The sequence below is a fragment of the Brasilonema angustatum genome, from assembly GCF_059505445.1.
The window spans coordinates 57,672-115,342 of record NZ_JCACKO010000102.1 but is presented as its reverse complement, the minus strand read 5'-3'; the positions used below and the strand labels follow the sequence as shown (position 1 = coordinate 115,342).

General features: G+C 42.9%; 43 protein-coding genes, 2 tRNA genes and 1 pseudogene (2 of these 46 cut by a window edge). 20 read left to right on the top strand and 26 right to left on the bottom strand.

Annotated features, from left to right (window positions below; translation table 11 throughout):
• The 3 genes from AC5JM2_RS17330 to AC5JM2_RS17320 form a co-directional block, all read right to left on the bottom strand.
• A protein-coding gene (locus tag AC5JM2_RS17330) for an nSTAND1 domain-containing NTPase (RefSeq protein WP_495836092.1) crosses the window boundary here: on the bottom strand, positions 1-1,836 show its 5' portion. It extends 819 nt beyond the left edge of the window; the window shows 1,836 of its 2,655 coding nt (coding positions 1-1,836); its start codon is at positions 1,834-1,836; its stop codon lies beyond the left edge, outside the window.
• A 177-nt stretch (positions 1,837-2,013) separates the two neighbouring features.
• The gene (locus tag AC5JM2_RS17325) at positions 2,014-2,910 is read right to left on the bottom strand and encodes a CPBP family intramembrane glutamic endopeptidase (protein ID WP_495836091.1); all 897 of its coding nucleotides are present in this window, start codon (positions 2,908-2,910) and stop codon (positions 2,014-2,016) included.
• Positions 2,911-3,182: 272 nt separating this feature from the next.
• The gene (locus tag AC5JM2_RS17320) at positions 3,183-3,647 is read right to left on the bottom strand and encodes an AbrB family transcriptional regulator (RefSeq protein ID WP_495836090.1); all 465 of its coding nucleotides are present in this window, start codon (positions 3,645-3,647) and stop codon (positions 3,183-3,185) included.
• A gap of 1,370 nt (positions 3,648-5,017) precedes the next feature.
• On the opposite strand from AC5JM2_RS17320, the gene AC5JM2_RS17315 reads away from it, so the two are divergent.
• Positions 5,018-6,028 (top strand): succinate dehydrogenase/fumarate reductase iron-sulfur subunit, encoded by a 1,011-nt coding sequence (locus AC5JM2_RS17315; RefSeq protein ID WP_495836089.1) that lies wholly within the window; start codon positions 5,018-5,020, stop codon positions 6,026-6,028.
• 124 nt (positions 6,029-6,152) lie between these two features.
• On the opposite strand, the gene AC5JM2_RS17310 is transcribed toward AC5JM2_RS17315, so the two are convergent.
• From AC5JM2_RS17310 to psbX, 4 genes are all read right to left on the bottom strand, one after another.
• Complete coding sequence (locus tag AC5JM2_RS17310; RefSeq protein WP_495836088.1) at positions 6,153-6,677, bottom strand: TolB family protein; 525 nt, start codon at positions 6,675-6,677, stop codon at positions 6,153-6,155.
• A gap of 47 nt (positions 6,678-6,724) precedes the next feature.
• Positions 6,725-7,285 (bottom strand): TolB family protein, encoded by a 561-nt coding sequence (locus AC5JM2_RS17305; protein ID WP_495836087.1) that lies wholly within the window; start codon positions 7,283-7,285, stop codon positions 6,725-6,727.
• Between the two features lie 53 nt (positions 7,286-7,338).
• Entirely contained in the window at positions 7,339-8,262 is a 924-nt protein-coding gene (locus tag AC5JM2_RS17300) for a Ycf66 family protein (RefSeq protein WP_495836086.1), read from the bottom strand.
• A gap of 295 nt (positions 8,263-8,557) precedes the next feature.
• On the bottom strand, positions 8,558-8,677 hold the full coding sequence (psbX, locus tag AC5JM2_RS17295; protein ID WP_210611748.1) for a photosystem II reaction center X protein: 120 nt from the start codon (positions 8,675-8,677) through the stop codon (positions 8,558-8,560).
• A 194-nt stretch (positions 8,678-8,871) separates the two neighbouring features.
• Between psbX and AC5JM2_RS17290 the strand changes: the two genes are divergently transcribed.
• Positions 8,872-9,162, top strand: a complete 291-nt coding sequence (locus tag AC5JM2_RS17290; protein WP_210611749.1) for a YggT family protein — start codon at positions 8,872-8,874, stop codon at positions 9,160-9,162.
• 168 nt (positions 9,163-9,330) lie between these two features.
• Here the strand turns inward: AC5JM2_RS17290 and accC are convergent, their stop codons facing one another.
• Together accC and AC5JM2_RS17280 are read right to left on the bottom strand one after the other, a co-directional pair.
• On the bottom strand, positions 9,331-10,683 hold the full coding sequence (gene accC / locus AC5JM2_RS17285; protein WP_495836085.1) for an acetyl-CoA carboxylase biotin carboxylase subunit: 1,353 nt from the start codon (positions 10,681-10,683) through the stop codon (positions 9,331-9,333).
• Between the two features lie 230 nt (positions 10,684-10,913).
• A complete protein-coding gene (locus AC5JM2_RS17280) occupies positions 10,914-11,144 on the bottom strand; it encodes a hypothetical protein (protein WP_495836084.1) in 231 nt (76 codons plus the stop codon).
• A 42-nt stretch (positions 11,145-11,186) separates the two neighbouring features.
• Here AC5JM2_RS17280 and AC5JM2_RS17275 point away from each other — a divergent pair.
• From AC5JM2_RS17275 to AC5JM2_RS17265, 3 genes are all read left to right on the top strand, one after another.
• Positions 11,187-11,267, top strand: a tRNA-Leu gene (locus AC5JM2_RS17275).
• A gap of 148 nt (positions 11,268-11,415) precedes the next feature.
• On the top strand, positions 11,416-12,045 hold the full coding sequence (locus AC5JM2_RS17270) for a chorismate lyase (protein WP_495836083.1): 630 nt from the start codon (positions 11,416-11,418) through the stop codon (positions 12,043-12,045).
• Positions 12,046-12,261: 216 nt separating this feature from the next.
• Positions 12,262-13,278: a Vgb family protein gene (locus AC5JM2_RS17265; RefSeq protein ID WP_495836082.1), complete on the top strand. Its 1,017-nt coding sequence runs from the start codon at positions 12,262-12,264 to the stop codon at positions 13,276-13,278.
• Between the two features lie 293 nt (positions 13,279-13,571).
• On the opposite strand, the gene argC is transcribed toward AC5JM2_RS17265, so the two are convergent.
• From argC to AC5JM2_RS17245, 4 genes are all read right to left on the bottom strand, one after another.
• The gene (gene argC / locus AC5JM2_RS17260; RefSeq protein WP_495836237.1) at positions 13,572-14,537 is read right to left on the bottom strand and encodes an N-acetyl-gamma-glutamyl-phosphate reductase; all 966 of its coding nucleotides are present in this window, start codon (positions 14,535-14,537) and stop codon (positions 13,572-13,574) included.
• A gap of 229 nt (positions 14,538-14,766) precedes the next feature.
• On the bottom strand, positions 14,767-16,176 hold the full coding sequence (locus AC5JM2_RS17255; protein ID WP_495836081.1) for a family 2B encapsulin nanocompartment shell protein: 1,410 nt from the start codon (positions 16,174-16,176) through the stop codon (positions 14,767-14,769).
• A 554-nt stretch (positions 16,177-16,730) separates the two neighbouring features.
• A complete protein-coding gene (locus AC5JM2_RS17250; protein WP_495836080.1) occupies positions 16,731-18,140 on the bottom strand; it encodes a family 2B encapsulin nanocompartment shell protein in 1,410 nt (469 codons plus the stop codon).
• 73 nt (positions 18,141-18,213) lie between these two features.
• Positions 18,214-20,571, bottom strand: coding sequence for a family 2 encapsulin nanocompartment cargo protein terpene cyclase (locus AC5JM2_RS17245; protein ID WP_495836079.1), 2,358 nt, complete (start codon positions 20,569-20,571; stop codon positions 18,214-18,216).
• A gap of 1,185 nt (positions 20,572-21,756) precedes the next feature.
• On the opposite strand from AC5JM2_RS17245, the gene AC5JM2_RS17240 reads away from it, so the two are divergent.
• From AC5JM2_RS17240 to AC5JM2_RS17225, 4 genes are all read left to right on the top strand, one after another.
• Positions 21,757-23,457: a DUF3352 domain-containing protein gene (locus tag AC5JM2_RS17240; RefSeq protein WP_495836078.1), complete on the top strand. Its 1,701-nt coding sequence runs from the start codon at positions 21,757-21,759 to the stop codon at positions 23,455-23,457.
• A gap of 120 nt (positions 23,458-23,577) precedes the next feature.
• On the top strand, positions 23,578-24,624 hold the full coding sequence (ccsB, locus tag AC5JM2_RS17235) for a c-type cytochrome biogenesis protein CcsB (RefSeq protein ID WP_495836077.1): 1,047 nt from the start codon (positions 23,578-23,580) through the stop codon (positions 24,622-24,624).
• Between the two features lie 185 nt (positions 24,625-24,809).
• Entirely contained in the window at positions 24,810-25,850 is a 1,041-nt protein-coding gene (locus AC5JM2_RS17230; protein ID WP_495836076.1) for a DNA-methyltransferase, read from the top strand.
• Positions 25,847-26,575: a PaeR7I family type II restriction endonuclease gene (locus tag AC5JM2_RS17225; protein WP_495836075.1), complete on the top strand. Its 729-nt coding sequence runs from the start codon at positions 25,847-25,849 to the stop codon at positions 26,573-26,575. Before AC5JM2_RS17230 ends, AC5JM2_RS17225 begins: the two co-directional genes overlap by 4 nt.
• Before the next feature lie 96 nt (positions 26,576-26,671).
• Here the strand turns inward: AC5JM2_RS17225 and AC5JM2_RS17220 are convergent, their stop codons facing one another.
• The 5 genes from AC5JM2_RS17220 to AC5JM2_RS17200 form a co-directional block, all read right to left on the bottom strand.
• Entirely contained in the window at positions 26,672-28,744 is a 2,073-nt protein-coding gene (locus AC5JM2_RS17220) for a prolyl oligopeptidase family serine peptidase (protein WP_495836236.1), read from the bottom strand.
• Positions 28,745-28,923: 179 nt separating this feature from the next.
• On the bottom strand, positions 28,924-33,504 hold the full coding sequence (locus tag AC5JM2_RS17215; RefSeq protein ID WP_495836074.1) for a hybrid sensor histidine kinase/response regulator: 4,581 nt from the start codon (positions 33,502-33,504) through the stop codon (positions 28,924-28,926).
• A gap of 103 nt (positions 33,505-33,607) precedes the next feature.
• Positions 33,608-36,073, bottom strand: coding sequence for a methyl-accepting chemotaxis protein (locus tag AC5JM2_RS17210; RefSeq protein ID WP_495836073.1), 2,466 nt, complete (start codon positions 36,071-36,073; stop codon positions 33,608-33,610).
• Positions 36,074-36,335: 262 nt separating this feature from the next.
• A complete protein-coding gene (locus tag AC5JM2_RS17205) occupies positions 36,336-36,866 on the bottom strand; it encodes a chemotaxis protein CheW (protein WP_495836072.1) in 531 nt (176 codons plus the stop codon).
• A gap of 13 nt (positions 36,867-36,879) precedes the next feature.
• Positions 36,880-37,245, bottom strand: a complete 366-nt coding sequence (locus AC5JM2_RS17200) for a response regulator transcription factor (protein WP_495836071.1) — start codon at positions 37,243-37,245, stop codon at positions 36,880-36,882.
• A gap of 816 nt (positions 37,246-38,061) precedes the next feature.
• Here AC5JM2_RS17200 and hmpF point away from each other — a divergent pair.
• A pseudogene (hmpF, locus tag AC5JM2_RS17195) lies at positions 38,062-38,802 on the top strand (pilus motility taxis protein HmpF); the annotation flags it as partial.
• Positions 38,803-38,826: 24 nt separating this feature from the next.
• Here the strand turns inward: hmpF and tilS are convergent.
• Positions 38,827-39,870: a tRNA lysidine(34) synthetase TilS gene (tilS, locus tag AC5JM2_RS17190; RefSeq protein ID WP_495836070.1), complete on the bottom strand. Its 1,044-nt coding sequence runs from the start codon at positions 39,868-39,870 to the stop codon at positions 38,827-38,829.
• A 343-nt stretch (positions 39,871-40,213) separates the two neighbouring features.
• Here tilS and AC5JM2_RS17185 point away from each other — a divergent pair, with 343 nt between their 5' ends.
• The gene (locus tag AC5JM2_RS17185; protein WP_495836069.1) at positions 40,214-43,030 is read left to right on the top strand and encodes a M16 family metallopeptidase; all 2,817 of its coding nucleotides are present in this window, start codon (positions 40,214-40,216) and stop codon (positions 43,028-43,030) included.
• 129 nt (positions 43,031-43,159) lie between these two features.
• Here AC5JM2_RS17185 and AC5JM2_RS17180 read toward each other — a convergent pair.
• Positions 43,160-43,232, bottom strand: a tRNA-Arg gene (locus tag AC5JM2_RS17180).
• 298 nt (positions 43,233-43,530) lie between these two features.
• Between AC5JM2_RS17180 and AC5JM2_RS17175 the strand changes: the two genes are divergently transcribed.
• Positions 43,531-43,794, top strand: a complete 264-nt coding sequence (locus AC5JM2_RS17175; RefSeq protein WP_495836068.1) for a hypothetical protein — start codon at positions 43,531-43,533, stop codon at positions 43,792-43,794.
• 31 nt (positions 43,795-43,825) lie between these two features.
• Here the strand turns inward: AC5JM2_RS17175 and AC5JM2_RS17170 are convergent, their stop codons facing one another.
• Positions 43,826-44,071: a hypothetical protein gene (locus AC5JM2_RS17170; protein ID WP_495836067.1), complete on the bottom strand. Its 246-nt coding sequence runs from the start codon at positions 44,069-44,071 to the stop codon at positions 43,826-43,828.
• Positions 44,072-44,130: 59 nt separating this feature from the next.
• On the opposite strand from AC5JM2_RS17170, the gene AC5JM2_RS17165 reads away from it, so the two are divergent.
• The 6 genes from AC5JM2_RS17165 (at position 44,131) to AC5JM2_RS17140 (ending at position 52,108) form a co-directional block, all read left to right on the top strand.
• A complete protein-coding gene (locus AC5JM2_RS17165) occupies positions 44,131-45,258 on the top strand; it encodes a transposase (protein ID WP_495836066.1) in 1,128 nt (375 codons plus the stop codon).
• A gap of 400 nt (positions 45,259-45,658) precedes the next feature.
• Positions 45,659-46,126 carry a MarR family transcriptional regulator gene (locus AC5JM2_RS17160; protein ID WP_210618095.1) on the top strand — a complete coding sequence of 156 codons (468 nt, stop codon included), beginning with the start codon at positions 45,659-45,661 and terminating at the stop codon, positions 46,124-46,126.
• Positions 46,127-46,279: 153 nt separating this feature from the next.
• Positions 46,280-47,803: an HlyD family secretion protein gene (locus AC5JM2_RS17155; protein WP_495836065.1), complete on the top strand. Its 1,524-nt coding sequence runs from the start codon at positions 46,280-46,282 to the stop codon at positions 47,801-47,803.
• Positions 47,804-47,951: 148 nt separating this feature from the next.
• The gene (locus AC5JM2_RS17150) at positions 47,952-49,229 is read left to right on the top strand and encodes an MFS transporter (protein ID WP_495836064.1); all 1,278 of its coding nucleotides are present in this window, start codon (positions 47,952-47,954) and stop codon (positions 49,227-49,229) included.
• Between the two features lie 291 nt (positions 49,230-49,520).
• Positions 49,521-51,125, top strand: a complete 1,605-nt coding sequence (locus tag AC5JM2_RS17145; RefSeq protein ID WP_495836063.1) for a DHA2 family efflux MFS transporter permease subunit — start codon at positions 49,521-49,523, stop codon at positions 51,123-51,125.
• 614 nt (positions 51,126-51,739) lie between these two features.
• Entirely contained in the window at positions 51,740-52,108 is a 369-nt protein-coding gene (locus AC5JM2_RS17140; RefSeq protein ID WP_495836062.1) for a translation initiation factor, read from the top strand.
• A 238-nt stretch (positions 52,109-52,346) separates the two neighbouring features.
• On the opposite strand, the gene mdh is transcribed toward AC5JM2_RS17140, so the two are convergent.
• The 5 genes from mdh to AC5JM2_RS17115 all read right to left on the bottom strand — a co-directional run bounded on the left by mdh (position 52,347) and on the right by AC5JM2_RS17115 (position 56,249).
• Complete coding sequence (gene mdh, locus AC5JM2_RS17135) at positions 52,347-53,327, bottom strand: malate dehydrogenase (RefSeq protein WP_495836061.1); 981 nt, start codon at positions 53,325-53,327, stop codon at positions 52,347-52,349.
• 19 nt (positions 53,328-53,346) lie between these two features.
• On the bottom strand, positions 53,347-53,562 hold the full coding sequence (locus tag AC5JM2_RS17130; protein ID WP_169156760.1) for an NAD(P)H-quinone oxidoreductase subunit O: 216 nt from the start codon (positions 53,560-53,562) through the stop codon (positions 53,347-53,349).
• A gap of 397 nt (positions 53,563-53,959) precedes the next feature.
• Positions 53,960-54,811, bottom strand: a complete 852-nt coding sequence (locus AC5JM2_RS17125; RefSeq protein ID WP_495836060.1) for a DNA-formamidopyrimidine glycosylase — start codon at positions 54,809-54,811, stop codon at positions 53,960-53,962.
• A 241-nt stretch (positions 54,812-55,052) separates the two neighbouring features.
• Positions 55,053-55,265, bottom strand: coding sequence for a photosystem I reaction center subunit IV (locus AC5JM2_RS17120; RefSeq protein ID WP_495836059.1), 213 nt, complete (start codon positions 55,263-55,265; stop codon positions 55,053-55,055).
• 399 nt (positions 55,266-55,664) lie between these two features.
• On the bottom strand, positions 55,665-56,249 hold the full coding sequence (locus AC5JM2_RS17115; protein ID WP_495836058.1) for a PAP/fibrillin family protein: 585 nt from the start codon (positions 56,247-56,249) through the stop codon (positions 55,665-55,667).
• Positions 56,250-56,475: 226 nt separating this feature from the next.
• On the opposite strand from AC5JM2_RS17115, the gene AC5JM2_RS17110 reads away from it, so the two are divergent.
• Positions 56,476-56,715, top strand: a complete 240-nt coding sequence (locus AC5JM2_RS17110; RefSeq protein WP_210617324.1) for a DUF3134 domain-containing protein — start codon at positions 56,476-56,478, stop codon at positions 56,713-56,715.
• Between the two features lie 82 nt (positions 56,716-56,797).
• Positions 56,798-57,671, top strand: partial view of a phospho-N-acetylmuramoyl-pentapeptide-transferase gene (mraY, locus tag AC5JM2_RS17105; protein ID WP_495836057.1) — the 5' portion only. Its footprint extends 227 nt past the window's final position; only the first 874 of its 1,101 coding nucleotides appear in the window; its start codon is at positions 56,798-56,800; its stop codon lies beyond the right edge, outside the window.

Genomic DNA, 57,671 nt, shown 5'->3' with positions numbered 1-57,671 from the left:
TGAATTTAACTGTTTGCCCCCAAGCAGATAATCCTTTGACTTGTTCTTATCTCGCCACTCTATTGCTCCTGTTTCGATTTTACGCTGTTGTATTAATTTCTCTCGATTCTCATTAACCCATTGACGTAAGCGTTCCCATTCACGAATCAGTGCTTCATGAACAACTTCTACTGTTTCTTGTTCTGACTTATCATTACGTCCTGTAACTACTAAACGCGATTCTCTCCCAGCTAAATACGCGATTAATTCCCAATTCTCTTTACCTACTTCTTCCAAAGTTGCGACTCGTCTCGTATCTTCCGTGCCTTCTCCTAACCTCACTAATTGCAGAAAAATACGCTGCGCTTGCTTTTGTTGTGTATCACTAAGTTTGTGGTAAATTGACTCAGCGTGTTTTATTAAAGCTTGTTTAATGCCTCCAATTTCATCATAGGCCTTATGAGTCAGTTGATTATCGTTCTGCTTTAACCATAATTGAGTTAAGGCAAATTCTAACAACGGCAAGTTCCCTGGCTCTTGTCCCACATCATCCAAAATTCTTTGAGCTAAATGCGTTTGGAGTTGTACATTTAATTTTTGAGCGGGTTGTTCAATGGCTCTTTGTAATTCTTCTCGACTCATTAAACCCAGTGGTTTAAATTGAATTTGCTGTAATGCATCGCTAAAGGGACGATACGAAAGAACATAACCGTAAAAATCGGCTCGTAATGTGAAAACCAATGTTATGCTTTTTTGATTAACAGCTAAGAGTAACGTATCAATGAAGCGCTGTTGTTCTTCCTTATCTTGGTATTGGGTATAAAGTTCCTCAAACTGGTCTACAATTAACAAAAAGCGTTTGTTAGGTTTTTTCTCTAGAACTTGGGATACAACTTGATGTAATTTCACTTCACCTTTTTTTAGACTTTCTGCTAACCTACCTACTTGAATGGCTTTTTCAACTTTATTAATATCTGGTTCCAATTGACGCACTAAAGCCAAAGCAAGTTCATCAAAAGGTTGGCTCTTAGGACGAAACGATTCAATCAACCAAGTTCCTTCTTCTCGCAATCTTGGAATTAATCCAGCAAATACAACAGATGATTTTCCACTTCCACTTGCACCTATAACTGCAACCAAGGGTTGCTGATGAGTCATTTGAAATAACTCCTGGGTAAATGTTTCTCGTCCAAAAAAGAAGGCTGCATCTTTCTCATCAAAAGCAGATAATCCAAGGTATGGGTTGGGGGGAATATCACCTGCAACAAATTCAATATCAGCCGGATGGATTGATGAAACTTTTAGGACTGGAGTTTGGTCTTCTTTTAACCCAACTAACTGAGCACAACCTAATTCATGAGCAAATGGGACTTCATTGCCAGCAGCAAGTGCATCATAGAAGGCAACAGCAAAATTAACTGCTGCTTTATCCCCAATCGTTTTATTCATGCCAATGACATATTTGATGTACTGGCTGATGGCTTGGGCTTGTTTTTCTGAGTAGCAAGCGTTCAAAACAACACACTCAACGCCTGTAACCGCAAATAACTTAAACAACTTAGCCAGCGCTTCTTGTTCAATCAACACTGGTTGTCCTGTTTCATCTTCTAGAACAATTCCATCCTCTCCTGTTCCGTGACCGCAGAAGTGAATAATTTGGGGCTGGTACTCTAGAATAGCTCGGTAAAAGTCACGCTGCCGCACAGCCCATTTTTGCACCAATCTAAACAGCTCGCGGTTCTTTGCCAGTTGCAAACCAAGGTCTATCTCCCGTACTTCCTCATCGAGTCGTAATCGAGCAGTACTTGTAGGATTTGCTGCTAGTATCAAAATGGTTTTAGACGTGTTACGACTCATAACTTTCATGAGGGGGCAGGTGTTGGCTTACACTTTCACTAATCAGTAGCGTATGATTACAGAAAAAACTAGGGTATTGGCTTAACTTTTGTTTTTTATAAGTTTAATCAAAGTAGACTTATGCAGTATCACGTTGTTTACCTTACCCTGTCACTACTGATTTTTTACGCCTCAGCGTCAATGCACAAAATCAAAATAGCGAGAGAATAACCAGAGAACTCCCCCAGTCAGCAGTAAACAAACAATTCCCGCTACACCAGCAAGGGGTTTTTTATTCTTACCTGTCACCCACTCCGAGACGTTACCTGTGTAATCAATGAGTGCGGCTGTGTCTACTGTGGCGATCGCCCATATCCATCCAGTATGCAATCCCCAAGCTAAGCCTATACTCCCCCCATCCACAAACCGTGCTAGTACCAACACCATCCCCATAAACCAGAGTCCAGGTAACTGTGGGATGGTTTCTTTTTGCTCCCAAACCAAGTGTAGCAAAGCAAAAATCGAGCTAGAAATGAGCGCTGCTACCCAAACAGAACCACCTTTCTCTAGTTCAGTAAACACAAACCCACGAAAAATTAGCTCCTCAATACCACCTACAAATAACGCCACTAACAAAATAGGTAGTAAGATAGGTCGCACAAGCTTAATATTTGACCATTGAAAAGAGCACCATCCTAGCCACAATTGCCATAAAAAAACTAATGTTATACTAAATATTCCTAAAGCTAAACCTACCACCAATGAATATAGAGTTGAAACATTTCCAATCAAGCCGTAATCTGAGAAAGGTGTATCGGTGAACCAACTAGTTCCCCACAAAATCAGGGGAGCTAGTAAGTAGAGAGATACTAGTAAAGGTAACTTTTTTTCTGGCTGCAAAAGTTGAGAAGGTTGCCATTTGAGGACAAACGCTGTTAAAGCTGCTATGGGTAACCAGCAGGACACCCAAATAATAAAGAAAGCCATCACAACAAACAATACTGGTGCATCTTTTAAGGATGACAGTAAAAAGTTGACTGATGGCTCATGTAACGATATGAAAGTAAATAAAAAAACACAATTGACTTCTTGCATAGTAGAAACATTTTATTTTGGTCAGAGAAAAGTTTTCTTAATTTGGAGCAGCTTTCAAGTAGGGATAGCTAGGTTGCGCTTCTTTTCCCACTACCTCAAGTATTGCTCATCTAATCGCTCTTCTTTTTGTTGACCAAACTTTTACTAAAATGAATCATGCATCCAAGAAGTCTAATTGTTTTTTTATTCAAAAATTTTTTAAAATTTGACTCTCGCCGTAAAGACAAGTTGTCCAGCGTTTGCCTTAAACTTGCCTCTACGATCACAAAAGTTTATTCCTCCTCTTCGTCATCGTCTTCAAAATCTTCCTCGTCTTCAAGCTCTTCATCATAGATTTCTGCGTCTTCATCATGCTGGAGTAGCTTTTTATCACTATCAACTTGAATTAAGTGAATATGCTTGTAACCCAGCTTAATTTCAAACTCATCACCTGGCTTTAAACCCATTGCTTTGGTATAAGTTGCACCAATCACAATCTGACCGTTTTGATGGACACTAACCCTGTAGGTAGGTTCACGCCCACGACCATCTTTTGGTGCTTCTGGACTTAAGGGAATTCCCCTAGCCGAGAGCAAAGCATCATAAAAGTCGGTTAGATTGACACGAACTTGGTTATTTTTTGTAACGGTGTAATAACCACACTGCTTTGCTCTTTCTCGCCTTGGCAAGTTAGAAAGTTCTTTTACTTTAGCTAGCAGTGTTTTCCCAGTTAATGCAGCAGTTGCGGTTTCAGTCATTATGCTTCAAATATCCTCACTCTCTCCAAACAAATAAACAAATCATCTTCTGCCAGTACTTGGCTTTTTGACATCTGCACAACGTTGCTTCAGACCCAATACCAGAGGGGTTATTCCTCCATATAGGGTGAGCCACAAGAGTTTCTGTTACGATTGACCACAACAGAAGATGGTTGTAGTTGTCACAGGCATTAATTTTCGTAATTTTACGCCATTTCTAACCATCATTTGCCATCTGAAACGAAATAATTCTCTTTTTTGGCACTACTAAAGTGGAGCAACTTTGAACAACTACAAATTGGGGAGACAAAAAGCGATGACACTGCGCCCTTAGGGGTTCCCAAGGGGGATGCAAAGTGTCCGGGTGAGGATTTTCATCCCGATTTCTCGCCGTTTCGCCGTTGTGTTCTACCACGACCAAACAAGTCGTAGACCCAATAAATTGCAGGCTTTTTACTTTCCTAACTCTGTCTTAATTGACCTTGAGTCGTAGGGTTTTACCCATTTCTCCTCAAGAAACATGATTGACAGCATAGTATTTTCCTAAGGTTGTGCTGACATACAACCTTTTATCCTGCTAGTAGAGACCATAAATTTCTTGCCCCCACTTTATTACAAAGAAACAAAGCAGTAACAGTCGCACTTACACGGCGATTGCTACTGGTTTTGTTGCCTCATAATTTTATATTAAATAGTAGCATGGTTTAATAATAGCAAAATAGGTGTTTAACTTTGAATTCAACTTGCTGATACACTTTTTTATAAATTTTTATGGTTGGGATGAGTATTGCTGGTCGGGTTTTCTAAAAATTGATTTAATTTAGACAAGCAGTTTTAACGAGATGAGTGAGAAGCTAGAGTTTCTTGATCAAGAGATCAAGATGTTCATTAAGAGCTTTAACAATTCTATATAACCAAAAAAATGCAGCTTCACGACCAATTGAGGGATTTTTTGACTCAGGGCTTGTTTAACTCGTCTTGACATCAAGATATAGTTATAATCCAAGGAGCATTGAATTTGGAAATTTTCGCACCTTAGAATGAACTTAAGTCTGACTTCCAGTGTCGCTGTATTTTACTCTTGTTCCTCATAAGCCCAAATATAGAAATTAATTGTCAAGCCGTGAGCATTTTTTTCTGGTAATCTGGCTATTGACACATCTGGTGTTAAACCCATTGGGTAGTAATACAACTGAGATTTTGATGATTATCCTTAAACTATAATGAGTAGCTCTTTAATCATCAGCCTATTAACAGCTAGCTTTTAATTAAGGGCAACAAGAGTATAGCTCACTTATTGGTGAGCTACTCCATAGTGGAAATTATTGCCAAAGATGGGTATAGCAATTTAAAAACTTTGGTTGGTAGTCATGGAAGTTATTTTTAAGATCATACGGCAACAACAAAATTCCTCTCCGATAGTGCAGAATTACCATTTGGATGTTGAAGGGGGGAATACAATCCTAGATTGTCTCAATCTTATTAAGTGGGAGCAAGATGGGACATTGGCATTTCGCAAAAATTGTCGCAACACGATTTGTGGTAGCTGCGCAATGCGAATCAATGGGCGTTCTGCTTTGGCTTGTAAGGAAAATGTTGGCAGTGAAATTGCTAAATTGGAACAAACGGTTACAACAGGAAGTCATAGAAATGGCATTCCAGAAATCATCATCGCACCACTAGGCAATATGCCTGTTATCAAAGATTTAGTGGTAGATATGAGCAGTTTTTGGAACAACCTTGAGGCGGTTACTCCTTATGTGAGTACAGCAGGGCGTAACATCCCAGAAAGAGAATTTTTACAAACACCCCAAGAGCGATCGCGTCTTGATGAAACTGGTAATTGTATCATGTGTGGAGCTTGCTACTCTGAGTGCAATGCTCGTGAAGTTGACCCAAATTTTGTTGGCCCCCACGCACTGGCTAAAGCTTACCGCATGGTAGCTGACTCTCGTGATCAGAAAACCGAAAGTCGTTTAGAAGAATATAACGAAGGAACTAAGGGAGTTTGGGGTTGCACCCGTTGTTTTTACTGTAATTCCGTATGTCCAATGGATGTCGCCCCATTAGACCAAATCACAAAAATCAAGCAGGAAATTCTTGAACGCAAACAAGCAAGCGACAGCCGTTCAATTCGCCATCGCAAAGTATTGATAGACTTAGTTAAAGAAGGCGGTTGGATTGATGAGCGTCAATTTGGTATACAAGTAGTTGGGAACTATTTTAAAGACCTCAAAGGGTTGCTCAGTCTTGCTCCCCTTGGGTTAAGAATGATAACCCGAGGTAAGTTTCCTCTTTCGTTTGAACCTTCCGAAGGAACTCAACAAGTGCGATCGCTGATTCAAGCCGTCAAGCAAGAAGAAAATAGAGATAAGAAATAAGGCAGATACGGGGAGAGTCATCGAAGAGGAAAGGGAGTAGGGGAGAAATCCCTTGGAAAAAGAACCCTTTCCTGTGCTTATGATCAATCATAAAAGCTCTCCTTGCTCATCTGCCTCATATCCCTTAACGTGGATCTTGAGGTATATTCAGCGGTTGTCCGGAACGGTTATAAACTAAAATATCCCATTGCCCATTCACACTAGACTCAAAAGCAATCCTATTACCATCAGCACTCATTGTTGGATGACGAACTTCTGCTTGCAGGTTGGCAGTCAAATTTCTTAATTGACGTGTATCTCTATCATAAAGAAAGATAGCCGAGCGACCCTGTCTACTACCTGCAAAGACGATATAACGACCACTTTCAGAAACAGCAGGATGAGAAGCGACAGTATCAAAGGAATTTAGACCGGGCAAATCTACCAAACTGCCAGTGACTTTGTCAAACATATAAATATCTTGCCTACCCCCTCGGTCACTCGCAAAAACGATATATCTTCTTGAGATTTGGGGATCTAATTCCGAAGCAGAACTATTAAGACTTAGTCCGCCTGGATCGTAAGGATAGTTCACTATGCGTGGGTAACCAACACAGCCACTTAACAAACTAGCTGTAACAAATATAGGTAAAAAAATAGAATGTTTCATAGTCATGAGTCATGAGTCGAAGACTTAAGACTTTTACACCATCCCCCTTATGGAGGTGCACCCACCGATGCGCCATTGTCTATATCTAACTCAACATCCGGTCCGCGATCTAAAACTTCAATATCCCACTGACCACGGCTAGCAGTTTCAAAGACAACATAACGCCCATTTGGGCTGATACTTGGATTTCTGATCCAGCCACGATAGGTTGGGGTAAGAATTTGCGACTGTTGCGTAGCGCGATCATAAAGCGCCACCACTGGTCTACCTTGGTCACTAGTCATATAAGCAATGTAACGTCCGGTGTAGCTGAGGCTAGGACTTTCGACAATTGTTTCCGGTTGGTTTAAGCGCGGTGTTTGAATAAACTGTTGCTGATCCAAGTCATACACCAGCAGTTGGTGACTACCATTGCGATTAGAGACAAATCCTAAAAAACGACCATTTCCACTCAACGCTGGTTGCTGTTCCGTGTAACGGCTGTTGAGAGAAGTCGGTCCAAGAGGGATATCGCTATAACTACAAGATACAAGCAAACTTGCCAATGCAAAAGTTAGACCCCAAGGAATTTGCCTTTGGAGCCAAAAACTAGGTGTAATTTTCCTCACCTCAACTTTTTTCGTTACGCTTTCGCGTCTTCCACCTAATCTTATTTATAGATTTATAGATCATCATCAAATTTCGATGAGCTATCTCGATCTTGATCGGAACGCTCAGGACGGTCTAATGGTTTGTATTCAACATACTCACTAGAAATGACATCATCATCCTCACGTCCCCTTTGAGGAGTGGATTCACTGGGCGATCGCCGTTTTCTCGGTCTTGCAGGAACATCCTGATCACGAGTTTCTGGACGTACTGTTCCATTACTACCACGACGCGAAGGTCGTCTTTCTTCAGTAGTCGAGCTGCCCCACTCATCAACTACTCTATCGGAACCACCCCAATCTTCATCTTCAATCCTTTCTGAAGGGCGTACAGAACGTCCAGAACTCCGACGACGGGTTTTGTCAGTTTTGTCACTTGATATCGGTCTTTCGCTACCATTGCGACGTTCTGAGCGACGAGGAGTTTCATCTTCGTAGTAATCATCCTGAGATGAACGGTTCTCCCTGCTACCCGAAATACGACCACGCACGGGGCGCTCATCGTAGTCATCATCATAAGGCAGTGGTTCTAACTCAGCGTCTACCTGTGCCTTATACTTCTTGTTGTACCTATAGTTGTCGCTAACTTCTCGTTCGTCATCAACAATGGGAGTGTTACGCTTGGCTTGCTGAGTCGCTATACCCCGCAGGCGAATACTTTCCACCGCAAAAAATATAGTTGAGCCTGCCAAAAGCAACTGACCAAATTGTAAAATCGGATCCAGACGCCAACCTTGGAATATGAGAATGAAGCCGCAGAGTAAACCCACAGCAGCAAAAAAGATATCCTGGTCGCGTGAGAGTTCTGGACGCACAGTGCGGAGAAAATACAGTGCTGCCCCAGCCACAGCCAAGAAAATTCCTAGGATACTGGCTGAGTTTGCCCCAAAATTGACTTGAGCCAGAACACTGGCTGAGTTCAGCCCAAACATTAGCATCGTTGTTTACCTAATATCAAAATCTATGTTAGCGAGTCAGAATTGAAATCTCTACTGTAATTAGACACAATATACTTTAAGGATGTGAATTTGCCACTCGGGCTAAGCGAAGCAACACTTAACTTTGTCCCTACATTATGACCCAAAGCTAACAAGTCTGTGTCTGCCGGCTCAGTAAGCTTAGTATAAGTATTTTTTTATAATGAATTGCTAAGAGTTAGCAATTGAGCAGTGAACTGGCGGAAAATCAGTTTTAATACTAGAGGCGTGGTATGCCACGCCCCTATGAGATCTCTTATGAACGCTGGATTTTATCCTTCTGGCTCACAAAAACCAATCCTACTGTGGCGGGGACAACAACAATTAATGCACCCCAAAACAGACTCCAAAGGAAGTTTGCTAAAGATGGCGTCATAGATTTCAACCTTTTTTTACATACTTTATAACAATTCTAATGGTCTAGTAGACCGTTGAGAAGCCAGTTATCCCAAAGATAAATGATTCAAGTTGTGTAACAGCCTTTGGTTAAAATTAGAGAAAGGCTTTACAAACCTTAAAATCTGCTGATCCAGTTCTTTCCCTTTATTCAAAAAAAGTCAAGCTTAAATCATGACTGGTGCTGACCTTGCCATTTGGATTCTCGGTCCAATATTAGGACTGATGACATTTTTGTTTATTTTCCGGATTATTCTGACTTGGTATCCCCAAGCTGATTTGAATCGTTTGCCTTTTAATCTGGTCGCTTGGCCTACTGAACCCTTTCTAGTACCGTTACGAAAGATTGTGGCACCTGTGGGTGGGGTGGACATTACCCCAATCATTTGGGTTGGTATCTTCAGTCTTTTACGGGAAATTCTTCTCGGTCAGCAAGGACTGCTGACCATGCTGTCTCGTGCTTAGTAACAAGGGGTATAGGGGTATAGGGGTGTAGGGGTGTAGTGGTCTGGGGGTGTTAGGCGTATAGAGGAAATGCATTTACGCTTGAGATAGAGAAAATGCATTTTTTCTCTTATTCTCTTATTCCCCTACACCCTTACCCCCCTACACCCTTAGCTTTGATCACAAATACTACTGCACTAAGGTTTTCATTTCCTGTATGAAACTCGTGTAGACTTGCCCCTGCAAAAACTGTGGGTTTTCCATGATTTTTTGATGAAACCCAATCGTTGTGGGTAATCCCGTGATGGCACATTCTCGCAGTGCTCGTTTCATACGGTTAATCGCAGTGGGACGGTCTGCTCCCCAAACTATTAACTTGCCAATGAGGGAGTCGTAGTAAGGAGGAATTTGGTAATCAGTGTAAACATGGGAATCAATTCTAACTCCTGGACCTCCTGGGGGGAGATAACCACTGATACGTCCGGGAGAGGGACGAAAGTCATGCTCAGGATCTTCGGCATTAATACGACATTCGATCGCATGACCCCGTAAGACAACTTGGTCTTGTGTTAACTTAAGTCTCTCCCCTTGAGCAACACGGATTTGTTCAACAACTAAATCTATACCAGTAATCATCTCCGTGACTGGATGCTCAACTTGAATCCGGGTATTCATTTCCATAAAATAGAAGTCACCGGATTTATCCAAGAGAAACTCAATCGTACCTGCCCCACTGTAGTTGATAAACTGGGCAGCTTTGACTGCAGCTTGTCCCATTTTCTCTCGCAAATCTGGATCGAGAGCTGGACTGGGAGCTTCTTCTAAAAGCTTTTGGTTACGGCGTTGAATTGAGCAATCCCGTTCACCTAAGTGGATGACATTTCCATAGTTATCAGCCAAGATTTGAAATTCAATATGACGGGGACGCTCAATAAATTTTTCTAGATAAACTCCGGAATTACCAAATGCAGCTCCGGCTTCGCCTTGGGCTGCTTGGTAGGATTTGACAAATTCACTTTCAGAATGTACCAGGCGCATACCCCGTCCGCCACCGCCTGCTGTAGCTTTAATCATCACTGGGTAGCCAATTTTTCTGGCGATCGCCAAACCCTCTTGCTCCGACTCTATCAACCCATCGCTACCTGGTACTGTGGGTACTCCGGCTTTTTGCATGGTTTCTTTGGCTGTGGATTTATCCCCCATCAGCCGGATAGCTTCGGGAGATGGACCAATAAAAGCAATATGATGGTCTGCACAGATTTCTGCAAACCGAGCATTTTCAGCTAAAAACCCATAACCAGGGTGAATAGCGCTGGCATTGCGGATCAATGCCGCTGCAATAATGTTAGGAATATTCAAATAACTTTTACTGCTAGCAGCTTCGCCAATGCAAACCGCTTCATCAGCAAGTTGGACGTGCAGAGCATTACGGTCAACGGTGGAGTGTACCGCAACCGTCGCAATCCCCATTTCTTCACAGGCGCGGAGAATGCGAAGCGCTATTTCTCCCCGATTAGCAATTAATATTTTGTCAAACTTCATCTTTTAGCTTTTGATATCAGTCCTGTAGATTGACATTGTTCTGCCGTCAAAATTGAAATTACGCAGACCCTCATTTCAAATTCTGACTGGAGATTCCCAAAATTCTTTCCAAATATAAGGAAAGATCTCGCTGCTTGCCTCTACGGGTATTAACTAGACTAGCAGCAGCGATGTTGCCGAGTATGAGTTCATTTTCCCGACTTTGGCATAATAAGAGCGTACCGTGCGCTTCATGGTGAGACCAGCACGAGTGACAAGTTTCCCGACAGCCAGGCGACTGGCGCTCTTCCGTTAGGCGAAGGCAGGCACACCCCGAGGGTAGAACCAATTTCCGACCGCAGTTGCGATCGCGATACCTTTAATATCACTTGGAAAGCCATGACATTTCTGTCCGTCGAGTATATCCATCTGTTGTGAATTCTTGCACTGAAATTTTCTATAAGTTGGGTATTACTGATCATAAATATTTCTGTTATGCTATACTCTAAACCTAGGGAAACCTTGCGGATGTGGCGGAATTGGTATACGCGCACGTTTGAGGGGCGTGTGGCTTTGCCTTGCGAGTTCGAGTCTCGCCATCCGCATATCTTAGTATGTAGTGCCAAGTTATGAGTGCCGAAATGTCAACTTTTTGTAAATCAAAGAATGACTCAGCACTCATGACTCATGGTTCATTCGCTATTAAGCTTCACTTGTGCTTTTATAGAAATAAGTGAAGTTTTGTAAAGAACCTTGACTGCGACTTTTAGACCGACAAACAACTTAACATTACCTATGGGATGGCATCGCCTCAGTGCAACTTGGCAAGGTGGCGAGGAAGTCATTCAACAAAGTTTGCCCCACACTCAGCTAGCACCAGCTTGGCAATTACTCCTTCTAGGTGATGGGTCTCCAACGAGACACCTACAATTGCTAACGGGCGAACCGACAGAGGTAGACGTCATCGATATGTCATTAATTGGCATGGACTTGGATGGTGCACCAGAACTTATCAAAGCTGTCCCAGGACCAAGGCTACGGCGACAGGTGTGGCTGCGTACCGCCTCTGGTCAACGATTGGCATATGCTACTTCATGGTGGGAAGCATCTCATGTAGATGAGTATTTGCAAAACCGTTCATTACCGATTTGGGCGAGTTTAGCTCGTCTGCGTACGGAATTGTATCGGGATGTGCAAGGGATTTACTACGGTAACTCAGATGCTTTGGAGTCAGGTTTTGATGAACCCGGATCTTTTTGGGGTCGCCACTACTTGTTTTGGCATCACGGACAGCCTTTAACCTTAATTTACGAAGTTTTCTCGCCTTACTTGACGAAATATTTAGGACCTACGCAGCTAAGTTCTATTAATGGTAAGGTTTAGTCCCAAATTTAGTTGTGTAGCAAAAACTTCTTGTTTTTTGCTACACAATGAGGATTTTCCACTTATCTGTGCTGGCTTCCTTATGCTGACGTGAGTTCGACGAACTAAAAAGAAGGATAAGTTTGTCATTGCTGCAAATAATTTTTGTAGTCACAAATGCTATGAATTTGTGATTAACTGTACTAAGTAATTATGGTTGTACAGGCTAATAAAATTATGAGATTTTTCAATTTTTATCAGATTGGCCTTCCACTAATCAGCCTTGCCCTGTTAGGGTGGGTAGCGCCAAGATCTGATGCAGCACTTTTAGTGGGAAGTTATTATAATAACTCCGTTCTGCGCTACAACGAAAAAACGGGAGAATTCATTGATGACTTTGTTGCTTCAGGTAGTGGCGGACTACAGGGATCAACAGGTTTAACTATTGGATCCGATAAAAATCTGTATGTTAGTAGTATTTTGAGCGGTAGCGTCCAACGTTACGACGGAAACACAGGAAATTTTATTAGTACCTTCGTTCCTTCAGGTAGTGGTGGATTAGACACACCTGAGGACTTGGTTTTTGGACCAGACAGTAACCTCTACGTTACCAGTATTACTACCCGCACAAATAATAGTGTTTTACGCTACAACGGACAAACAGGAGCTTTTATTAATACTTTTGTTCCCTCAGGCAGCGGCGGAGTTAGTGCGCCATTTGGTTTGAGCTTTGGTTCCGACGGTAACCTCTACGTCAGTAGTAGTCTTACTGATAGTATTTTACGCTACAACGGAGAAACAGGGGCTTTTATTGACACTTTTGCAACAGACGAAAAAGGGTCAGAACCTAGTGGCTTAACCTTTGGACCTGACGGCAATCTCTACGTCGCCAACTTTAAGACTAACAGTATCTCACGCTTTAACGGTAAGACAGGAGCCTTTATCGACACTTTTGTCCCTGCTGGCAGTGGCGGACTCAACGGTCCTGTCAAGCCAATCTTCGGTCCCGACGACAACCTCTACGTCAGTGGCTTAAATAGTAACAACGTGTTGCGTTACGACGGCAAGACGGGAGCTTTTATTGATACCTTTGTCCCTACAGGTAGCGGTGGCTTAAATGGGGCTGGCTTTTTAGCTTTTACGGAAGACAGCACTGTTATTCCTGAACCTAAAATGGGGTTAGCTGTATTGGCGGTTGGTGCTGCGCTAGGAACAGGCAAGATACTTAGGCGTAAGCAGAAAGCCACATTATAAAAACCCAGCAATCAGTAGCTCACAAACTTTCAGAAACTGACGTCATAATGAGACGTAAGTTCAACGGGTTGAAAAAGGCATAAAAAAGCGTGAGACTGTCATAAAACCAAAAATAAACAAGGTGTGTGGTGCAATGTCCACGCTTTGTATCTGGGCTCGACGTAACCCAGATTTTCTGTAATGTAGACGATTTCTGGTCATCATGGAAGCAGTGGTGGCAACAACTAGCGCAGCTACTACCTCCTGCTGTTTTTTAACTCCGTCGAATTCACGTCATGCTGCTTTGTTTAACATCAAAGTCCCAGATCCTCTGGAAAACCCAGCATGATATTTAAGTTTTGTACAGCTGCTCCGGATGCGCCTTTACCTAAATTATCGAGGCGAGCAACTAGCAGCGCCTCGTGGGTTGTATCATTGGCGAAGACGGAAATTTGAACAATATTAGTGTTATTCATTGCCATCACGTCTAAGAATTTTCCGTCTCGCAAAAGAGTGGAGTCTTGGAATGGAGCGATCTGTACAAATTTTTCGCCTTGGTAGTAGTCAGCGATCGCCTGATAAATAACTTCACCTGATGGTGGATTCTCCAAAGTCCACAGTGGTAAGGGTACCTGTACTAGCATCCCCTGCTCAAAATCCCCCACTGCTGGTACAAACAGCGGCGGCGATGCTAATCCTGAATACTTATGCATTTCCTTAACGTGCTTGTGCCCAAACTCTGTACTGTAAATGCCATAGGGATAGAGCGATGTTGCTCCGGCTTGCTGCTCGTGGAAAGCGTGGTATTCTTTGATCAGATTCTTTCCGCCACCAGAGTATCCTGATACCGCATTAATGGTAATCGGAAAGTGAGTGGGAAGCAGTCCGTTAGCAATCAATGGACGGATACAAGCTAAAAATCCTGTGGGATAACAGCCCGGAACACTAACAAACTCGGCGCTGGCAATTTTCTCTCTCTGTCCCGAACTCAGTTCAGGAAAGCCATAAACCCAACCCTCAGCCGTTCGATGAGCAGTACTAGCATCGAGGATTTTAACAGAACTGCTGACAAAGCTAACAGCTTCGCGGGCTGCATCATCAGGTAGACAAAGAATGGCAACATCGACAGCATTGATCAGTTTCGCTCGCTCAGCTGAATCCCTGCGTCGAGAAGCTTCAATGTTAACTACCTCAATGTCATCTCGTTGGTTGAGGCGCGAATAAATCTGTAAGCCTGTAGTTCCCGATTCCCCATCAATGAAAATCTTAGGTTTAGTCATCATGTGCTCAGCATCCTGATCCGTGACAGGTATTTTGTCCCACCAATACTTAACTTAGTCTGTTGTGGATCAACTCATCAATAAAGCAAAGAAAACCTTTTGGTTAATATTACCAACAAGCAATTATCATGTCACAATAATGAGTTGCGCTTACAACTCTGAGCCAGTCATGATGCGCCGACTGGCTCAGAGTCATCTACCTCGGTGTCTAAGTGCCCGACTCGTTCCCTCAGCGCCCGATTTCGACACCTTCAAGGATGCCGAGTGCGTCGGGGATGAGTATGGCAGCAGAGTAGTAAGCACTCACTAAGTAGGAAATGATCGCCTTTTCGTTGATACCCAAAAACCGCACAGACAAACTGGGTTGGTATTCATCAGGGATACCGGTTTTGTGTAAACCTATCACCCCTTGGTTTTCTTCTCCGACACGGAGTACCAAAATAGAGCTAGTACCCTCTTTGGTGATAGGAATTTTGTTACAAGGAAAAATCGGATAGTTGCGCCAAGCAGGTACAATCTTTCCATTAACCTCGATACTAGGGGAATAGACTCCACGACGGTTACACTCTCGACCAAAAGCAGCGATCGCGCGAGGGTGAGCTAGGAAGAATTTCGACTTCCTCCGCCGAGAGAGCAATTCATCAAAATCATCTGGGGTGGGTGGGCCGGTGCGGGTAAAAATGCGTTGCTTAAGATCCGCATTGTGCAACAACCCGAAATCAAGATTATTCAACATTTCGTATTCTTGCCGTTCCCGCAACGCTTCGATAGTCAGGCGTAATTGTTGCTCCGTCTGGTTCATCGGTTCGTTGTAGAGGTCAGCAACTCGCGTATTCACCTGTAAAATGGTTTGAGCGACGCTTAACTCATACTCTCGTGGATGCAAGTCGTAATCAACAAATGTCCTGGGTAACTCAGTTTCCGGACTATGACCGGCGGACAGAACGATCTCAGCTTGATTATGCTTATCCTGAGGTTTGCTCAACATAGCTCTAAAGCGATCAACCTGAGTCTGCAACGCTTGCGACTGGTTCATCAGCTCCCGAAACGCCTGTACTGGCAAAGACAAAACTATGCAGCGCGTAATAGCTCTGAGGCTAACTTCCCAAGTATCTTGAGATAGAACTATAGCTTCGCCACCAAAACAATCGCCCTCAGCTAAGATATCTCGTAAAGCTTCCGCCTCATACTTTCCTGCTTTAAGCTTATTAACTTTACCGTGGGCAATTAATAACACCTGGTCAGCTGGTTGACCTTCCTGTACAATTACCTCACCAGGGGCAAATTCTTGTTGTACAAAGCGATCCGCCAAGGCGTTGAGTAACGAAATATCCTCAAACCCACGCAGTAATGGTAGTTCACAAAGTGCTTGGGGAATAACTCGCACTTCGGCTCCTGTATTGGTAAAGCTAACCCGTCCACTGCCAACGTCATAAGTCAAGCGACGGTTAACCCGATAGGCCCCACCCTTGATTTGTACCCAAGGCAACATCTGTAACAACCACCTTGGGGTAATCCCCTGCATCTGGGGTGGAGTTTTCGTGGTTTTGGCTAGATTCCGCGCCCCTTTCGTGCTTAAGCTCATCTGGGGTTGCCCGTTTTCTTGGTCTAAATCTGGCCTAATCGAAGCATCTGTCATAACATTAACGTTTCATGCCACTAAATTTACATTCCTAAGAGAGACTATCGGGAATAGGGGCGAACGGCCGTTCATTGGTGTCAACTTAACGTTCAAATCCTTATACCACGTCGTTGATTTGACCTCACCCCCCGTAAAGCTACGCTTAACGTCCCCTCTCCTTAGTAAGGCTATGCATTGTCCAGATCTTTCTTAACAATCCTGAAAGCCTTGCTATACAAAGTTTATAAAGATTGAGTTTTTGGCAAGGCTTGACAATTGACCACTCATTCTTCTCAGGAAAAGAGCCTTTTTATTGAGAATATGTTACGGAGTATCAGGGTTTGGTGAGTCGTGAGCGAGCGCTCTCGCAAATATTAAGAAAGATCCGGGTAATGGATAGCCTTAGTAAGGAGAGGGGCGGTTTTGGCGCAAGACAAAACCGGGGTGAGGTAAGCGCGACAATTGTGGACGAGTAGAATAAGGCATGATGTAACGTTCTTGACTTGGGTTTGGGCTTAAGTTGACACGTCTGACAGCCGTTCGCCCCTATTTTAAGGAGGGTGTCCGACTACTTAAAGACCAATTTCTACATCTTCAAGGATGCCTAGTGCGTCAGGAACGAGAATGGCTGTAGAGTAGTAGGCACTAACCAGGTAAGAAATAACAGCCTTTTCGTTGATATTCATGAAGCGAACAGACAAACTAGGTTGATATTCATCAGGAATGCCAGTTTTATGAAGACCAATAACTCCCTGGTTGGCTGCTCCCACACGCATTAACATGATGGAGCTAGTACGCTCTTTTGTCACGGGAATCTTATTGCAAGGATAGATGGGAATACCACGCCAAGACGGAATTGCACTGTTGCCTGCAGGGATAGGATCAGGATAGAGTCCAAGGCGGTTGCATTCCCGACCAAAAGCAGCAATAGTGCGGGGATGGGCTAAGAAAAAGCTTGGTTCTTTCCAAACAATAGAGATCAACTCATCAAGATCATCGGGAGTTGGGGGGCCACTGCGGGTAAAGATGCGTTGTTTGAGATCAGCATTGTGCAACAGTCCGAAGTCACGATTGTTAACCATTTCGTGTTCTTGGCGTTCCCGTAAAGCTTCGATGGTGAGGCGTAATTGCTCCTCAGTTTGGTTCATGGGTTCGTTGTAGAGGTCAGCAACCCGTGTACTGATTTGCAAAATGGTTTGAGCAACGCTTAACTCATATTCCCGTGGATTGATTTCATAATCTGCAAAAGTCCCAGGTAATACTGCTTCCGCGAGGTGGCCTGAGGAAATATCGATTGAAGCTTCCCCTTCTTCGTTTTTGGGTTGGCGCAATTTTGCCCTGAATTGATCCACTTGAGTTTGTAACGCCTCAGACTGGTTAACCAGGTTTTGAAAGGCTGCTTGAGGCAGAAACAAGATGGTGCAACGGGTAAGAGCAGTGAGGGTGACATCCCAAGTATCCTCGGATTCCACTAAAGCGTAGTCGCCAAAATGGTCGCCATCGGATAGCACATCTAAAACAACTTGCTCATCATACTTGCCTGCGCCAATTTTATTGACTTTACCATGAGCAATCAGCAATACTTGATCGGCTTGTTGGCCTGCTCGGATGATGACATCTCCTGCAGCAAATTCTTGTTGTACAAATTGACCAGCCAAGGTGTTTAAGATCTCAGTATCTTCAAATCCTCGTAATAAAGGTAACTCAGTGAGTTCTTGAGGGATGACCTGTATCTGCGCTCCTGTATTGGTAAAGCTGACTCGTCCATCTCCAACCACATAGGTTAAGCGACGGTTAACCCGATAGGTACCACCAACTGTTTCTACCCAAGGCAGCAGTTTTAACAGCCACCGTGAGGTAATTCCCTGCATCTGGGGTTGGGTTTTGGTGGTTGTTGCCAAATTACGCGCTGCTTGGGTCTGCAAACTCATTGGCAATTGCTCAATTTGATTTTGTATGGGAGTGTTTGCTGCATCAGTCATGATTAATCTCCATTAGTAATGTTTGTTGACAAGTTATTTGATTGACCGGAATAGCGACTCAGATTGAGTTGAGCTAACCTTTCCTTCCTAAGAGCGATCCGATTTTGGTCGCTGAAGTCCCTAACCCTGTTGGACCACTTAGTAAGTTCTGCACTACTGGCTCAACATTGGTTTGAGTTTTTTCCTGACTGACACTTGGTCTAATTTGGGTCGCGGCAGTGCCTAACCCTGTGGGACCACTGAGTAAGCGCTTTTCTGTCGAGTTGTTCCGCAATTCAAATTCCTTATAGCGGTCTACCGCCCTATGCCACTTGAGTACGCCGCACATCCACTGTTCCAGTTTCTTGACGTATCCGTACAGTTTCTCACGCGTACTTGTATCCAGGTCGAAATCGTCACACAAGATAGGGAGTTCAGTCGCAACGATATGTTCAAACTGAAGGGCACGAGAGGTCATCAGGTCGTTAACAATTGCAACGGCCTGGGGGATATCGCAGTTAAGGAAATTCTGAACCGCCAGCACACCGTTATTAATCTCGCCCTCAAATTCGATTTCTTTCTGGTAAGAAAAAACATCGTTCGTCAAACAGGCGAAGTCGGCGGCTGAATTCTCAATTCCCTGCATAGTTCGGGTGCGGAAGATTTCTGCTGGGATTTCATCCCCTTGGGACAGTCGAGATAGGCTCATGGTTAGGTCAGAACCAAAAGTCTTACGGCGCATTTCCACATAGTCTATTGGGTCTGGAATGCGATTTTGGATTTGGTTAGCCAGTTCCCATAACCAACTTTCCGTCATATCCTCGATCGCCTGACGAAACTGGCGACGAGCATTAGCTGTCATCGGTCCAGCCGTCCGTGCCCAAATATCAGCTAAACCCCGTTCGACTGGGTTGGTTGCTTCGGGAATGGGATCTCCATCAAGGGGCATAAACGCCGATAGCCGAGCGTTGAAAATTTTTGCCCCTGGCATATTTCGGCTATAGCCATACAATGCCGGAAAGTAGTCATCGGCATAGGTTCCCCAAACGAGCCAACAAGCTGTGATATTCAACTCAGGACCAGATCCATTGGGATGAATATACGCACCGCATAAAGCTACGTCGGCCACATCGAATTTGTGGTCATCCCAGATGTAAACACCTGGCATCCCAGGCAGTACGTCCAGCATCCCCATTTGACGCGCCCATTCTTTAGAATGTCGCCGAGCCTCCTCTAGATGGGGATTCAAGCTGGTGGAGAAGGGCATATAAAACTGTGGCAGGGTTACTGGTCCTACAGGCTGATAGGGGACATGGGTGAAGCTTTTGAACCGTTTTAGTCCCAAACTATCGTATAAAGCTCCCAGACGAGCCGCCGATGTGCCTAATCCAGTGGGGCCGCCTAAAAGCCAGCTGAGTGACGAAGATTTGTCTGATGTTTGGTTCATGTAGCGGCTCGATCTCATGTGCCACTCATGACCCCCCGACTGCCAGTCCTGAAGTCCTTTGGCATATAGGACGACTTTCAGACGCTCATCGGGACTGAGACTATATTCCTCGAACAAAGAAGGAAGCTCAGTGACAAAGGTGTTCTCGAACTGTTGCACCCGAGATGTTAGTAAGTCGTTAGTTTGATTGGCCGCTTCCTGGGTACTCACATCGAGGAATCGTTCTAAAACCAGGATACAGTTAGCATTTTCTCCTTCTTCTTCCACTTCTCTTTGGTAAGAGAAGATGTCATTTCGTAGATGTACCCCGTCAGAAAAGGTATCTTTGAGGACACGCATTGGTCGAGTGGGCGCGATCGCACCGGGAATTTCTGCCCCAACCGCGTGTTCCACTAGGTTAGCTGACCAAGGCGCTCCCCCCACCTTACGGCGCATCTCAATGTACTCAATGGGGTTAGCGACTCGATTTTGGCTGATATTAGCCAGTTCCCACTGAGATTCTTTGAGAAGATTGATCGTACTTTCAGAAAATCGGATTACCCAGTCTTGGGAGGCATTGGGGATGGTGCGAGCCCAGAGATCTACTAAACCCCGTTCTACGGCATTGGTAGGTTCTGGCTGTGTTTCTTGGGGCTGCACAGGCATAAACGCTGGCAGTCCATTGAGGTACTTCTTAGCCCCAGCCATATCTTGGCTACGCTTGTAAAGTTCAAGGAAGTGATCGTCAAAGAAAAATACCCAAACATACCAGTCAGTTACCAGATTGAGCATGGGTTCATCGGCATCTGGATGAGTATAGGAACACAACAACGCGTAGTCATGGGCATCAAACTTGCGCTCATCCCAAATCCCATAATCTTCTGATTCCTCTGCCCCACCCAAAATCCCCATTTCATAAGCCCAGGCTTTAGAATGTACCCGTGCCGCTTCCAGGTTTGGGTTCAGTCGTGCCGGCCAAGGCACATAAAAACTCGGCAACTCAAAAGGTTGCTTGCTTGAAGTCATTGTCCATTTAAACCTATCAGTGAAAAATGACAAATTGGACGAATAAATTTCAGTGCGATTCGCTTTTAGACAGGTTGTTTTAAGAACACCACAATTTGGGCGTCTGCCTGAAAAAGCATCGCTACGATCATTGTCCTATTGGACTTTTGAGTCTCGTTATTTTTGATATTCGACCCTTGCAAATCAGTGCTTACTAGGGTTTGCCTCTAAATTCACCAGAGTTTATCTCTGAGTAAGATGCATTCGAGTAAAACAATCTCATAGTGAAACAAAAAAAGCAATAGGTAGAGTAAAACAGTTAAGCAGATAGTTCAATCAAAATTGAAGATATTAAGACAGTTAACTAAATATCTTGTAAGTTACGTAAAAACACAGGCAAATTTAAAGTATTGACTATAAAAATACCTTCTTTCCCTGACTAATTCTTCTTAAATCAGACATACTGATTTTAATACTGAGTTACAAAATATATCATTTTTTTTCTGGTGCAAGATCTGAGTTAAGCAGACAGTTAAGACAGTTAAGACAGTTAAGACAACTAAGATAGTTATAAAACTTTACAGAATTGGTTACACTTAAAACTTAAGAATTGACAAAGTATACAAAAAATGCATAGTAAAAATGAAAGTGGTAGGCGATTGCGCAGAGCGCAGACGCGCCTGGGCGTATCGCTAATCACTAGAAGCGTTGGAAGACGGATAACACGTATGTTGGCTTCTCTGGGGTAGGAAGCTGTAGGAACACTATGAGAGCTACTACTATAGGACTTACGCATGAGTTACTAATGAACTTGACTGTGAGATTGCGCGCCAGACGTCGCAACGGGTGCAACTACGTCATTGTTGCGTAAGTCCTGTACCAAACCATTAAAAAAAGGAGTCAGAATTCAGAACTTAGGAGTCAGAATCAATTGGATGGGGGATTTAAACCCCAACCAATTGTAGACAACGCCAGATACTATGTTCATTCGGACTTCTGGCTCCTGACTCCTGAGTTCTTCTGTTAACCGATTCGTGTGACTTGAACACTTACCTCTATTCCTACTGGCAGAATCATGCGGATGCTGGATGTGTACTTTTGCCGGAGATTATGTCAGGGGTTTGTCGCATGATGGTGTCAATAGATTTTTGCGACACTTGCAGTATAAACCCAAGAATTTATTTGATGAAATCAAACTGCATATCAATGAAGAAAAAAAAGAAACCGTCTTTGGTACTAACGCTCTCGTTTGCGGGATTATTAATCTGTGGAGGGAGTGGAGGGTACTGGCTGTTAAGTCAGGGAAACTCATCATCTAAAGATTTACTACCAGGTGCGAATATCATTCCCCAAGATGCCCTATTTGCAGTTTCTCTAAGCACAGATCCAGGACAATGGCAGAAATTACGAGAGTTTGGCACAAAAGAAAGTCAAAGCTTACTGGATAAAAATTTAGTACAGTTGCGCGATCGCTTTTTAACTAGTAATGGTTACGACTTCCAAAAAGATATCAGTCCTTGGGTTGGCGATCAAGTCACAATGGCAGTTCTCGCCCCAAGCGCCAGTAAACCAGTGTCAAAGCCGATTGCGACTGATGGAGAAATAACGAGCAATGAGCAGTCGATGGTAATGATTCTGCCAGTCAAAAATCCCGAAAAAGCGAGCAGCATTCTAGCACAACCTAAAGCCGCCAAAGGTGGTAAGTGGATTGACCGCACTTACGAGAATATTGTTATTAAAGAAACTGAAGGGCAAGTTGGAGAAAAATTGTCAGCAGCCCTATTAGACAAACGTTTTCTTGTGATTAGCGATAATTCCAAAACCACAGAACGGGCAATTGACGCATACAAAGGTCAACAATCCCTAGCTACAAGTCCGGGTTTTGCAGAGAATTTGCCAAAAATCTATAATTACCAACCCTTTGCTGAGTTGTATGTGAATGTGCCTTACTCTGCTAGAATAGCCGCTAAATCTCCAAATCGTCCTTTGTCTGCTGAAGTTTTGACTCAACTTCAAAATAACCAAGGTATAGCAGGGACGATGACTTTGGAGTCACAAGGAATTCGCTTAAAGAGTGTTTCTTGGCTAAATCCGACTAGCCCGCGCGTGCTAACAGTGGAAAATAAAGCAGGAAACATGCAAGATCGCTTGCCCACAGAAACCTTAATGATGCTGTCTGGCGGAAACTTACAGCAGTTTTGGGGTGATTATGCCTCAACTTCCCAAGCAAATCCCTCTGCACCAGTTATGCCAGAACAACTGCGAAATGGTGTAAAATCCCTCACAGGTCTTGATTTAGAGCGAGATTTGCTCTCGTGGATGAGAGGAGAGTTTTCTGTCTCAGTGATTCCAAATACTCCTAAACAAGGTATGGCAGACGATTTTCGTGCTGCTTTGGTTTTCATGGTACAGGCAAGCGATCGCAGCCGTGGTGAAACCGCCCTCAAGCAGCTTGATGAAGTTATGAAAAATCAATACCAGTTCCAGATAAAATACACAACAGTTGATGGTAAACCTGTTGTCAACTGGCTTGGACCTTTTGGAACTTTGACCGCGACTCATGGTTGGTTAGATGATGATGTCGCTTTCTTGGCGGTTGGTGGACCTGTCACTGATAAAATAGTTCCTAGACCAAATAACACCTTAGACAGTAGTGGCTTATTCCAGGACACAGTTCCACGAGAACCCAATCCTACAAATAGTCAGTTTTTCTTGGATGTAGAACATACGGCGAAAAATTTTCCTCTACCAGTTTTCTTGCCTGAACAACAAACTTTGTTACAAGCAACACGCTCAATCGGAGTGACAAGTGCTGTGAGTGATAGCCGCAGTACTCGCTACGACATTTTTCTATCACTTCAAAAAACTGGAAAACCAGATCCTTTACCAAGTCCCACAAATCAATGATGAATCATGAAATTTTTAGGATTATTCATGATTTATGATTTAGAATTCCTACCTGCCTTAAAACAGATAGGATCATAACAATCGAAATCCATACCATATTGACTGGAGATAAAGTTAATTATGAATTTGGTTGGACTCCAGAACTGGCTAGACAATGCCTCATTTGCAATTCTATTTGTGACGATGCTAGTTTATTGGGGTGGGGCGGCTTTTCCAAATGTGCCTGCAACTGTTGTCGGTACGGCTGGAATGGCGATCGCTAATTTGTGCATAGCAACCTTACTAGGTGCAAGATGGCTGGAGGCTGGGTATTTTCCTCTCAGTAATTTGTATGAATCTTTATTCTTCTTAGCTTGGGGAATAACGGCTGTCCATCTGATTGCGGAAAATACAAGTCGCAGCCGCTTAGTAGGAGTTGTAACTGCACCTGTGGCTATGTGTATCACCGCTTTTGCCACCCTCACCCTACCATCGCAAATGCAAGTCGCAGAACCTTTAGTACCTGCGCTGAAATCTAATTGGCTGATGATGCACGTCAGCGTGATGATGTTGAGTTACGCAGCTTTGATGGTGGGTTCACTTGTGGCGATCGCCTTCTTGATTGTCACCAGCGGTAAAGAAATTCAATTACAAGGAAGTTCTGTCGGTACTGGTGGATATCGTAGCAACGGCTATCGCTTGCATAAAGTCACTGAGTTAAATGCTCAACCATCGACAGTTGCTGCTGAGAATAACGGAGTCGCGCGTATAGAAAGCAATAACAACGGCAAAACTGCTGTTTTAGATTTAGTCACCGTTACTCAGTCTCAAGCGATCGCAAAAGCAGAACCCCTTTCACCTCAGCGTCTAAGCCTTGCGGAAACTCTAGACAACATCAGCTATCGTATTATTGGATTGGGATTTCCCCTACTGACTATTGGCATCATTGCTGGTGCTGTTTGGGCGAACGAAGCTTGGGGTTCTTACTGGAGTTGGGATCCTAAGGAAACCTGGGCACTGATTACCTGGTTAGTTTTTGCTGCTTATCTTCACGCTCGCATCACCCGTGGTTGGCAAGGGCGTCGTCCTGCAATCTTAGCTGCGGGTGGCTTTGTTGTTGTTTGGATTTGCTACCTAGGGGTTAATTTGTTGGGTAAGGGTTTACACTCTTACGGTTGGTTTTTGTAATTATCTTGACTTTCTATCCCCTCTTCACTTGCAAAGAGGGGGTAGTTTAGCAAATTTAAAATCTGCCAGGAAATACTTTTGAGAAAAATTCTTAAATGTACATTGACTAGTGAAAATACTCGTTTATTGTAAATACTTCAATTTCAGAAATCCTCTAAGATAAATACGATCATTGTACGTAATCTATGAAGTATGCCAGTCTGAGTAAAATTTATGTTTTAACGCGGTTTAGTTCTGAGGAAGAATCCGATCCATTAACAGATGCGCTACAGGATAAAAATCTCATACCAGAAGAAGCTACGACATTGCTGGCGGCAGATGAGCAGCGAGCCATTCCTTCTATTAGTAAAAATACTACCCTGATGGAAGAAATTCAGCAACGGGTTCAAGACTTACCGTCATCACATCAGTTGTTATTGGGGGATAGTAGAAGCTTAGTTGATATCGCTAATGAGAGTGTGCATCTGATAGTAACTTCGCCACCATATTGGAATTTGAAGGAGTATATTAAAAATCCAAATCAGCTTGCAGAAATTGAGGACTACGAGCAGTTTTTACAAGAACTTGATCGGGTATGGCATAATATGTGGCGCGTTTTAGTCCCAGGTGGACGTTTGGTGATCGTAGTGGGGGATGTCTGTCTTGCCCGTAGGCGCTATGGCAGACACGTAGTATTTCCGTTACACGCCAGTATTCAAGAACATTGCCGCAGTCTGGGATTTGATAACCTAGCGCCGATTATTTGGTATAAAATCGCTAATGCCTCTCTAGAGGCAACAGGAAATGGTAGTAGCTTTCTGGGCAAACCATATGAACCAGGTGGTGTGATTAAAAACGATATTGAGTTTATTCTTATGCAACGTAAACCTGGTGGGTACCGCAGCCCTTCTCTTACTGCCAGAGCATTGTCTGTCATTCCTGAAACACTACACAGGCAGTGGTTTCAGCAAATTTGGCACGATATAAAAGGTGCTTCAACGCGGCAACACCCTGCCCCGTTTCCTTTGGAATTATCCGAGCGATTAATAAGGATGTTTTCGTTTGTAGGAGATACAGTACTTGATCCATTTATGGGCACAGGAACAACTTCCGTAGCGGCGGCAAACTGGGGACGTAACAGCATTGGTGTGGAAGTTGAGCCAACCTATTACCATCTGGCACTAGAACGAATGGATAAAATCTATGGCTTGCGACTCGTACGTGATCAAGTGTTGGGAGCAGTATGACAAGCAACTGTCGCATACCCCAAGATATCTTCTGGGATGCAGTATGTGGTTTTTGGAATACACGGGTAGCACAAGCACAAGCACAGGAAGTAGCTGGCAAGATTGACCGGGGTAACCGTAGTGCTGTGACGGGTGGTAAGCAGATGGACGGATTTATTTTGACCATCACCAATTTGTTACTGGAAGCCGAAGTTCCAAAACACCATATCCACGTTAAGAAAAGCTTGACGGTAATACCAGGCTTTTTTCGCCCTACGAAAACTTATGACTTTTTAGTAGTAGACGCAGAGAATCAGCATCTCAAGGTCGTTATTGAGTTAAAGAGCCAAGTTGGGAGTTTTGGCAACAATTTTAACAACCGGACAGAAGAGGCAATGGGTGCTGCCTTGGACATTTGGACGGCTTACCGGGAAGGCGTATTTGGCGATGCACCCCCGCCGCCTTGGCTTGGGTATTTCTTTGTACTCGAGGATTGTGCTGCTTCACACGCATCTGTACAGGTCGCTGAACCGCATTTTTCTGTGTTACCAGAATTCAGGGGAGCAAGCTACGCCAAGCGTTATGAACTCTTTTGTCAGAAGATGATGCGGGAACGACATTACAATGCTGCTTGCTTCATAATGGCAGACCGAAACCAGGTAACACAAAGACCAAACTATACTGAGCCATGCCCTGACTTGTCAGTTGCTAACTTTTTAAAACAACTTATCCAGCACGCGGTCTAAGGTTAATGTTATGGCAACTAAAGTAAACTAAAAATATTCGGTGCTAAATCTTTCATAGTCATAGACATAGGTGGGCATTGCCCACCTTACCAGATGCTAATTGTTGAGTGCAACATTTAACGTACGCACCAAAAAGGCCCACTTATCTGCAATTTCCTCAATGATCTTTGCTGTAGGCTTACCAGCACCATGTCCCGCTTTTGTCTCAATTCTAATCAGTGCTGGCGCATCACCATTATGAGCAGCTTGCAAAGCAGCAGCAAATTTGAAACTATGGGCGGGAACAACGCGATCGTCATGATCGGCTGTGGTAATCATTGTTGCTGGGTATGCTGTACCTGATTTAAGTTTGTGCAGTGGCGAATAAGCATAAAGTGTTTTGAAATCTTCTTGATTGTCTGGCGAGCCATATTCAGAAGTCCATGCCCAACCAATAGTAAATTTATGGAAGCGCAACATATCCATAACACCCACAGCAGGTAAAGCAGCACCGAATAAATCGGGACGTTGAGTTATGCAAGCACCAACAAGTAATCCGCCGTTACTTCCACCGCCAATAGCTAACTTAGCAGGCTTTGTATAATTATTGGCAATCAGCCACTCAGCAGCGGCGATAAAGTCATCAAACACATTTTGCTTTTTCGACTTCATACCTGCCTGATGCCATTCTTCCCCATACTCACCGCCACCGCGTAAGTTAGCCACAGCGTAAACACCACCCATTTCCATCCATACTAAATTACTGACAGAAAAGTTGGGGCTTAGAGAGATATTGAAACCACCATAACCGTAGAGATATGTAGGATTATTGCCATCTAATTTAATCCCTTTTTTATAGGTAAGAAACATTGGCACTTTTGTACCATCATTGCTTTTATAAAAAACTTGCTTTGTCTCGTAATCTTCAGGATTAAAAGCCACCTTGGGTTGACGGAAAACTGTGCTCTTTCCGCTTACCATGTCGTAGCGATAGACGGTTCCTGGTGTGGTAAAGCTGGTGAAACTATAGAAAGTTTCGGTATCATGTCGCTTGCCATGAAAGCCACCGGCTGAACCGAGTCCTGGTAATTTAACCTCACGTATCAATTTGCCTTTTAGGTCAAAAATTTTAATTTGGGTATGAGCATCTTGAAGATAATCAGCAACAAATTGGTTATTAAGTATACTAACGCTTTCTAAAGTTTCTGTCGCTTGAGGGATAATTTCTTTCCAGTTTTCTCGCGACGAATTATTGGTATCAATAGCAATGACTCGTCCTCTTGGTGCGTTGAAATCAGTGCGGAAATAGAAGATGTGATCGTCATTGTCGATAAAACCGAAACTAGACTCAAATTCCTGAATGAGTTCTACAACTTTCGCTTTTGGATTAGTCAAATCTTTGTAGAAAACTAAATTTCTGGGGTCAGTTCCTTGCCATACAGAAATAATTAGGTAGCGTCCATCTTCTGTGACATCACCGTTAAATCCCCATTCTTTCTGGTCTAGACGATTGTAAATTAGTAAGTCTTCTGATTGAGGTGTTCCCAGTTTATGGTAGTAAAGCTTTTGGTAATAGTTGACATCTTCTAATTTTGTTTTTTCCTTTGGCTCATCATAGCGACTGTAGAAAAATCCTTTACTATCATTTGTCCAAGATGCGCCAGAGAATTTAATCCACTTCAACTGGTCTTTGAGGTCAATACCTGTTTCAATATCCCTAACTTTCCATTCTTGCCAGTCAGAACCAGCAGTGGAGAGACCGTATGCTAAAAAATTACCATCTTCACTGATAGTTGTTCCTGAAAGAGCAACAGTACCATCTTCTGAAAGTGTATTGGGGTCAAGTAAAACTTTTGGTTCACCGTCAAGGGAAGTTAAGGTGTATAAAACAGACTGGTTTTGCAGTCCGTTATTTTTAAAGTAAAAGTAACGCTTACCCTCTTTGAAAGGAAGACTATATTTTTCATAATCCCATAATTTGGTGAGACGCTGCTTAATTTTTTCTCTTGCAGGAATTTCCTGAAGATAGCTAAAAGTTACTTTATTTTGTGCTTCTACCCAAGCCTTTGTTTCTACTGAGTCAGGATTTTCTAAAGGACGATAAGGGTCTGCTACTGAAGTACCGTGGTAGTCATCAACTTGATTGTTTTTGGGGCTAACTGGATAGCTCAAGTGTTTTTTTTCAGACATATTTTGGGGTGAAGAGGGTACTTTTACATAGTGTAGGGGTTGCTCCTTAGTTATGCCATTTTGCATTGGTGAATGCCAGTGAGTATAAGTTTTGGCAATTGCAATATCAGGAGCTAACAACCACCTACATATAATAATAGTTGTGAGTAAGATGAACAAAAATCGCTGTAGAGTTTTCATCAGTCAACAAGTTTTTCGCCTTTGAGCATCCGGGATGCGCCTTCTAGTAAGACTTCTTCAAGATATGGTTTGGTGAAATAACCGCTTGCACCCATTTGAATTGCCATTTGTCTGTGCTTTTGTGCACCCCGTGAGGTAAGCATAGCAATCGGCAAATGCTTGAGGTTAGGGTTTTTCCGGATGCGAGAGAGCAACTCTAAGCCGTCGCAGCGAGGCATTTCAATGTCACAAAATACAATATCACAAGGTAGATCACAACGCAGTTTATCCCAGGCTTCTTGACCATCACGCGCCTGTTCTACACGATAACCTGCTTTACTAAATGTGAGTGACAGCAATTCCCGTACTGTAATTGAGTCATCCACAATCAGCACTATGGGGTTCATCTTCTCTGTAGTGGTTTCTTGTACAGTAGGAGTCTGCTGCTGTTGGCAAAGACTGGTACTACGGTGTTTGGAGGTTCGTCCTTGGAAGATGTCAATGATTTCCATAACATCCGCAATCGGCATAATACGACCATCACCCAGGATAGTCGCACCAGCAACACCAATAGGTTTGGGGAATAGTCCTTCAAATTGCTTAATCACGATTTCTTGCTCGTTAAGCACTTGATCTACCTGTAGCGCAAGAAAGACATTTGCCGATCGCACGACAACAACACTAATCATGTCGTCGTCCCGATGGCCACCATAAATACTACCTCGACTCAGTTGACGATTAACAGTTAAAATTTCTTTGAGTTGTTGCAATGGCAGGAGTGTGTTACGCCAAGGAATGTATTTCTGCTCATCAGAATTTTGTTGGATATTTTTTACAGGAACATCTAAGGTATCTTCCACAGCATCCATTGGGAAAGCAATGCCCGCTTTATCAGATATACAGCAAAGGGCTTTGCAAATACTCAGAGTCAGGGGTAGACAAATAGTGAAAGTTGTTCCCCCGCCGAGAGTGGAATGAATATTAATTTTCCCTCGCATTTCGCTCATTCTAGCCAGAACAACATCCAAACCGATACCACGACCTGCTAATTCATCTTCTTTTTCTTTGGTACTAAAACCTGGTTGGAACAGTAAATCGTAAACATGATGGTCAGACAAGCTTTGAGCTTGTTCTGGCGTTATTATGCCAATCTTAATTGCTTTTGCCTTCACCGCTTCTATGTCAATACCTGCGCCATCATCACTGATCGAAATGACAGTTTGATTACCTTGATGGAATGCGCGGACAGTAATGACTCCCACAGGTGGCTTACCAATCGCTTGTCGTATGTCTGGTGTTTCAATACCGTGGGCGATCGCATTGTTCAGCAAATGAGTCAGCGGGGTTTTAAGATGTTCCAGAATCACTTTGTCTATCAAGGTTTCTCGACCTTCAATAACCAGTTGCGCTTGTTTACCACACTTGATAGCGCTTTCGCGCACTCCTCGTTCTAAAGGAATGGTTACTTCTGCAAATGGTTCCATTCGCGATTGCATTATCCCTTCTTGAAGCTGGTTAGTCACCTGTCGGAACTGTCGCGCGACTCTCTCGCTATCTTCTGTTACAAAATCAATATCACTGGCTGCCTCACGCACCCGCACAATGAGTTCAATCATTTCTTGGGACAGGGTATGAAAAGGACTAAACTGATCCATTTCCAATTTAGTCAAACCTCTGTCTATATCTTTATTGTAATCATAGCTGTGATGACTGCGGTTCGGGTTAACAGATGCATCTAAGAGCGATCGTTCGTACAATTCCTGCATTCTCGCGCCGACATTACTCAACTGCTGCATCTGATGCAGCAAGTTATCTAAAAACTGTCGCAGACGTTGTTGGTCTTCTTCCAACGTGTTGCGATTAACTACTAATTCTCCTACTAAATTACTCAGATCATCCAGATGCTTAACAGGAACTTTTATTAGTTGTTCAAATTTTGTCGTGCGATAGACAAAGGGACGAGGAGGTAAATCTTTCTTGTCTCTATCTGATGTTACCTGGTTTGCTGCTACACCGAATAATTTTCCTTGGGGGGTTCTTTCTTCTGGTCTGAGTTCAGCATTGACCTCTGATACTACTTTCTGGCTTAGTAATTCATCTAACTCAGTCAAGTCGCCATTCAAGAAGGTATCAATTTCTTGAGTTAATTCATCTTCTGAATCAACTGCTTCTGTTGCGAACAAATTTTCCTTGACATCAAGTGCTGAATCTAACTGTAAAGAATTATCGCCATCCAAATCTGCTTCTGTGTTTATAATCTCTGCCTGTTCCTGTGAATACTCAGAGTTTTTCCGATTCACATCTTGAAGCTGTTGTGTCAACAAGAAATTGTTGACTAAGTCTTGCTTCTTTTCAGCTTCTAAAGCCAGTATCGTAAATTCTGGAGTTAATTCTACAGCTTCTGGCTGTTGGGAGAACACACTCTTTTCAGTCTGAGATACTACCCTGTAGTTAGATGTACTTTGGGTATCTATAGTCGTGTCAACAGAAGATGATTTTTTTATCTTTGATGTTAAATCTTGAAACCAATCATCGTCCGTCTCTGATGAAAATAACAAATGGAATTGTTGATCTTCCATTTGGAAATTTAGTTCCGAGTCTTCAAAAATTAAACTATCTAAAGTAGAGTCTCTGGACTGAGTTACTACATCATACAAAAAGTCTTCCGCAGCGGTAGCCAACAAAATTTCTTCTAACTCACTTGCTACATCTGGTTGATATCCAGGAGAAAAATCGTCCTTTGGTTCTTTTAATTCCAGTTCCAAAAAGCTGTTCAAATCTTCTGTTTCAAGCTGTGTGCTCAAGATATCACTAGAAGTTGAATTGTTGACAGACAAGCCTATGGTATTGTCTTCTTCTGTATTAAAAAATAACTCTTGTAAGGTTAAGATTTTGTCTTGATGTGGTATCTTATTATTTAATAATTTTATGGTGTGACTATCATCTCTTTCGTCTATTTTTTTTACTCTCGGCGATTCTAATAAAAAATTAGAATCTTTAGTTTCTTGGATTTGGGAAAGTTCGACATTGGCAATATTCTCTGTTTCTTTTTGATTTATTTTATCTGTGGATAATGGTTGATTTTCATCTATTAACAGTTCTAATAAACTAGTCACTTTATCTTGTGTTTTTTCGTCATCAGCAATAAACTCTTCTAATGGGCTTTGTACGATTTCTGCTGTTGGTGCAAGCTTTTTATCAAGACTTAACTTGATAGAGTGACTCGTTGTCTGATGGGTTGATTCTAAATCGTCTTCTAATAAATCATCAGAAAACAAAAGAGTATATTCTTCTGTTTCTATTGTATTTTTATCAAGAAATTTTTCCAGAGGGTTATCAGTATCTTCGGCGTTGTCATTGCTAACATCTCTTTTTACTTTATCCTCAGCGTTCATCTCTAAAATTTCTTCTTTGTCCCACATTCCCTCTTCGGAACTGTTACCTTCAAAAAAATCGGCCAATCGATTTAAGTTAGATATTCTAACTTCTTGATTATTCGTATCTGTTGTATGAGTGAAATGAGCGTTATCATTGCTATTAAATTGATCAAACAGTTCAGATAAACTAGTAATTTTGTCTTCTGGCTCTATGTCCAAAACTTTTGTAGAAGTAGCATTACTGATTTTTTGTGAATTTTCTTTACCATATCCCAAATATAAAGTGCTGGAAGATGTAACTGGTGGTAATTCTAATCGTTCTGTTGGGCTATCAAATTCATCTGCCAGAAAAAGAGGTATTTCTAACAATTCAATTGTTTCTTCTACCTTAACGAGTGCTTGCAGTTGCTGACTAATTGTTATTTCAGTTTCTTTACCTGCAATAACTAATTCTAAAGCTTGTTTAAGATCTGTAATAACGGTTTTAGCGAGAGTGAGATAGGTGTTTTGTGAAAATGCGATCGCATTTCCTGCTGTTCGACACAAACCACACCAGTTAGCCCAATTAAATTCTTCACCAAGTTCAACTAACTTGTCACAACACTTCACAAGGCTTTGTCGCGTTTGCGGTGTTGCAGTTTGTTTAAACAGTTGCAACATTTCCCGTAATATCCGGATAACTTGACTTTGCACAGTTTGTGAATTTTGCCAATTTTCACTTCTTTGTGATAGAGTCTGTGGCGAAGTTGTAGGAGAAACTTTTGCTAAGATACTTGTATTTTCTGTTAGTTGATTGCGACTTTCCTCTACTAGTAATTCCAAATGTTCTTGCAACCATTTGAAGACAGGTTCAGTTTCTGACATTAAGGTCTGTGCCATTTCATCAGTAAGACCAGAAGGTTCGGTGCAACTTTCTAACAGCGCTTTTAAAGTATCAGATACACCAAGAAACAAAGATTCTAATTTTTGGTCAACTTGAATGGGATGCTGTTTGAGAATCTTAAAATAGTCTTCTAAACGGTGAGCTGTGTGTTGAATGCTACTCAGACCAAGCATTGCTGCTCCTCCTTTTATGGAGTGAGCCGCCCGAAAAACTTCGTTAATCATTTCTGGGTTATCAAGGGTACTCTGTAGATTCAGCAACCCCTTTTCTATCGTATCTAGATGGTCTTTTGCTTCCTCAATGAAGTAACCCAAAATGCGCTGTTGTTGTTCTGGCAGCATAGTTTTTAATCATTAAGTCATTGGTAAATAGTCAAATGTCAAAAGTCAATAGTCTATATTCAAAAGTCAATACTTATACTTTGAACTATAGACTATTGACTAGTTACCTTGTATTTTCAGAGATTTCGACTTGGAAACGTTCAACGGAGGTGATCAGCTCACCAGATACACTGACCAAACTATGTAAAGCACCAGAGACTTGTTGTGCTTCTCGTGAAGTGTCTTGCGCTGTTAATTCCACAGATTGCATAACTTCAGCCACAGCACGGAAGGTTTCGGTTTGTTCAACAGTGTCCGAGGTAATCCCACGCACTAAAACATCGATGCACTTGGCGACTTGAATAATGTTTTCTAGCGATCGCTTAGCTTCCTCTGCTAACTTGGTACCATTAATGACCTGTTGTATACCTTCCTCCATCGCAATCATTACAGAGCCTGTTTCGCTCTGAATCTGCATGACTATTTGTTCTATTTCTTTCAACGACTTCGCTGATTTATCTGCTAACTGCCGCACTTCATCCGCTACAATTGCAAAACCTCGTCCAGCAACTCCCGCACGTGCCGCTTCAATGCTAGCATTGAGTGCTAACAAATTTGTCCGAGAAGCAATTTGCGAGATCAACGCCACAATCTTGGAAATTTCTTGGCAAGACTCTGCCAGTCGCTTCACTTTCCGGGTTGTTTGCGCTACAGTTTCCCGAATTTCTAAAATCCCTGCCAAAGTATTCTCTACTGCTTGTCCACCTTGAAGAGCTATATCGCTAGCATCACGGGTAACAGCTTGTGCTTCGCGTGCTGCTTGTGCGACACGTTGGATTGAGTCAGTCATAACTTGTACAGAATTCAGCGTCACCGCCAACTCTTGTGCTTGTCTTAGGGCATCCCGAGATAACGCCCTAGCAAAGGTTTCCGAATTGGTTGCCCCTCTGGTAACTTCGTGTGCTGCGACTTTCACCTGTTGTACCAGATCCCGTAGGTTTTGAATTGTGAAGTTAAAAGCATCAGCGATCGCTCCAAGTACATCGGCGGTTACTTCGGCTTGCACTGTCAAATCTCCTCTGGCAGCTCCTTCTACATCGTCTAACAGGTGAATCACTTGGCGTTGCAGGTTTTCTCTAGCTTCCTCTTGTTCTTGAGCTTTACGTGTAGCTTCATTAGTAGTCGTCAATATAACACGAGTCATTTGGTTAAAGCTAGCTGCCAGTTGCCCAAATTCATCTTTTGAATACACGGTGGCTTGGACATGAAAATTTCCTTGGCGCACAGCATCGAATTGAGCTTGTAGATCTTTAGCTGTGCGGGAAATGTGCCTGTGACTGAGACTGCCCATGATACCTGCGGTAGCAAACCCAGCAATTCCAGATGCCAAAGTCATTACCCTAGCGGTGTTTTGCACCAACTCTCGTTGTTGAAGTGGTAACAACTTAGTATAAACAAAGCTAACTCCAGCAACAACCAGAGCTGAGACAACACCCACTGTACCAGCGACAATCCATTGCTTAGTTTGTAGAGGGGCATTTGCTAATGAACCAAGAAAACCTTGCTTGACAGAGACTTGAGGTTTTTTATTCCACAGATCAGCCCGGATAATAACTGGGACTTCTTGTTGGGAAGCAGCACTCATAAATAGTAGCTCCAAATCGCGATCACCTCGGATGCTACGCGAAGCCCAATCGTCCCTTCCGGGTGGGAGAAAAGCCCCATCACCTTTGGGGGTGCTATCCCAAGTCAAATCGTAATTTTGCTGAGTGAGTGTAGTCTCTGCTTGAGTGGGTTGTGAAGTGTCGTTTTCCACAGATGTTGAAGATATCTGTGGTTCCTCAAAGGGAGAATTTTGTGTTAAGTTAAATCCTGGAATATTTCCTGAATCGTCAAATTGATCAAAGTCCTCTAAAGACTCTGTTTTGTCAGCTTTGAAAGTTTTTGTATTCTCAGCTTTCGCTTCTTGATGATTCACATTAGATAGTTGCCATGCTTCTTGTTGAATAACACCAGAAAAGGCATCGCTAAAATTTTCTTTTGAATTGAACGTTGTATCAGATACGGTAGTATCGTCTATTGATATATCAAATGGACTGCTAATAGGTAGCTCTTCCATATCGTCTACAGCTTTTTGAAGTTCATCCAATGAATTCAAATGAAAGCTGCTACTGTTAGTCTTAAAGTTTTGATTATCTGTCGAATTTTCTAATTCTTGTTTCTTCACTGTTTGAGATTCAGAAGAATCAGGAAAATTATTGTCTTTTTTCTCAAAATCTTGAGCGTCTAGCTTTTGTTGATATTCTTTTATATTGTCAAGACCATTATTGGCAAGGCGGATAATTTCTTGGTCGTCTGTAAACTTTAAAACTTTTTGGTATTCTATTTTTGCCACATCACACTGCTGCAAAACATAGTATATGTGACCCCGCAGCAAAGATATATTAGGGTCATATGGTAAATGTTGCACCAGTTGATCGATGAGAGTGGCTGCTTGTTTGTAGTTTCCTTGCATGTAAGCTTTATAAGCCTGAACATAAGTCTGCTCATACTCTTTTATACTCACTACCCTTTTGTGCCTCCATTTCATCCTGCCGCTTCATTAGACGACTGAAAAGTCTGCCAGCCCCAACTTGCTGCACTTAAATTCAAAATTTACTCAGGTGTTCATTCAAAAAAAGATTCTTTATTTTGTAAGCGCACGCCCAAACCCTTGCGTTGCATTCTTCGTGTCCCAAAGGGACTTACGCATAGCCTGCCCTCTAGGTATACGCGAGTGCGTGTCTGCTCCCCCAAGCCAAGTGCCGTAGGCATAGGACATAGGGCGTAAGCGAGTTGGACTAACTAATTTTTTACCCAACCCATCGCGCACTTCGTAAAATTGCCTTGTGATCAAGCAGCCGCAGACACTGATTTTTTTTAGATCCTAATATCCATTCTCCTTGTAAAAACAGAGCCATTGTATCTGGTACACTCGTAGATAGCCTCAGCTGCTTTTTATCAAGCCAGTCCATACCCCCGATTTCTTCAACTGCTAAACCGACTATTGTATCTTGCTGTTCTATAGCAATCACAGGAATCTGAGAACGATTGGTATTTAAGGTGGTTCTTTGTCCTAGAAATTGACCCAAATCAGCCACCCAAATGACTCGACCTCGTAGATTTAGAGCACCCAAAAGCAAAGAAGAAGTATTAGGAATTGGGGTAATTCTGTCAGGACTTAGTTCAATGACTTCCCGAATATCAGTGGCTAGTAGTGCAAACTCCTGACGTAAGGGAATATAAAATCTTAGACATAACTCTTTTTCTGGACTTTTTACTTCTAATTCAGAACGGGACTGCTCTTGTCCACCTCCTCCTAAAAAGTCCGCTTGAGTGATCATTTTGTGTTCATCCTTATCCTCGCAACAGCTGTTTGACTGTTCCCACCAACTCAGTTGGTTGGAAGGGTTTAGCTATATAGGCGTCGGCTCCCTGTTTGATACCCCAGTAGCGATCAACTTCTTCACCTTTGGAAGAACATATCACCACCGGAAGATTTTGGGTTTTAGGATTAGACTTTAAGCGACGACAAACTTCATAGCCATTCATCCGAGGCATGACTATATCCAAAACGACTAAATCGGGACAAGCAATTTGAATTGCCTCCAATGCTTCTACTCCATCACTCGCATGGGTCACTGTTAAGCCACTCGCTTTTAATAAATCTGTAATCATCTCCCTCTGTGTAACACTGTCTTCCACTATCAGAACTGTACTCATACGACGCCCATATACCTCCTGATGTAAACGTTTCTGGTTAGAACATTTGCGGATTTTCCTAACTGTCTTTACTGTATAAAATAATTCTATCCCAACCTGTCAAGAGTACTCTATCCAAATCAAAATGCTATATCAGTCATAAAAAAGTTAGCAATTATACGGCTGTAAAACACAAACCCTCAGTACACAATATAAATAGGTGACAAATTATAACAGGTATTTGTTGTGTGTCATACAGTATAGACCTAACATGTAATGTCTATACATGTGTGTATATGATTCAAACGATAACCGCTATTTTTGATAAAAGTGATTTATGATACATAACTTATGGACGAGCAAATTGAAATATTTCAGCCGTGGGACAAAAACAAGAGAATAGCAAAATCTGCCTTTCGGTATACAAAATAGCGTATCCTTCAGGCATAGAACATACCTCAAGGGTGAGACAACCTGCTACACAAACGGCGGTTCCCGTCGATTGCGAACCCCCGCTCTATGGCGTTCCGCCACGCCTTACGGTGAGTCCAGCGCTGCGGGAGGGTCTCCCTCCGCAGGCGACTGGCGTTAGCGTTTGCGCAGCGCCCCCTTAGGGGCTAGCGGAACCGAAGGTTCTCCCCGGAGGGCTATCGCAGCGTGCCCGCAGGGCATAGGTCATCCCCGGAGGGCTTCCCGCAGGGTAGAATGTGGCGTCAGGCGACTGCCTGCCTAGTGGTTTTGACGTACATAAAGTATTATATACTACTAAAAATATAGTATACATAGATAAGTATTCACTGATTTTAGGAGTCTTAAGTACACAAAAGGAATAACAGTGTGCTGTATTTAGCAGAAGTACAAAAGCAGAAAGGCGGTTTACTTGGTGGTGGCAAAACTGAACTAAAACTATTGGCTTGTCAACGAACTGACCAAAGTTGGAGTACAGTTTCTGAAGAAGTGGTTCCTGCTGAGGAAGCTAGCAAATTAAGTGATGGAGTCCTCGTATTGGTTGAAATCAATCCCAACCGTAAAGTACAACGGATTCAGGAGGCGGGGCGTCCTTTAGTGAATATTTTGCAGAATTTTTCCCGTCAGGTAGAAAAATTTAAGCTTAGAGAAGAAGAAATTAACCAGTGGAAGCAGTCTCTGACGTTTCAAGCGCAAGAGTTAAATCGGCGTGAAATGGATATGGAAGAGCGTTTGGAACAACTGCAACAAATGGAGGATGAATTTCAGCGCTTGGAGACGCAACAACAAGAAGTAGAAGCTTCCCGCCAGGAAATTGAAATGTTGCAAACCGAGATTTCCCGCAACCGTAAAGAACTTGAAGGAGCATGGGAGCACTTGCGGGGTGAGCAACGTCGCTTGGAAGAGTACAAAACAAAGTGTTCCTACTCTGCTGTATTGGATAATCAGCAAAGTCCAGCACTAAACGAGTTACTTGCTCAAGTGTCTACTAGCCTTGCTTTTACACAAATAGTACGCGAATATCTCAATCATGCCCTGAAAGTGCTCGAAAGGCAGCAGGAAGTTTTAAACTGCCAACAGTTGCAACAGTATAAAAGTACAGTTGATCAACACCTCCGAGATTGAATAAGCAAGCTAAAACTGTTTCAGGTAAATCCACTCACCTTCAACTTGGGCGATCGCACCACCAGGAAATGGATCAGTCTGCGAACGGTTTGGTGCATTGATTAAAGCGATTAGTTTTTCAATTTGCTCAAAACTAGGAGCAATCTGAATTATTTCTTGTAATACCTGACGCATGACGCGACGCTGTAGCGCCAGTGGTGCTTTCTGTAATACGCGACGGTTTAGCCTGATTGGATATGAAGTATAAAAATTTCCTTCCTCATCTGCTGATGTCACCATCGCCTGTTGGAGCAACTGATAGGCAGCTTGTTCTAAATATTCTACTTCTGCTTGCAAAATTTCAGCAGTCTGGGCAAGAACTGATTCAACTTGAGGGTTGAAATTTTCTTGCAAATATGGTAAAACATTTTGACGAATGCGATTACGGGCAAACTTCAAATCTTGATTAGTTGAATCTTCCCAAACAGGTAGCTGAAACTCTTGGCAAAATTGCCCAGTTTGCATACGAGTTATTTCTAACAGTGGGCGTACAAGCACGACCCCATTATCCAGCAGTCGTTGCCATGTTAATGCTTGCAAGCCATCAGCACCTGTACCGCGAATTAAGTTGTAAAGTAGAGTTTCAGCGCGATCGCTGGCTGTGTGACCTGTAACAATGCAAGAAAATTGATTTTCCTGGGCGATCGCACTCAAAACTTGATACCGCCAATTACGTGCAGCAGCTTCGCTTTTTAAAGGTTCGTCAGCTGTTCGTAAATAAAATGAAACACCCCAATTTTTTGCCAAGTTTTCTACATGCTTAGCATTTGCTTGGGAGTCGGAACGCCAGCAATGGTCGCAGTGGACAATACTTAGATACCATCCCCATTTTTTTTGTAAATCTAACATTAACTTTATGAGGCACAGGGAATCTTGTCCACCTGAAACTGCAACTAATAGTCGTTGGTTGCGCTCAAACAGGTGACGAGAGCGGATCGTACGGTGTAATTTTGCATGCAGAGGAGTCCAAGGAGTGCGATCTGCCTTTGGCAGCAAGCTTCGCTTATCGCTCATTCAGCAATTTATAAATTCAAGGGTTAGAAACGACTATGTTGAAAAGACGAGTGAGGGAGTGAACTCAAATGATAACTGCTTACTGTTAACCCTTCGGGTTCGCCAGTCGCCTACGGAGGGAGACCCTCCTGCAGCGCTGGCTCACTGCTCACTGACTCAGTCATGGGAGTGACAAACAACTGTCATTAATCCGTCATATTGGCTTGTTAGAGTTATCTCAAGGAAAAATTAAGTTTGCTCCTATCACCACAATTTGTGCTCTCTTGTATGGTAGATAGCAAGGGAGCATTTTTATAGCATATATTTATTCACACCACGCTGTTTATTTTTTCTGTGACCTATTATGCCTTTTTTCCCCAAACTGCGTCCATTCATTTTGATAGTCTTTTTTATAAGCTCCCTCTTAACTGGAGTGCTCTCAGGAGGCTATTTTAGCAATGCTGCAACACCAAGTGCAGTAACACCTGTGTCTAATTTTGCCCTCACTCAGGGGGTACGTAAAACGGTATTGAAAAATGGTTTAACAGTCTTAACTAAGGAAGTCCACACCGCACCTGTGGTGAGTGTGCAGGTTTGGTATCGAGTTGGTTCGCGCAACGAGAAAGCAGGAGAGAATGGTATCTCTCACCAGCTAGAGCATTTGATGTTCAAAGGAACCACAGATCGTCCAGTACAATTTGGTCGGCTGTTTAGTGCTTTGGGAAGTCAGTTCAATGCTTTTACGAGTCATGACGAGACAGCTTATTTTGGCACAGTGCAACGCGACAAATTAGAAGCCCTAGTCACCTTAGAAGCCGATCGCATGGAAGGCGCTTTAGTTGGTGCTGAACAACTGACAAGTGAGAAGCGCGTTGTCATTTCGGAATTACAAGGATACGAAAATTCTCCAGGCTATCGCCTAAATCGGGCTGTGATGCGAGCAGCTTTCCCGAAACGGGCTTATGGTTTACCCGTAGGAGGTACAAAAGCTGATGTACAGCAATTCACAGTGGAGCAGGTACGCAACTACTACAAAACCTACTACACCCCTGACAATGCGACTCTAGTGATTACGGGAGATTTTGCCACAGAGCCGGTGCTGAAAACTGTCCAAAAGACTTTTGGAAAGTTACCAAATCGGGGGAAACAAGACAGCCAAACTAAGGAAAATTCTTCAAAAACACCTTCTTCTACCTCTACTCCTAAAAAAACACCTTCTCCCTCCTCTTCTTCTACCTCTGCTCCTAAAAAAGCACCTATCGTCTTAAAAGAACCAGGAAGCGCTGCATTATTGCAAGTCGTTTATCCTCTACCAAATGTTAATCATCCAGACGTACCAGCCATTGATCTGATGGATGTGGTTCTCACGGGCGGACGTAGCTCACAGCTTTATCAAACCTTGGTAGAATCAGGCTTGGCAAGCTCGGTGGGTGCAAGTCCTTCAGAACTGATCGAACCAGGTTGGTACGAAATTAATGTCACAGCTGCTGCAGGTCAACCCCTATCAAAAATTGCCCAGGTGTTGCAACAATCGTTGGCTCAACTGCAACAAAAACAAGTCACCACAGAAGAATTGAACCGAGCAAAGACGCAACTTCAAGCTTCCTTTGTACTCGGTAACCAAGATATTACCTCTCAGGCGACACAGCTAGGGTATAACCAAACAGTCGCTGGAGATTATCGTTATGTTGAGGGATATCTTAAAGCAATTGCCAAACTCACAGCAGCAGATATACAGCGAGTGGCGAAAACTTACCTCAATCCTGCTAAACAAACTATCGGCTTTTTTGAACCGACTCTACCAGGTGGTAAGCCAGGGAGTTCCAGTGGTGCTTCTAGTCGCACTGTAGAAAACTTCAGCCCTGGTAAACCTGTCGATCCAGCAGAACTTGCTAAATACCTCCCTCCCGCAACATCAGCCACTGCTTCGACTCAACAACCGTTACCACAGCAATTCACACTCAAAAATGGCTTGCGCGTTTTACTGCTACCTGATCACAGTGTCCCCACTGTGAATCTCAATGGACAAATTGATGCTGGTGCCGAATTTGATACTAACCAGAAAGCAGGTTTAGCAAGTTTGGTTGCAACCAATTTAATGAATGGAACTCAAACAAAAAACGCTCTAACTCTAGCAAAAATCTTGGAGAATAAGGGAGTCAGCTTAGGATTCGGTGCTACTCGTGAAGGAGTTGGTATTAGTGGAAATGGGCTGTCTGCTAATATGCCGATATTAATTCAAACTCTGGCAGATGTAGTGCAAAATGCTACCTTCCCAGATAACCAACTAGAACTTACTCGTCAGCGGGCTTTGATAAGTCTGAAAGTACAACTAGATGATCCTCGCGGATTGGGACGACGGGTATTCCAGCAAGCAATTTACCCGGAAAATCATCCGTTTCATAGCTTTCCTACAGAAGAAAGCTTAAAAAGTGTGACTCGTGCTGATGTGCTTCGCTTTTACCAGGAACACTATCGCCCAGATACGACAACGATCGCCCTTGTTGGTGACTTTGACCCTAACCAAGTGAAAGCACTATTCAATAAAGCTTTCGATAAATGGCAAGTTCAGAATAAGCCACCGACTCTTAACTTACCTCCGGTGTCCTTACCGCAAACAATGAAACAGTTGAATTCAGTGATTCCCGGTAAGACGGAAGCTGTAACCTACATTGGTTACAATGGTATCGCACGCAAAGATTCTCGTTACTATTCTGCTTTGGTACTCAATCAAATTTTGGGCGGCGATACCTTGTCTAGTCGCTTGGGTACTGAGGTGCGCGATCGCCAAGGTTTAACCTACGGTATCTACAGTGGCTTTGCTACAGGTATTAATCCTGGTCCATTCTTAATTCAGATGCAGACAGCTCCAGGAGATGCTCAGAAGGCTATTACTAGTACCCTCGCTTTACTTAAGCAGTTGCGAGAGCAAGGAATTACCGAAGCCGAATTGAATACAGCCAAACGCTCAATCACCAATAACTACCCTGTAGAATTGGCTAATCCTAGTAACGTAGCGAGCATGATTTTAGATAATGCCGTCTATGGTCTTTCTCAAGCCGAAATCCGAGAATTTCCCAAACGAATTGAAGCAGTGACTCCGGTTCAGGTGCAACAGACAATACAAGAACTTATTCATCCAGAGAAGCTGGTGATTGTCACAGCCGGACCTGGAGCTTAGTCAAGTCTAAAGGATAAAGAGTGAAGGATGAAAAAATTAAACTTCACACTTTATTCTAATTCTATTGAGGGCTACTTCTCCCTACACCCCCACACCCGCTCCCCGAAGCGGGCTTGGTCAAATTTAAAACGAGCGCGGCAGGGTTCGAACCTGCGACCAACGGATTAGAAATCCGTGGCTCTATCCACTGAGCTACGCGCCCAATCAAAATAACTGCCTCGTTGGACAGTCAGTTTTTACATTATATCTGTAAACCTAAGCAAAAGGCAATCTAAAATTATTGCAGATTTCACCTCGGCGAAGCTAAGATCCAAGTCGTCGCAAGAGTGAGTTAATGAACAAACAGCGAAAACAAAGCAAATGGCATATTGGTTCGTCATGGGCGTGAGCTGAGTACCAGTTTTAGCTTGAAATTGACTGGTTTAGTTTTATCAGAACTGTCTTTTGAACTATTATTCAGCCAAAAAGCTGCAATGCCTGCATTTATACAGTAAAGTTCTATGAGTAGCGCTAACACCAAGTTACACCATCTCAAAACTATGTTCTCCACTCAAGGCATTGTCTGGGCTATCCTAAGTTGGGGTCTGCTGGCACTTCTACTATTTCTGGTGTTTAGTAGTATAATGTCATATTCACTCTTGCTCCGAAAGCGTGCTGAGTGGGATGTTATTGGAACATATATTTTTGAGGTAATAGCTTATCTAGCTGCTGGTGTCTTATGCTTAAGAAATTGGCGCAGTCCACAAATACAAGAGTGGTTATAGTGTTTGGTTAGTCATCAGTATGGTTATGCTTTTATATTTCCTTGGAAAGATATTTGTCAGTTGTACAGAAATAGTCTTGCAAGAAGAACTTATGGTTTTCCTTGCTGTTCTGTTTTTTGTGATCACTGATTTTTTCCTGGGGATGGGCATGACCCGCTTTAAATGGGCCACAAGTTGGGTTCGTAACTATCAAAATAGAGAGATATTTAGAGGTATTTTGGGCGTGAAGTGGAGTTTTATTTGGCATAGCCGCTGTTGGAAGAATACGACGCATCATTCATCCGTTCGCGACGTGTCAGTGGAAGAAATACAGTTTAGAAATTTGTGGTGTCTACCGTGAGAAAACTAACAGAACCAGATAAACACGAAATTCTCAAATTATACCGCGAAACTGCCGAAACAACCTCAACTTTGGCAGAACGCTATGACGTGAGTAACTCGACGATTAGCCGCTTACTCAAAAGTACTCTGCCAGAAGATGAGTATGAATACCTTGTGTCTTTAAAGCGTGCTGCAAGAACCCCTGAAGGAAGGGCACAAGTTAACTACGACAATCTGCCTGCTTTTAACAATCAGCCACAGGAAGACCAGAAACAAGAGCAAAAAATATTAGAGCCTGAAGTTTCGCAAACTGTCGTTGAGATTGCGCCCCTCCAAGTTCCCCAGACGCCTAAGTCGTCAGATCCTCCAGCAGCAGTGGTCTTACCGCAAGAAGAACCTGTGGTGGCACAAAACTTACACCTTGTGGAAGTTGATGAGCCAAGTCATGCTAGCAGACGAGTGAAGCGGCGCTCCTCAGCCGAGACAAAACCAATTTTACCAATTCGAGGTAAGCAATATGAGCAACCACATGAGCAACCAGTTGCTGAGCAATTGGAACTTCTAGAACAAAAACCCCCAGAAATAAAACCTCCAGAAATAAAACCTCCAGAAATAAAACCTTCAGAAATCACCAGCATTCCTAGTCCGCTTTTGGAAGATACACGTCCAGAGGCTAATGTCATAGCGGAAATGTTTGGGGAAGATTTGCTAGATGAGTCAGATGATTTGGAGGATTTGGAAGATGATGATGATGATGATGACTATGATGAAGAAGACTTTGAACCAGCTGCACCTTTCGTCACAAGACCAAGATCGGGTGAGGCATTAGTAAGAGTTTTACCATTGTCATCAGCGGCTTTGCCCAAAACTTGCTATTTAGTTATAGATCGTTCCTCAGAATTAATCACTCGTCCACTGCGGGAATTTGGCGACTTGGGACAAATTCCTAGCTTGGAAACTCAACAAAGAACGCTACCAGTATTCGATAACCATCGAGTGGCAAAGCGCTTCTCAACCAAGCGCGATCGCGTGATTAAAATTCCTGATACTAAAATGCTGCACAAGGCTCGTTATCATCTACAAGCAAAAGGAATCACTCGACTGTTAATAGATGGTCAAGTCTACTCCTTGTCTAGTGTTTAGTCATTAGCTTGATTTCAAAACAAGCCTCCCACTTTATTCAAAGGTGTTGTACAGCACAGTAGAGACAGATACACACACAATAAGTAATTTCTCTGTTGTTTGTCCGCACGGTTTGGTTGCATATTCAGGGGAACCCAACGCCAGTCGCTATCCTACAACAAGTTTTCTGGTGGGCGTCTAAGCCTGTGAAACTCTCCCGACGGCGCTGGTTCCCCAAAACACTCCCTGCCTTGCGCATCTGTGGTTTCAAGTAGCCCCAAATCTAATTGTTTTCCAAATCTAATGTGCCAGTTTTCTAAAAGATAGCTAACTAAATCCATCAAATAGCTGACTATAAGTCCTTGCTATATAATTGAATAATGCTATCTTAATATTACGCACACTAAGTTTTTTGTGAAAAATGGTCTATAAACCCAACAAGTCTCAAGATTTGGAGTCATGGCAGCAAGTCCGTGCACCATACGGTTTAGGCTACCGGATTAAAATTCTCTCACAACTGTTAAGTCGCAAGTTGACTGAGCGGTTGGAGCCGTTTGGACTAACCCCCTTCCACTGGGTAGTGCTTTGCTGTTTATGGGAGGAAGACGGTTTACCAACTTCTAGTATTGGAGAAAAGCTGCAACAGGTGGGAGGTACGTTAACTGGCGTATTGGACAGAATGGAAGAAAGAGGTTTGATTCGCCGAGAACGTGACTGTCGCGATCGCCGAATTTGGCGTATTTGGCTAACAGATGCAGGCAGAGAACTCGAAACAGTCTTGCCAGCTATTGCGGTAGAAATTCGCGAGCAAGCTATGCACGGTATTTCTTACGCTGAACGAGAACAGTTTTCCCAACTTATGAATCAGGCAATCGAGAATTTATCCTAGAATCAATCATCCATTTGGGTGAGGTGCTTTGTTGGTTGTTTTCTCTAAAATAATATTACGCATTCTAAATAAATATCTATTAAATAATCTTCCCTAAACATTTAGCACTCTAAATATTACAACGGGCAAAAACGATACTGGAGCTTAACTATCATGGAACGCACAAACAACATCAACTCCAACGGACGTAACAAACACAAAACTGCAGTTCTGGAGAAAGAGCTTGTTAAAGACACAGAAACTTTGGAAGCTTTAACATCAGAAAATTTTACAAATAGAACTCTACCAGCACAAACAACTCCAGAAGCTGATGTGCATACTCAGGCTGAGACTGAGAACAAGCAAGTCAAACCCCAACCGCCGGAAACACCAAAGAAGAAAAAACCGATAGGTTTGATTTTGACAGCATTGGGTGTGGGTGCTGTAGTTGGTGGAGGTTTTGGTTACCACTGGTGGCAGTATGCTTCCACTCACCAAGAGACAGACAACGCTCAAGTTGCGGGACACTTACACCAAGTCAGTACTCGCATTCCCGGAACCATAAGTCAAGTCTTGGTGAATGATAACCAGGAGGTACAACCAGGACAATTGCTGGTAAAACTTGATCCACGGGATTATCAAAGCAAAGTGCAACAAGCTGATGCAGCGCTACAAAATGCTCGTCGTCAGGCGCAAGCAGCACAAGCAAATATTAACTTAGCCTCAAAAACAACGAGTGCAAAAACAGTTCAAGCACAGGGAGATGTTAGCGGTGCTGTCGCAGCGATTTCCACAGCGCAAGCCGCCGTACAGGAAGCACAAGCTGGGATTCCCGCTGCACAAGCTGAGGTGAAACAGGCAGAAGCAGGAATTCCCGCCGCACAAGCCCAAGTTGCCCAAGCAAACGCCAATTTGCAAAAAGCGCAAGCTGATTACAACCGTTACAACACCTTGTCTCAACAAGGGGCAATTCCCCGTCAGCAATTAGATACTGCTAAGTCAGCGTATGATGTGGCTGTAGCCCAAAAGGATGCTGCGATTCAAGGAGTGAACCAAGCGCAAGCACGATTAGCCGCCGCCAGAGTTGGCGTAGCAAAAGCACAATCGCAACTAGCGCAAGCACAAGAAGGAGTAGTGAGTGCTCAAGCAAAACTAGCAGCATCCAAAGGTGGACTGCAACAAGCAACTGCAGGCGGTGAACAAACAACAGTCAACCGTAATCAATACGAAGCAGCCAAAGCAGCCATAGCTCAAGCAGATGCATCCTTGAAAGACGCCCAGTTGCAGTTATCCTACACCAACATTACTGCTCCTGCAGCCGGACGGGTAGGGCGCAAAACGGTGGAAGTTGGTAACCGGGTACAAGCAGGAACACCTTTGATGGCGATCGTCAATGACGAATCTTGGGTTGTTGCCAACTTTAAAGAAACTCAGTTGGAAAACATGAAGCCAGGAGAGGAAGTGGAGATTAAAGTTGATGCTTTATCCCATCATCCCTTTAAGGGTCGCGTTGATAGTATTTCGCCAGCTTCCGGCGCACAGTTTGCCCTTTTACCACCAGATAATGCTACAGGTAACTTTACGAAAATTGTACAACGTGTTCCTGTGAAAATTGTTTTCGATAAACAGAGCATCAAAGGCTACGAATCGCAAATTGCACCAGGGATGTCCGCAGAAATCAGTGTAAAAGTCAAGTAGGACGAGGGGATAGGGTACAAGGAAAAATTTGTTACTAAAACCTCTTCCAAAAGCAATGGTATTCTTTTCCACCTGTAGAGAGGCGTAATAAGGTGTCAGGTCAGATGATATTTATAAAAAGATATATAGTGGTATAAATCAGGCTTGAATGAAGACACAAGCAAATAGAAAGAGTCCGCTTTTACCGGCATTAAGGTCAAGAAATTACCGTCTGTTTTTTGCTGGACAAGGAATCTCTCTCATTGGGACATGGATGACCCAAATTGCCACAATTTGGCTAGTTTATGACTTAACTAAATCGCCATTCATGCTGGGAGTTGTGGGATTTTCTAGTCAAATACCTAGTTTTTTTATTGCTCCCTTTGGTGGAGTTTTTATAGATCGCTTTTCCCGTCATCGCACTATTATTGGTACACAAATTCTGTCAATGATTCAGTCATTAACGCTAGCAATTCTAGCGTTGACTGGCGCGATTCAGATTTGGCATATTATTGCCTTAAGTTTGTTTCAAGGATTGATCAATGCTTTTGATGCACCAGCAAGACAAGCATTTGTACCAGAGTTAGTAGAACACAGAGACGATTTAGCAAATGCCATTGCTATTAATTCGACAATGTTCAATGGTGCGCGATTAATTGGTCCAGCAATTGGAGGTTTGCTGATTGCTCACATTGGTACTGCATATTGTTTTTTAATTGATGGGTTAAGCTACATTGCTGTGATTTGTGGGTTATTAGCAATGGAGGTGAAGCCGTGGAAAATCGTAGTTATTGACACAAATGTCTTCCAGAGAGTCAAAGAGGGGTTTGACTATGCCTTTGGCTTTCCACCAATTCGTGCTATCTTGCTGCTCTCGGCTTTAGTCAGCCTTATGGGAATGCAGTATACGATTATCGTACCGATTTTTGCAGAAGAAATCTATAAAGGTGGTGCACAAACTCTAGGTTTTTTCATGGCAGCATCAGGAGTTGGAGCACTAGCAGGTGGAATTTATTTAGCGACACGCCAAACGGTAGTAGGACTTGGTAAATTGATTGCTTTAGCACCAGGTGTTTTAGGAATTGGTTTGATTGCTTTTTCCTTGTCACGCTTTCTACCATTTTCTTTGTTAGCACTGCTGTTAGTTGGTGTAGGAATAATCATTCAAGTTGCTGGAAGTAATACAGTATTACAAACAATTCTTGAAGATGATAAACGCGGACGAGTCATGAGTTTTTTCAACATGTCCTTTTTGGGAATTACACCTTTTGGGAATTTGTTAGGAGGTGCATTAGCAGATCGCATTGGTGCTACGAATACATTAATTCTTGACGGTATTGCTTGTATATTGGGTTATATCTTTTTCTCAAGACAATTACCCCGTATAAGACAACTTGTTCACTCAATTTATGTAGAAAAGGGTATTTTGACGACTACACAACACTAGAAGGGGATAAAAAGTATGCTATAGCAATCCGATCTGATTTTTGAGAATCACTCATGGAGATAAGAAACGCTTAACGCATAATTCCCTACACCCTTATACCATTCAGACGTTCGGCAAGCGGCGAAGCCCGTACACTCGACATTTTGGGGCTTAAGCGTTAAGCCTCAACTTGACATATTGAAATATTTATTGGGGTCAAAATACTCGTCTACGCACTTTTAGTTTTAAAGTTAAAAATAAATATATCTTTTAATTTCAACATATCTCTATTTCTATACCTGGAGTACTGCTGTGGCTGAAACAAATGCAGTTGGCAACCAAGGGAATCAAGGTTCTAGCCAATCTTCCTCGAATCAACCCATACCGTTGAGAACCTGGATTGGCGTTATGGCAAGTATGCTAGGCGCATTCATGGCGGTGCTGGATATTCAGATAACTAATTCTTCACTACAAGATATTCAGGCGAGTTTGGCGGCGACTTTAGAAGAAGGTTCTTGGATTTCTACTGCTTATCTTGTGGCAGAAATTGTAGTTATTCCTTTAACCGGATGGTTATCGCGGGTATTTTCTCTCAAACGATATTTGTTAGTTAACACCGTTTTGTTTATCTTTTTTTCTGTATGCTGTGCTTCGTCATGGGATCTCAATTCCATGATTGTCTTCCGCGCCTTACAAGGCTTCACCGGAGGAGTTTTAATTCCCACTTCCATGACGGTTGTACTAACTACTTTACCACCATCCAAGCAAGCAGTTGGGTTAGCTGCTTTTGCGATTACAGCGGTTTTTGCACCATCAATTGGTCCAACATTAGGAGGTTGGTTAACAGAAAACTTCAGTTGGCACTACAGTTTTTACATAAATGTAGTTCCAGGGTTGTTGATGCTTGCCGGGGTTTGGTATGGAATTAAGCAAGAAAGACCCCAATTGCAATTGCTAAAACAAGGCGACTGGTGGGGAATTATTTCAATGGCAATTGGGTTAGCTTCCCTGCAAGTTGTTTTAGAAGAAGGTAGCCGCAAAGATTGGTTTGGTTCAGAATTGATAGTGCGCTTGAGTATCTTAGCGGTGATTTTTATAACAATATTTTTCTGGATTGAATTAACTAGCAAACAGCCATTTATTAATTTGCGACTTGTGCGATCTCGTAACTTTGGTTTAGCAAGTATTGTTAATGTTTCCTTGGGAGTGGGATTGTATGGTTCAATTTATATCTTGCCATTGTATCTCGCTCAAATTCAAGGATACAATGCACTGCAAATTGGTCAAGTGCTGATTTGGGCGGGAATTCCCCAATTGTTTATTATTCCCTTTCTTCCAAAAGTGATGCAACGCATTGATGTGCGGTTAATGGTTGCTGTGGGTGTGACTTTATTTTCTGTCAGTGCATTCATGAATTCCAAGATGACTTATCAAACAGGATATGACCAATTAATTTGGTCGCAACTTGTTCGCGCAATGGGACAACCACTCATCATGGTACCACTGACATCTATTGCTACTGCAGGTTTGAGTCCGAAAGACGCAGGTTCAGCAAGCGGTTTATTTAATATGATGCGTAATATGGGTGGTTCTATGGGAATTGCAGCATTAGGTACTCTATTAACTAATAGAGAACAATTTCACTCCAATAGATTAGGGGAATCAGTATCTTTATATAATCCAGCAACTCAAGAGAGAATCAACCAAATGACTCAATATTTTGTCAGTCGTGGTTCTGATTTGAGTACAGCACAAGACCAAGCCATAAAAGCTATTGACAATATAGTGCGTCGTGAAGCTTTTGTTAACGCTTTTAATGATTGTTTCTACTTTATTGGAATTGCTTTGTTACTTAGCGGTATTGCTATTTTATTCCTAAAAAAAGTCAAAGTAACGGGTGGTGCTGCTGCTCATTAAACTTGTTGCACTTACCTGCCCATATGTAAAGTTTTGTTGATTGCAGTATTATTAAGCTTGTTTCTTTAATACAAAGATATTTCAATATTTTCCGATGCAGTGATCATGAACAACAAATAGCTGTGGCGTGACGAAGTCAGAGGAAAACTATGAAATTTAACAAGCTTCTTCCCAGCCTGTTACTGAGTGGCACAATCTTGGCGCTGATCACAACTCCTGCATTAAGTCAAGAGAAATCAACAATTCACATCGTTTATCTTAAATTTTAAATATAATTACCGTTCTTATTTGTTATCTACTTACCTTCATACTTCTTGAGGATGAATGCAACTTCTCTCAAAGGCAAGATGGATAACCTGAAAAATTGCATGATAATTTTGAGTTAAGGATTTACTTGTGTTCCTGTGCTGTTGTTAAAAACACTATCGGGATTTCCAAGCCTACAATGGGCGTACAATAGGTCGCGATTTAACTGATATTGTTCCACAGGAAGCGCCCACATATTAAATAAAAATCGCTTGTTGAGAATCACATAAAGTCTTGCACTCAAGACCAAAAAAGGATAGAAAAAGACCACAACATAATTAAGCAAGGAAATAAAAAGGAGACAAGTCATGGTAGACGACTTTTTGCGGAAGGCAACGGATTTTTTGGGTGGTCGGTCAAACGAAGATGATCGCGACGTTCGCCCAGCAAGTGAAGACCCCTACGGCGACCCTGCTGACCAGGGCTACGGTAACGCCATCCCAGCTAGCCAAGACCCCTATGGCGACCCTGCTGACCAGGGCTACGGTAACGCCATCCCAGCTAGCCAAGACCCCTATGGCGACCCTGCTGATAACTACGGCCAGTTTGGCGAGGTCCGCCCAGCAAGTGAAGATCCCTACGGTGACCCTGCTGACCAGGGCTACGGCCAGTTTGGCGAGGTCCGCCCAGCAAGTGAAGACCCCTATGGCGATCCTGCTGATGAAGGTTACCGTTAACGCGGAAATAACAAATCTCTGCTGATAACCAAAACTAGGGGTCTAAGGGCAACGCCAAGGTGAGCGCGAGCGCCGAACGGTGTAGGGGAGCGACAAAAACATGCGCTTTTTTGTACACGCTAACCTAGAGCCATTTGGGTTCAAGCCCTTACTAATTAATTTCCCCTACACCCCTTACACCTCTTTTTCTTGATTCCGCCTCTCCCCTTTCGGGGAGAATAAGGACAGGAGTTTGTTATTACCGACTCACAGCAGCGAAAATTTCCTGTGCTCGGGTAATATTCTTGCGTACTTCATGCGCACAAGTATGTAAAGCGTTTATTTCTGCATCGGTAAGTTTTAATTCCATTATTTCCTCAATTCCGCTAGAACCTAAGCGACAGGGAACACCAGTAAAAATATCGTTTAAACTGTATTCACCCTGAAGATACGCTGCCACTGGCAACAGGCGTGACTGATTTAGCAATATTGATTCCACCATCACGCAGGTAGAAGAGGCAGGAGTATAAAAAGCACTACCTGTCTGCATTAGTTCTACAATTTCTGCACCACCGTTACGTGTACGTTGTACCAATCGCTCAATTGTGGCTGCATCCAGCAGTTCTGTAATCGGAATACCGTTAACAGTAGCATAACGCGGCAAGGGCACCATTAAATCTCCGTGACTGCCCAGCACCATTGCTTTAACATCAAGGGAACAAACCCCTAGTTCCATCGCAATAAAGGTTTCAAAGCGTGCTGAGTCTAACACACCAGCCATACCCATAATATGATCGCGTGGCAGTCCAGTTGCTTGCCATGCTAAATAAGTCATCACATCCAAGGGATTTGTGACAACTATGTATATGGCGTCGGGAGAATAACTGATTGATTTGTTTGCGGCTTCCATCACAATTTTTGCATTCGTCAAAAGCAAATCATCCCGAGTCATGCCCGGTTTGCGAGGAAAACCTGCTGTAATGACCACGATATCAGAACCACATGTCTCAGCGTAGTCAGTTGTACCGATAATCCGACGATTGTGCAGTTCAATTCCCCTTGCCTCCATCAAATCTAGTGCCAGTCCTCGGGGCATACCCTCAACAACATCAAGCAACACGACATCTGCCAGATTTTTTTCAGCAATGCGCTGGGCTAAGGTACTACCAACTCTACCAGCACCGATAACGGTGACACGGGGTGAATGGCGCTTAATTTGGGAGAAAGGGGAATAGCTCATATTTGCTAATGGTTGAGTGTTATTTAAATTCTTCAAGTTGATCTAGACGTAACCAAATATTTGGAGTTGGCACTTTCCCAAACTTCACAAGGGCATAGTCACCTTTGATATCTACGACTTCACCCTTGGTTTCAAACAGATAGGAAGGAAAACGAGAATCACTAGCTTGTGCTTCTAGACTGTTTTCCAGCTTTTCGCGGACAGCACGAACCATATTTCCTCTTTTTACAGCCATGAGTTTCCCTCGTGAGTGTGTAAATTGTTTTCTTCAGGATTGTAGCTCGCAGGAAGTCTTTGTAGAGCCAAGAGTTATCTTTTCCCTATTTGTGTTGGGATATGTCTTTTACATTTTTTGCGTAGATATTCAGTTAGTTTTATGGCTGCTATGTTTAGATTCCTGAAACTTCCTACTGGTAGGAGCTTATTCAGAATCCAAAATTGCAACCGCATATGCACGCGGATGTACGCAAATAGTTTCTAGATAATTTTCTAGATAATTGTCTGCCCTCATCTGCGTTTATTCAAAATTTCGAATCTAAAATCAAAATTGTATCAGAATAATACATTAATTTTTATACATTAGTATTTTCTATATTTAGTTGTAACTTTTTTCACTTTTTCTTTTATATTGCTTATCGTTGGCAGTGAACACAATAGTGGCTGGAACGCCCAGCTATCCGAATCCGTTGAATTGCTGTACCACAAACTCGACAGGGTTCTCCAGCACGGTTGTAAACCCAGGCAACACCACCGTAGTTACCGTTGACTCCCTTGACATTTAGGAAATTACTGAACGTAGTACCACCAGCTTCAATACTGGCTTTTAACACTTGAATGATCGAAGAGTGCAAACGCTCAATTTGCTCTGGTTGCAAATCTGTACATAAAGTTTGTGGCAAAACTCCACTCATAAATAGCGCTTCATCAGCATAGATATTACCTAAACCCGCCACTACTGACTGATCTAGAAGTGCTGTCTTTATCGAACGGCGGCGGTTTCGCAATTTGAGTGCCAAATATTCAACAGTAAATTCCGGTGAAAAAGGGTCAACTGCTAGTTTTCCCAAACCTGTGATAATACTTTCCGGTGCAACTGTTGGAGGTACCCACCAGATTTGACCAAAGGTACGCTGATCTACAAAGCGTAATTCGCGTTCATCTCCAAAAAATAATCTGACTCGTGTGTGCTTGGGTAACGGATCGTCTCGATCTAACCACAGAAGTTGACCTGTCATTCGCAGATGAACCCCCAGCCAACCAGCTGACAAATTAGGGTCAGACAAGGAGAGTTCTGCCAGCAGATATTTGCCGCGCCGATGCCAAGTTACGATGAAACTCTCTTTAATTCCAATGAAAAACTCTTCTACAGAAAACGGGTGGGCAAGCGTGCGATGAAGCAGCACTTGGACACCCGTTATTTTTTGGTTAAGGGTCAATTGATTCAGACCCCGCCGGACTGTTTCAACCTCAGGCAGTTCAGGCATCTTGTTTGAAAGACAGCAATATAAGGGGAATAGGGGGAACAGCATAACTGATGCAGCAAGGCTATAGAAGGGGAGCCATTGCGAACAAAGCGCTTCGGCTCTCCTTTGTTCACTTGCGTCTGGTAGAGGAGATAACAACTGGCGTGCTACTCCTGTAGCTCAAACAGATGGGGTGAGTGGGGAAGCAACAGAAGTTTCCTCCCTTTGTCACTCCCTTTGCTGTTTCCCTTTGTCTTCTACCTTACTTCTTCGCTTTTGCTTTTGGAGCTTCAACCTCTAAGAGTTCTGCCTGAGCAAAGTTATTAGTGTTGACGCCAGCATAGTTTACTTTTTCAAAACGGACAATGACTGGGTATTTAATACCGCTTTGGTCAACAGACGCCACGGTTCCTACATCTTGATACCAGTAGGATTCCCGGCGGAGAATACGCACTTTAGAACCACGTTGAACCATGAGTTTCTTCCCTTTAAGTTATAAATTGCCAATACACAAGGCTAATTGATTTCACTCTACAACCAGGAGGGCTCACCAAGAAGCTTTGTTAAGTTATTTATCTTGCCAAGGGTTCTTTAAGACATTACAGTGGTGATTCTGGGAGAAACTTGTACGATCAATTTTCGTCCTCTGGGGTAAATAGGGAGTAAGTTACAGGGTCAAAAAAAGTTATCGGGTGTGGGGAATAGGTTACAGGAAAAGGTTACAAAGCATAGCTGATAAAGGTTTTTGACTCTCACCTACCACTTGTTACCTAATTCTTTATTATTTTTATTCCACAAAAGTATGAAATAAACCTTGACAAAGTTCTTGAGATCGCATAATTTCATTGGTCGCAAGTACTTGTTTGGGAGGTTCTTATGCTTTAGTCAAAACAAACACGCTCCCCTCATTACCTCTACCAATACGCAAATTGTCATCTATGTAGGTGATATCCAGCCAGCCTTGCTGTTTGTCGCTGTTTAAAGAAAAATCAATTGCGGTGAGTTTTTTGCCAAGTTCAATTTGTTCGACCAAACTCTCAGGTGAGGTGTATCCTATTAACCGTTGTAAACCGATAACAGACCGCTCAAATTTCACGTTGACGCGCCGATATGAAACTGGCTCAAATTTTGCAGCAACGCTGACTATGCCTTCAAAAAAAGGCAAGCCATAAGTTTCAGCTATATTGTAAATGCTGTTAGTTTCTACGCGAATATACTGATAAATTTGACCGAGCTTGTACAATGGTAAATTATCAATATTTAGTAGAGCTTTGCTTGTGGTATATATTAATCGCCAGTTGCCATTGAGCAAGTGTGTTGCTTCAACTGGGGAAGATGTAGGATTTACATCTTCTAAATTTGTAATGGCTATTAATATAGCCTGTTTATCTTGCTCAGTTGCAAGTAGTCCCCGATTTTTCCCAGCAATTGCTTCTAAAAGGGAAGCTTTTCTTAGCATTGTTTTTCACCTCAAAAAACATCGTTCACTTCAGAAAATATTGATTAACTATGTATAGTGTCATACCGATAAATAGTAGGGTTTCACGTTTTCCAGTATCAATCATAAATAAAATTTTTTTTGTCGGATTTTTAAGCTAAGAGTTGAATTAACAAGTAAATAGTGCGGTATCAAGTGATAGACTCTTAGTGTCTAGTTACCTTCTCCTTATATTGTCTTCGTTGATATGCTAAATTCTCCGTTGCGTGAAGTACCCCGAAACCAGCGGGCGTCTGTTATTCCATTAAAGCAAGAGTCCTCGCTCTTGGACTGGTTACAATCAAGTGGTCGTCTCATAGCCCGTGATGTTCACGAGCAGGATTTTCAAGATGACGAAGAAGAGATAACAGAGTTTTTGAGTACTGAGGACGGGATTGGCGAATATGACTTTGATGATGACGATGATTCGGCTCCAGATGAGGAGTAAATAATCTGGGCTGAAGGTATATTACTGGCACAACTCGTCCCTATTGTTTAGTTTTGCAAGTGTGGAGTGAAGGGAAGTTTCCGTGGACGCAAAATTATCTCCTAACCAAGGGTTAAACATCATAAATGGCATAGGTCTGGTCTCTCTACTGGGTGTAGGTCTGGGTGTATCAGCACTAGTGTTAGATGGAATAGCGAATAGATTGCCTTGGCAAGGTATGTCGTTAACCTTGCCGTTTTTGTTCTGTGCACTCGCTTCAGCCGCCGTCGGTTTTTGGGTAGTACCGCTACTACAAGCACTGAAAACGGGTCAAATCATCCGTGAGGATGGTCCGGTGGCTCATCTGAAAAAAGCAGGTACACCAACGATGGGGGGCATATTCTTTGTTCCTGTGGCAGTGGTCACTGCCTGTGTGTGGTCTAACTTTACAACAGAGGTACTCGCAGTTTCTGCTTTGACCTTAAGCTACGGATTGATTGGCTGGATAGATGACTGGCAAATTCTGCGCCGCAAGTCTAATAAAGGTATATCTCCCCGGATGAAACTAGCTTTGCAAATCGGTTTTGCACTAGCGTTCTGTCTGTGGCTCATTTTTACTCAACCTTTTGATATTACAAATATTGCTTTGCCTTTGGGTTTTTCTCTACCCTTAGGATTACTATTTTGGCCTTTAGCGGGCTTTGTACTGGTGGCAGAAAGTAATGCCACGAACCTGACTGATGGTATTGATGGTTTGGCAGCAGGAACGGTGGCGATCGCACTGCTAGCATTGGGTGCCCTTAGCGCTCCCTCCTCAACTGGATTGATGATTTTCTGCGCTTGTATGAGTGGCAGTTGTATAGGGTTTTTGGCTCATAACCGTAACCCAGCGCGTGTTTTTATGGGTGATACTGGCTCCTTGGCTTTAGGAGGCGCTTTGGCTGCAGTGGGCTTGCTGACTAACAGTTTAGTCGCAC

Excerpts from the sequence above, each read along its gene's own strand:
- AC5JM2_RS17250 (WP_495836080.1), bottom strand. The coding sequence starts at position 18,140 with ATGACTGATGCAGCAAACACTCCCATACAAAATCAAATTGAGCAATTG.
- AC5JM2_RS17210 (WP_495836073.1), bottom strand. The coding sequence starts at position 36,073 with ATGAAATGGAGGCACAAAAGGGTAGTGAGTATAAAAGAGTATGAGCAG.
- psbX (WP_210611748.1), bottom strand. The coding sequence starts at position 8,677 with ATGACGCCATCTTTAGCAAACTTCCTTTGGAGTCTGTTTTGGGGTGCA.
- AC5JM2_RS17230 (WP_495836076.1), top strand. The coding sequence starts at position 24,810 with ATGAAGTATGCCAGTCTGAGTAAAATTTATGTTTTAACGCGGTTTAGT.
- AC5JM2_RS17325 (WP_495836091.1), bottom strand. The coding sequence starts at position 2,910 with ATGCAAGAAGTCAATTGTGTTTTTTTATTTACTTTCATATCGTTACAT.
- AC5JM2_RS17150 (WP_495836064.1), top strand. The coding sequence starts at position 47,952 with ATGAAGACACAAGCAAATAGAAAGAGTCCGCTTTTACCGGCATTAAGG.
- accC (WP_495836085.1), bottom strand. The coding sequence starts at position 10,683 with ATGAAGTTTGACAAAATATTAATTGCTAATCGGGGAGAAATAGCGCTT.
- AC5JM2_RS17160 (WP_210618095.1), top strand. The coding sequence starts at position 45,659 with ATGGTCTATAAACCCAACAAGTCTCAAGATTTGGAGTCATGGCAGCAA.
- argC (WP_495836237.1), bottom strand. The coding sequence starts at position 14,537 with ATGACTAAACCTAAGATTTTCATTGATGGGGAATCGGGAACTACAGGC.
- AC5JM2_RS17310 (WP_495836088.1), bottom strand. The coding sequence starts at position 6,677 with ATGAAACATTCTATTTTTTTACCTATATTTGTTACAGCTAGTTTGTTA.
- AC5JM2_RS17280 (WP_495836084.1), bottom strand. The coding sequence starts at position 11,144 with ATGATCAGTAATACCCAACTTATAGAAAATTTCAGTGCAAGAATTCAC.
- AC5JM2_RS17290 (WP_210611749.1), top strand. The coding sequence starts at position 8,872 with ATGACTGGTGCTGACCTTGCCATTTGGATTCTCGGTCCAATATTAGGA.
- mdh (WP_495836061.1), bottom strand. The coding sequence starts at position 53,327 with ATGAGCTATTCCCCTTTCTCCCAAATTAAGCGCCATTCACCCCGTGTC.
- AC5JM2_RS17220 (WP_495836236.1), bottom strand. The coding sequence starts at position 28,744 with ATGTCTGAAAAAAAACACTTGAGCTATCCAGTTAGCCCCAAAAACAAT.
- AC5JM2_RS17265 (WP_495836082.1), top strand. The coding sequence starts at position 12,262 with ATGAGATTTTTCAATTTTTATCAGATTGGCCTTCCACTAATCAGCCTT.
- AC5JM2_RS17320 (WP_495836090.1), bottom strand. The coding sequence starts at position 3,647 with ATGACTGAAACCGCAACTGCTGCATTAACTGGGAAAACACTGCTAGCT.
- AC5JM2_RS17200 (WP_495836071.1), bottom strand. The coding sequence starts at position 37,245 with ATGAGTACAGTTCTGATAGTGGAAGACAGTGTTACACAGAGGGAGATG.
- AC5JM2_RS17315 (WP_495836089.1), top strand. The coding sequence starts at position 5,018 with ATGGAAGTTATTTTTAAGATCATACGGCAACAACAAAATTCCTCTCCG.
- AC5JM2_RS17185 (WP_495836069.1), top strand. The coding sequence starts at position 40,214 with ATGCCTTTTTTCCCCAAACTGCGTCCATTCATTTTGATAGTCTTTTTT.
- AC5JM2_RS17170 (WP_495836067.1), bottom strand. The coding sequence starts at position 44,071 with ATGATGCGTCGTATTCTTCCAACAGCGGCTATGCCAAATAAAACTCCA.
- AC5JM2_RS17205 (WP_495836072.1), bottom strand. The coding sequence starts at position 36,866 with ATGATCACTCAAGCGGACTTTTTAGGAGGAGGTGGACAAGAGCAGTCC.
- AC5JM2_RS17130 (WP_169156760.1), bottom strand. The coding sequence starts at position 53,562 with ATGGCTGTAAAAAGAGGAAATATGGTTCGTGCTGTCCGCGAAAAGCTG.
- AC5JM2_RS17110 (WP_210617324.1), top strand. The coding sequence starts at position 56,476 with ATGCTAAATTCTCCGTTGCGTGAAGTACCCCGAAACCAGCGGGCGTCT.
- AC5JM2_RS17245 (WP_495836079.1), bottom strand. The coding sequence starts at position 20,571 with ATGACTTCAAGCAAGCAACCTTTTGAGTTGCCGAGTTTTTATGTGCCT.
- AC5JM2_RS17120 (WP_495836059.1), bottom strand. The coding sequence starts at position 55,265 with ATGGTTCAACGTGGTTCTAAAGTGCGTATTCTCCGCCGGGAATCCTAC.
- AC5JM2_RS17125 (WP_495836060.1), bottom strand. The coding sequence starts at position 54,811 with ATGCCTGAACTGCCTGAGGTTGAAACAGTCCGGCGGGGTCTGAATCAA.
- AC5JM2_RS17115 (WP_495836058.1), bottom strand. The coding sequence starts at position 56,249 with ATGCTAAGAAAAGCTTCCCTTTTAGAAGCAATTGCTGGGAAAAATCGG.
- AC5JM2_RS17240 (WP_495836078.1), top strand. The coding sequence starts at position 21,757 with ATGAAGAAAAAAAAGAAACCGTCTTTGGTACTAACGCTCTCGTTTGCG.
- AC5JM2_RS17140 (WP_495836062.1), top strand. The coding sequence starts at position 51,740 with ATGGTAGACGACTTTTTGCGGAAGGCAACGGATTTTTTGGGTGGTCGG.
- AC5JM2_RS17255 (WP_495836081.1), bottom strand. The coding sequence starts at position 16,176 with ATGACAGATGCTTCGATTAGGCCAGATTTAGACCAAGAAAACGGGCAA.
- AC5JM2_RS17215 (WP_495836074.1), bottom strand. The coding sequence starts at position 33,504 with ATGCTGCCAGAACAACAACAGCGCATTTTGGGTTACTTCATTGAGGAA.
- tilS (WP_495836070.1), bottom strand. The coding sequence starts at position 39,870 with ATGAGCGATAAGCGAAGCTTGCTGCCAAAGGCAGATCGCACTCCTTGG.
- AC5JM2_RS17300 (WP_495836086.1), bottom strand. The coding sequence starts at position 8,262 with ATGCTAATGTTTGGGCTGAACTCAGCCAGTGTTCTGGCTCAAGTCAAT.
- AC5JM2_RS17225 (WP_495836075.1), top strand. The coding sequence starts at position 25,847 with ATGACAAGCAACTGTCGCATACCCCAAGATATCTTCTGGGATGCAGTA.
- AC5JM2_RS17175 (WP_495836068.1), top strand. The coding sequence starts at position 43,531 with ATGAGTAGCGCTAACACCAAGTTACACCATCTCAAAACTATGTTCTCC.
- AC5JM2_RS17155 (WP_495836065.1), top strand. The coding sequence starts at position 46,280 with ATGGAACGCACAAACAACATCAACTCCAACGGACGTAACAAACACAAA.
- ccsB (WP_495836077.1), top strand. The coding sequence starts at position 23,578 with ATGAATTTGGTTGGACTCCAGAACTGGCTAGACAATGCCTCATTTGCA.